The organism is Bradyrhizobium cosmicum, assembly GCF_032290525.1.
Taxonomy (GTDB): domain Bacteria; phylum Pseudomonadota; class Alphaproteobacteria; order Rhizobiales; family Xanthobacteraceae; genus Bradyrhizobium; species Bradyrhizobium cosmicum_A.
Genome location: NZ_JASXTA010000008.1, coordinates 137,205 through 193,294 on the forward strand (window position 1 = coordinate 137,205; position 56,090 = coordinate 193,294).

Here is a 56,090-nt window from a genome sequence, read left to right on the forward strand (position 1 = left end):
ATCTCCCAGATGACATGCCATGCGGTGGCCGGGCGCGATCTCGCGCAGCAGCGGCTCCTTTTCGGTGCAGACGCTCATGGCGTGGCGGCAACGCGGGGCGAAGCGGCAGCCGACCGGCGGATTGATCAGGATCGGCACCGAGCCGCCGATCGCCTCCAGCCGCACCTTGTGTTCGCTGTCGAGATCGATGCGCGGGATCGAGCGGATCAGCCCCTGCGTGTAGGGGTGGCCGGGATTACCGAAAAGCTCGTTGACGGGCGCCTCTTCGACCACCTTGCCGGCATACATCACGACGACGCGTTGCGCGGTCTCGGCGACGACGCCCATGGCATGGGTGATCAGCATCACCGCCATGCCGAAACGCTCCTTCATGTCCTGGAGGAGGTCGAGGATCTGCGCCTGGATGGTGACATCGAGCGCAGTGGTCGGCTCGTCGGCAATGATCAGCTTCGGCTTGCAGGCAAGCGCCATCGCGATCATCACGCGCTGGCGCATGCCGCCGGAAAACTGGTGCGGATAGTTGTGCACGCGGCCTTCGGCGTTCGGGATCTGCACCAGCTTCAGCATGTCGATGGTGCGCTCGAGCGCCTGCTTCCTGGTCACCGCTTCGTGTCGGCGCAGACTCTCGGCGATCTGCTCGCCGATGGTGAGCACCGGATTGAGCGAGGTCATCGGCTCCTGGAAGATGAAGCCGATCTCCTTGGCCCTGATCTCGTCGAGCTGATTGCTCGTCAGCGGCACCAGATCCCGGCCCTCGAAGATGATCTCGCCGGCCGCGATGCGGCCCGGCGGCATCGCGATCAGCTTCAGGATCGACATCGCGGTGACGGTCTTGCCGCAGCCGGATTCGCCGACGACGCAGAGCGTCTCGCCCCGGTTGATGGAGATGTCGACGCCGTCAACGGCCTGCAAAATGCCGTCGTCAGTGGAAAAGTGGGTCTTCAGCCCCTTGATCTCAAGCAGCGGCGCCATCAGATCACCCGTCGCGCATCGAGCGCGTCACGCAGGCCGTCGCCGATGAAGTTGATCGCGACCACCGCGATGAAGATCGCACCGCCCGGAAACAGCGCCCAGTGCGGGCCGATGTCGAGGAAGTCCTTGGCATCGTACAGCAGTCGCCCCCAGGTCGGCGTATCCGGTGGAAAGCCGAGGCCGAGGAACGAGAGCGTCGATTCCGCGATGATCGCAGCGGCGACGTCGATGGTGCCGGCGATGATCACCGGACCCAGCGCATTGGGCAGGATGTGCTTCACCACCTGCCGCACCGGGCTGGCGCCGAGCGCACGCGCGGCTTCGACGAACTCTTTTTCGCGGATCGACAGGAACTGGGCGCGAACCAGGCGTGCAACCGGCATCCAGCGCAAGCCGCCGATCACCAGCACGATCAGAATGAAGATGCCGCCTTCGGGGCCGAACACGGCCTTCAGCCCGTCGCGGAAGAGATAGATGAGCAGCAGCAGCAGCGGCAACTGCGGCAGCGACAGGAACAGGTCGGTGAGCCACATCAACCCGTGCCCGAGCGCGCCGCGTGACATGCCGGCGAGCGCTCCGATCAGCGTGCCGACGAACACCGACACCAGCATCGCGGCGAGACCGACCGCGAGCGAGATGCGCCCGCCATAGATCATGCGGGCGAGGATGTCCTGGCCGAGATCGTCGGTGCCGAACGGATGGGCGAGCGAGGGCCCCTGCATGCCCGCCACGATATCGATGTCGTCGATCTTGACCCGCCAGATGAAGGGTCCGGCGACCACTGCCAGGATCAGAATGAGGAGCAGGAACGCACTGACCACAGCAAGCCTGTGGCGGCTATAGCGCCGCCACGTCTCGCGCCAGGGCGAGTAGACGCGCCGCTCAGCGGAGGGAGATGCGAGGGTCAAGCCAGCCATACAGGACATCCGCGATGAGATTGAAGAGCACCACCAGGCAGGCGAACACAAAGGTCACGGCCATCACGACCGGGGTGTCGTTGGAGAGAATGGAGGAGATCAGCAGCGAGCCGATGCCGGGGATGCGGAAGATCTGCTCGGTGACGATGGCGCCACCGAACACGGCCGGCATCTGCAACGCAATGAGCGTGACGACCGGGATCATGGCGTTGCGCATGACGTGCTTGACGATGACCGTGGCCTGGCCGAGGCCCTTGGCGCGCGCCGTGGTGACATAATCGAGCCGGATCACGTCCAGCATCGCCGAACGCACGAAGCGCGTCATCGACGCCGCCTGGAACAGGCCGAGCACCGCCACCGGCATGATGGCCTGCCGGATCATCTCCAGTACCCAGCGGATGCCGGTGCCCTTGATGTCGGTAGTATAGACGAAGGGCAGCCAGTCCAGCGTGACCGAGAAGATCAGGATGAACAGGATGCCGGTGAAGAAGGTCGGCAGCGAGAAGCCGACGAAGGCGAGCGTGTTGGCAACCTGGTCGAACAGCGAATAAGGCTTGGTCGCCGCATAGACGCCGACGGGAATCGCGATAAGCAGCGCCAGGATCTGCGCCGAGCCGATCACGTAGAGCGTGGCCGGCAGGCGCTGGAGGATGAGCTGGTCGACATCCATCCGGCTGACGAAGGAGAAGCCCCAATCGCCGTGCAGCATGGCGTTGAGCCAGTGCAGGTAACGAAGATGGATCGGATCGTCGAGGCCGAACTTGGCCCGAAGCGCGGCCTGCACTTCGGGCGGCACGTTGGGGTTGGTCGCCAGTTCGGAGAACGGATCGCCCGGAGCGAGCGCGAGCACGACGAACAGCACGACCGAAATTCCGAGCAAGCTCGGAATCGCGATCATCAGGCGACGCAGGACGTACTGACTCATAGGGAAATGTCCCGTTTACGCCCGCGCGATCATCCCTCCCGGTACCAGTCGAACAGATTATCGGTCTCGTTGGCCCAGCCGCTGACGATACAGACGAGGTTGTTGGCCGCGGCTTCCACCTTGAGGCGATGCTGCACCGGGATGAACACGACCTCCTGAATCAAGAGGTCATTGGCCTTCATGTAGAGCGCTGCGCGCTTGATCGGGTCCATTTCGGCTTCCGCCGCGGCGATGATCGCGTCGTAGTCCTTGTTGACCCAGCGCGGGAAATTGGTGCCCTGCCACTTGTTTTCCTTGGTTGCCACCTTCTCCGACGTATAGCGGCGCATGTGCTGCGATGGATCCGGCTGGCTCATGGGAATCTGGAACATCTCCAGGTCCGCGTAGAACTTCGGATAGGTGTCGGGATTGCCGACGTCCGAGGAGAAGAACACCGAGGCGGTGACCGACTTGAGCTCGACATCGACGCCGGCCTTCTGGCAGGCCTGCTTGACGATGGCCTGGGTCTTCTGGCGCGGGCCGTTGATCGAGGTCTGGTACAGAAGCTTCAGCTTCTTGCCGTCCTTTTCCCGGATGCCGTCCGCGCCGGGCTTCCAGCCGGCGTCATCGAGGAGTTTCGCCGCCTTCTCGATGCTGAATTCCCAGGTGTTGTTCTTGGACACGAACTTCTCGGGACCGTTGAGGAAGTTCGCAGTGGTGCGGCCGGCGCGGCCGTAGATCGCCTTCTTGACCGACTCGCGATCGACCAACATCGACATCGCCTTGCGCACGGCCGGATCGGAGAACAGCGGATGCTTGGTCTTCATCGAGGACCGCTCGCCATCGACCTCGGTGTTCGGATCGGTGAAATTGAGCGCGATGAACTCGGTGTCGCCGCCCACGGCGTAGACGGCCCTGCCTTTGCCGCCCTTCTCCAGGCGCAGCAGCACGTCGTCTTCGACCTGGATGTTGTAGCCGAAATCGTATTCGCCGGTCTGGATCACCGCGCGCGCCGCCGAGACGGCATCACCGCCGCCCTTCATCTCCAGCGTATCGAAATGGGGGCGGTTCGGCATGTGGTAGTCGGGATTGATCACACCGCGCACGAGATCGCCGGGCTTGAATTCCACGAACTTGTAAGGGCCGGTCCCGACGGGTGACAGATTGTTCGGCGCCTCGCGGGATTTGGCGCCTTTGTAGTCCGCAAAAAGATGCTTGGGGATGATGGAATTGGGAGCGCCGACGAAAGCATCGGCCCAGAAGGGGGTCGGCTTGTTGAAAAGGACGCGCACCGTGAGATCATCGATCTTTTCGACCTTGATGTCGCGGTGGGTGCCGATGGTCACGGATGCGGTGGCGGGATCGCTGGCATACTCCCAGTTGAACACGACGTCGTCCGCGGTGAACGGCTTGCCGTCGTGCCACTTGACGCCGGGCTTGAGCTTCCAGGTCACCGATTTGCCGTCGGCGGCGAGCCCGCCGTTCTGGATCGACGGAATCTCCGCCGCCAGAACCAGCTTCATGTTGCCGTCGGGATCCCAGGAGGCGAGCGGCTCGTAGAACAGGCGCGAGCCGTCCTGGTCCTTGGTGCCAGTGGCAAAATGCGGATTGAGCAGGGTCGGCCCCTGCCACCACAACAGCTTCAGCGCACCGCCGCCGCCGCGCTTGGTCGGCTTGTAGGTCGAAGGACCCTCAGCCATGGCGACGCCGCCGAGCGCGAGGATCTGGTTGGCCAGGGGCGCCGTCAGGCCGACCGCGGCCATGCGCTTGATGAAGGCGCGGCGATCCATCCGCCCGTCCTTCACTTTGCCGATCATCGAACGCAGTTCTTTATCCAGCATGGTTATCCCCCGTCTGGTTCCCGTATGGATGCAGGCAGCCCCACCGCGGACGCCGAGTTTTGCTGGCCGTAGATGGCACACCGAATAGGCCGCCCGTCAACTGGGACCGTATGTATGCAAACGGTCTTCTGGCTGTCTGTTGGGCAAAACCATGTTCCGCAGCCCAAGCGTTCGGCAATCCGGCGCTAAAACGCGCCGGATTGCGCGCTGCACTGCGGAAAATTTGTTCGTGGCATCAGACGAAGTATCGAGGACAAATTCTACGCCACGGACATGTTCAGTGGCGGCGCGACGTGGTCGGGCAGCGGGCAGACATAAGGTGTCTTGGCCGTCCGCTTCTGAAGGTCCGCCTTGGCGGCCCTGATCAGTTCGGGATCCGTCAAAGCCTTGATGCCGATACCAGCCATCGCCTTGGCCGCCTGAACCATCGCCTTGTGGGCGTGTCCGCTCTTGCCCTGCGCCACCACCTGCCAGGTGTGGAAGGGTGTGCCGATTGCAACCGTCGGTGCGTGAACCTGCACGGTCGGCACCACCCAGCTCACATCGCCGACGTCGGTCGAGCCTACAAGCGGATTGCGCTTGGCATCGAGCGGCACCAGGAAGTCCGCCAGCGGCCGATCGGTCGGCTCCATGCCGATCGCGTAGTAGACCGACTCGATGTCCTTGTCGCTCAGCGTCGCGCGGATCTGGCTGGCAAAACCCTTGTCCGCATCGTCGAAATGCGGCGGTCCGAGCTCTTCCATCACCCGATGCAACGCCTGCTCCAGCGGGGTATTCGGCAGGATGTTGGAGACCGCGGAGATGATCTTCATCTCGACCTTGGTCTCGGTCATCAACGCCGCACCTTCTGCGATCTTGCTGACGCGCCCGACCAGCTCGTTCATGCCGGGCAGATCGCGGGCGCGGATCGAGTAGCGCACGCGCGCATGCGCCTGAACCACGTTGGGAGCGATGCCGCCGGTGTCGAGCAGCGCGTAATGCACGCGCGCATCGCTCGGCATGTGCTCGCGCATGTAGTTCACGCCGACATTCATCAATTCCACCGCATCGAGCGCGGAGCGGCCGAGATGCGGCGAGGCCGCGGCATGCGAAGTGCGGCCGGTGAAGATGAAGTCCGCCCGCGTGTTGGCGAGCGACGGCGTCACCGCCACTTCCCAGAAACTATGCGGATGCCAGGTGATGGCGATGTCGGCGTCCTCGAATGCGCCGGAGCGCACCATGAAGGCTTTTGCCGCGCCGCCTTCTTCCGCGGGGCAGCCGTAATAGCGCACACGGCCCGGCACCTTGTTCTCGGCGAGCCAGTCCTTCATCGCGGTCGCGGCGAGCAGTGCCGCGGAACCGAGCAGATTGTGACCGCAGCCATGGCCGTGACCGCCGGTCTCGATCGGACGGTGCTCGGCGACGCCGGCCTCCTGGCTGAGGCCCGGCAGCGCGTCGTATTCACCCATGAAGGCGATGACCGGTCCGCCCTCGCCCGACTCGCCCATCACCGCGGTCGGAATACCCGCGACATTCTCGGTGATGCGGAAACCCTGATGGCGCAGCTCGGCGAGATGCTCGGCGGCCGACCGCGCCTCGGTGTAGCACACCTCCGGCATCCCCCAGACCTTATCGCTGAGGTCGATGAAACGCGCCTTGATCGTGTCGACGCCACGCCAGATGTCGCTGCGGTTGTCCATTGCTTCGGTCCGTGATCTCTTGGTCAAACGAAGCGGCAAGGGTTAGCAGCTTCGTTGTACCCCGCCTAGCACGTCGCGGGACAGCAGCCATGCGGCTGAGGCCGGATTGAGCAGCCGCCTGCCTCCTGGGCACGTACCGCTTCCATATCTTTCGAAGAATTCACGCGACCTTCTCCGGAATAGTTGGGGGACGAGGCTTTCAAGACGGCCTGCTCCGGCCTAAATTATCCGAGCTTCGCACGTTGGTCTGCGGCCACGGCGGAGCGATGCACTCAGCCAGGAGAACTCCATGCCCGCTCTGACCGAATGGAGAGTGCCGCCGGCGAACCAGCCGCGGGCGGGCGACTACGCCTTCGATCTCGACGGTGCGCTCGCATCCGTGGTCGGCCTGCACGCCATCATCCCGCCCGACGCCTTCAGCGCCGAGACGCTGGGTACCGAGCGCGCCGGCAACGGCGTCGTGATCGACGACGGACTGGTGCTCACGATCGGCTATCTCATCACTGAAGCAGAATCGGTATGGCTTCACCGCGCCGACGGACGTGTGGTGGAGGGTCACGCGCTCGGCTTCGATTCCGAGACCGGGTTCGGACTGGTGCAGGCGCTCGGCCCACTGGACATCGCGCCGCTGCCGCTCGGCTCGTCGGCGGCAACCAGACTCGGCGACAGCGTCGTGGTCGGCGGCGCCGGCGGCCGCACGCGCTCGGTCGCAAGCCAGATCGTGGCCAAGCAGGAATTCGCCGGCTATTGGGAATATCTGCTGGACGAGGCCATCTTTACCTATCCCGCACATCCGAACTGGGGCGGCACGGCGCTGCTCAACGAGCGCGGCGAGCTGATCGGCATCGGCTCGCTCCAGCTGGAGCGCGAACGCGACGGCAAGGCCGAGCACGTCAATATGATCGTGCCGATCGACCTGCTGAAGCCGATCCTCGACGATCTGCGCAAGTTCGGCCGCGTCAACAAGCCGGCACGCCCCTGGCTCGGGCTTTATTCGACCGAGATCGACAACCGTGTGGTGGTGATCGGAATTTCGGCCAACGGCCCGGCCGCCCGCGCCGAGCTCAAGACCGGCGACGTCATCCTCGCGGTCGACGGCGACAAGGTCACGAGCCAGACCGGCTTCTACAAGAAGATGTGGGGACTCGGCGCTGCCGGCGTCGACGTGCCGCTGACGGTGCACCACGAAGGCGTCACCTTTGACGTCACGGTGACATCGACCGACCGCTTCAAGCTCCTGAAGGCGCCAAAACTGCACTGACCGCACGCCGAGGGAGCCGCCAAGGGAAGCTGCAATGAGCGAGGCCGTGATCGACGACATCGTGGCCGTGCTGCCGCCGCTGCTCAATGCGCTCGAGGCGCTCGGCTTCTTCCAGCGTCATTTGCATCCGCCCGCCTTCGCCTCCGTGATGAACGAGATCGGGGCGCCGGATGACGTGCTGCAATCCGCACGCACGGCGATCGGCGAATGGCCCGAACAATTCGCCGGCCTGCGCAGCCGGCTCGATGCAGCCTGCAGCGAGACGCTCGCCGCCTTCGCCGGCATTCGTGAGGTCGAGCGCGGCAACGGCGACCTCGTCGCCGTGTTCCGCGCGCTGCGCCACCTGCCGCGCGCGCAGGAGGCGCTCTACCCGCTGGCGGTGCAGTTTCCGCCTGTGAGCAGCTTCTTCCTCAACACCGCCAATCGCGATAACAACGATCTGATGGTACGACTTGAAGCCGGCGTTAGCGAAGACACCGGCGTCTTCCACGACCATAACGAGCCCGGCAGCCGCGGCGGCTTCTCGGTCTATGTGCCGGAGTATTATTCGCCCGAGCGGGCCATGCCGCTGGTGATGGCACTGCACGGCGGCAGCGGCAACGGCCGCGGCTTCCTGTGGAGCTGGCTGCGCGATGCCCGCAGCCTCGGCGCGATCCTGGTCGCACCGACCGCGATCGGGCAGACCTGGGCACTGATGGGCGATGACGCCGACTCGCCCAACCTCATGCGTATCCTCGAGACCGTGCGCAGCCGCTGGACCATCGACGCCTCGCGCATGCTGCTGAGCGGCATGAGCGACGGCGGCACCTTCAGCTACGTCAGCGGCCTCGACGGCGCCTCCCCCTTCACGCATCTTGCGCCGGTCTCGGCAACTTTCCATCCGCTGATGGCGGAGATGGCGGACGCCATGCGCCTGCAGGGCTTGCCGATCTTCATCACCCACGGCAAGCTCGACTGGATGTTCCCGGTACAGACGGCGCGGCAGACCCATGCCGCGCTCTCGGCTGCGGGTGCCAATGTCACCTATCGCGAGATCGACGATCTCAGCCACACTTATCCGCGCGAGATCAACGTCGAGTTGATGGAATGGCTGAATGGGGAATGAACGGTCCGTCCTTACCTGCGCCGTACTGCTGCGGAACCATCACTCCGGGCCGACGTTATCGCCCGTCACCGGAGGTTCGCCATGCAGACTTTTTTTGGAATGATTTTGGGCGCGCTGCTGCTTGCGGGCGGCGTCTACGTCTATGACTCCATGCAGACCTCATCCGTCGCCAATGGCCAGGTTGCTAACAGCAATCGCACCATCGTGAACTGGGACGTCGCCAAGGCCGATTGGGATGCGCTGCGCGATCGTGCGCACAAGGACTGGGTCCGCATCTCGTCGAAGTAGCTTCGAGCGGCCAGACATGAACGAGGCGCCGTCGCGGGTCCGCGGCGGCGCCTTTCGGTTGGCTACAATTCAATACAGTTAGCGTCAGTTCATCTTGGCCTTGCGGGCATCGGCGATGACCTGCTCGAACTCGGTCATGCTGAGCACGCCCGGCACGCGGTACTTGCCGACGATGAAGGACGGGGTGCCGCGGAAACCGAAAGCTTCGGCCTGCTCGTTGTTGCGTTTGAGGACGGCGTCGATGTCCTTGGCGTGGTCGGTGAGATCGCGCTTCAACCGGTCCATGTCGACGCCGGCGGCCGCCAGCAGCTCGTTAATGCGCGGCTCGGTCAGGCGCGAGCTGACGCCCATCATGGCGTCATGGGCCTGGTGATACTTGCCCTGGAATTTGGCGGCGAGCGCCGTTCGCGCCGCCGTGACCGAGACCGGCCCGAGGACCGGCCAGTCCTTCATCACCAGCCTGACCTTGCCGTCGTCCTGGACGACCTGGCGCAGCTCGGGCTCGAGCTTGCGGCAATAGGGGCAATTGTAGTCGGACCATTCGATAATGCTGATGTTGCCGTCGGGATTGCCGGCGACGGGAACGTCGGGATCGCGCAGCACCTTGGCTTCGGTCAGCACCTCGTCATCGTCGGCGGCCGCGCGCGCCGAAGTGATTCCACCCGCAGCAAGGGCGCCCGCCCCGATCCACGCCAGTGCCGCGCGCCGCGTCGCCACAAGGCCCTTATTCCTGAATCCAGCCATATCTCGTCCCGTTTCGGTCCCATCGCCGCAAATACGGTTCGGGACGGGGCATTGTTACGGGTCATATAGAGTGTTGCGGGCGCGATGTCATCGCCACGCTATGCGCGGGTTGCGGCCGGCGCTTGCGGAGCCGCAGTGCGAGGCAGCATCGCCATCAATGTCCCGGTCATGGTGGCGATCAGCGTGGACTTGCCGTCATGCTCGGCAAAGGCCCTGGCCTCGCAGAAGGTCAGCGTGCGACCGGGCTTGACCACCTCGGCCCTGAAGACGAAGCGCTCGCCGCGGGCGGGCGCAAGCAGCGTGGTCTTGAACTCGACGGTGAGGATATCGGCCTCGTGCGGCATCAGGGTGAAGGCGGCAACGCCGCAGGCGTTGTCGAGCCCGGCTGTAATGATGCCGGCATGGACAAAACCGTTCTGCTGCGTGAAGGCATCCGAATGCAGCATTGCCAATTCGACCTCGCCTGGCGCAAGGCGGACGATCACGATGCCAAGCGTGCGCATCGCCGGCTGGCCGTCGAACATGGCGACGGCCGCGGCGCGATAGCCTGGGTTTTTCGGCTCGAACACGGCCATGGCAATTCCCGCCCTTTTTTGATTGTTGATACGGTAGCGTATCAGGACCGCGCCGCGTTAGCAATACGGCACCGTATCAAGAACCAGTGAGGCTTTCTTCATGAGCGACGGCAAGCGCGACGTCTGGGTTGAGGCAGGGCTTACCGAGCTCGCGCGCTCCGGGGTCGGGGGCGTGCGGGTCGAGGTGCTCGCCAAGAACCTGGGTGTCACCAAAGGCGGCTTCTACCGCCGCTTCGCCGACCGCGCCGCGCTGCTCGAGGCCATGCTGGTGCGCTGGCGCGAGGGACGGGCCGCGTCAATCGCGCAGCAGACGAGCCTCGACGGGCAGGAGCCGCGCGAGCGGCTCAGGGCGGTCATCCAGCTCTATTCCGAGCGGCTCAATCCCGAAGGCATGGCGATCGAGCTCGCAATCCGGCAATGGGCTCGCTTGGACGAGAATGCCGCGGCGGCCGTCGCGAGCGTGGACGCGGCGCGGCTGAAGCACGTCGCCGAACTCTATCGCGCGACCGGCCTCGACGCCGAGGAAGCCGAGGCGCAGGCCTTCCTGTTCTACTGCTTCATCTTCGGCCAGAGCCTGCTGTTCGTCGAGCGCGGCCCGCGCAAGCGATCGCAGCTCGTGGCGAAATCGGCCGAGAAGCTACTGGACTAGACGGCAGGACCACGCGAAATGGCCGGAGCTTGGCTCCGGCCACCGCATCAGGTCGAAGCTCAGGCAGGGCCCTTCAGCTTCTTGTTGCATTCGCTGTAATAGCCGCCGCCCTTCTCGATCCACTTCATGCCGCCATTGCCGTTGGTGGTCTTGTTGGCGTTGTACTGGTCGACGCAGGTGTGAAGACGCGCCTTGCCGGCGGTCTCCTTGGCATATTTCGGATCGACGGCGTTCGGGTAGATCGCGGGTCCGGCCGGCAGGGTCGGCGCGGCAGCCGGCGCGGCCTCCTTCTTCGCCTGCTTCGGCTCGGCGGGAGCGGCGGGCATAGCCGGAGCCGCCGCGCTCGGTGCGGCGGCCGGCGTCGCATCGGCACCGCACTGAGCCTTGCGGAAGTCATTCCACTTCATGGTGCCGAGTGAGCCGTCCTTCTTGGCTGCCTGATATTTTGCGCTGCACTCCTGCGAGGTCAGCGCCTGAGCCGGCGCGCTCGCCATCAGTGCGGCAAAGCCCGTCAACGCCACGGCACACAGCAATTTTGATTGAATGGTCATCCTTGAATCCTCCTCCTTGGTCTTTCCCGACGGACGTGAAACGAGGATTGCTATCCTAGCGTGTCGGCGGCTTGCGACAAGGAAGCGATGGCATTCGCGGCAAAAATTTAGTGATCCGGCCGTCTGAATTATTCATGCCGCGTTCAGCAACGCGAGCCGACCTTCGCGCCCTTCGCAATTCGCGCAAGACAGAGTGCAACACCATGACCTTCACGTCTCGCCTCGCCGTCGTCGCCCTCGCCTCCCTGCTCGCTACCGGCACCGCTTTGGCGCAGACCGCCGCGCCGGCTGCCAAGCCTGATGCCGCTGCCACCGCCGACAGGAAAGCGCCGAAGGAGCGCTCGGCCGAGTCGCTCGATTGCTCCAAGCAGGCAGACGCCAAGGGCCTGCACGGCAAGGAGCGCAAGAAATTCCGCTCCGAGTGCATCAAATCCGCGAAGGCCGGCATCGCCGCCCCCGCCGCCGACAAGAAGTAAATCCGTCACCCCACGGTTCGCGAGCATCGGTGAGGGGCGCGCGCATTGCGGCATGACGAGCCTGCAATTGTGCGCCTCTCCCTGATTTGCGATAAGGTGGCGGTGAAACAAATCACCGCCTCCCTGCCGTTCGAATGGCCGAGCCGTGCCGAGATCTTGAGCACGGTCGAGACGCTTGTCATCGGCACCGCCGGCGGCCTGGTGTTTCTGCTTGCGGGTCTTCCCGGCGGGCTGATCTCAGGCTCGATGATCGCGGTCGGAGCAGCTGCGATCGCCGGACGCAAGCTCGCGCTGCCGCCGATCCTGACCCAGACCGTGCTGGTGCTGCTCGGCATTTCACTCGGCTCGGTCGTCTCGCGCCATCTGCTGCAACAGGTCAGCGCCTATCCCGTCACCATCGGCCTGCTTGCGCTCGCGACTTTCTGCTCGACGTTCGGCTCGAGCTATTACCTCCAGCGCATCCATGGCTGGGACCGCACCTCGGCCTTCCTCGCCGGCAGCCCCGGCGCGCTGTCGCAGATCACGATCCTGGCGGTTGAACGCGGCGCCGACCTGCCCGGCATCGCGGTGGTCCAGACCATGCGCGTCATCATCCTCACCGCAGCGCTGCCGATGGTCCTGGCCATCGCGGGCGTCGCACCTTCCGCGGCGCCATCGCTGACGACGGCGATCGCCTCGCCGCTCGACCTTGCGATGCTGGTCGCGGCCTCGCTCGCTGCGGCGCTGCTGCTGCGGCTGATCAAATTTCCGGCGAGTTGGATGTTCGGCGCGATGATCGGCTCCAGCGTGCTGCATGGCGCGGACTGGGTCGAAGGCGGCCTGCCGGACTGGGTGCGCGGCGTGGCGCTGGTCGGCATCGGCGCATTGATCGGTAGCCGTTTTGCCCGGATGCGGATCAAGACGCTCGCCGGCCATATCAACGCGGCACTCGGCTCGTTCGCCGTGGCCATCGCCGTCTCCGCGATCTTCGTCGGCATCGTCGCGCTCACCACGCAGGTGAAATTCTCCGATGTCGTCGTCGCCTTCGCGCCGGGCGCGATGGACGCCATGCTGGCGCTGGCGCTGACGCTGCACATCGACCCGATCTTCGTCGGCGCCCATCATCTGTCGCGCTTCGTGTTCGTGACGATCGCAACGCCCGGCATCGTGCACCTGTTCGGGCGCACCCAGGACGATGTGGACGATTAGACCCTAGCGCTTCGCCGTCCGCACAAATGCCCACGCGGCGATTGCGGCCATCAGCAGCGAGATCAGCACGTTGTAGCCGGCGAGCGAGAGGCCGAGGAAACGCCACTGCACCTCGTCGCAGCGCACCACCTTCACGGTGTCGAGCTTGGACAGCAGGTCGGCGGCGCTGCCGAGATTGACGACCGGGCCGGAGCAGTCGGTCGGGCCCTTCCAAAAGCCCCATTCGACTCCGGAGTGATAGGTGCCGAGCCCGGCATTGGCGAGCGTCGCCAGCGCGAGGATCGCGAGCCCTGCGAGTAGCAGCGGCCGCGGCGCGCCGCTCCGCGCCGCGAGCGCAATGAGCAGGCCGAGCGGAATCGCGAGATAATAGGCGTAGCGCTGCTCCAGGCAGAGTGGACAGGGCACGATCTCCAGCACGAGCTGGAAGAACCAGGCTCCCGCGATCGTGGCAGCCGCAATCAGGGTCACCGCGAGCGAGGCGGTCAGAGCCGGGCCGGTGGCCGCCGGTTTGAATCCAGGTATTGCGGCACTCTGGGTCACGGCAGCCTCGTCTCGATGGGTCGCTTTCTCAAGGCTCTAACCCCCGCCCATGCGGCTGTCGAGAACGGCCGGGATCACTTTGGCGCGGGTTGACCCCGCTTTGTCCATGGCTATAGTCCGCCGGCTTCGCGACGCCCGCTTTTGGGGGGCCGACCGAGGGCCCCTGTGGCGGAACTGGTAGACGCGCTCGACTCAAAATCGAGTTCCGCAAGGAGTGCTGGTTCGATTCCGGCCAGGGGCACCAGCCTTCGCTGCTTCGCAGCTACGGCTGGGCGAGCCACGCGCGGCACCATCGAAGCGAAGCACCAAAGAGTCCCGCCGAAGCCTTGGCGAAGGCGGACTGGCGCGACAAAGCTCACTCCCCCTCCCTAGCAATCGTCACATCCCGCCTGTATAAACCGGCAGCTTCTTCCATAACTCGAAGGGGCTCACATGAACGACCTGCATACGTGGCTTTCGCAACAGCACCACGGCCTGCGCACCTTCCGGACATTCCAGCAAAAGCTCGAGACACTCGGCCGGGACGATCCCGCCCAGCGCGGCCTGTGCCGGCTGCTGAGCGGTCTTGTCGGCAGCTATGTCGAGGCGTTTCACGAGGCCCCGCTGCCGGTTGAAATCGCCGACGGGGCCTATCGGCGCCTGCTGACGCTGGTTGAGAGCATCGACCTGAATGCCGACGCCAACCGCCGGCTCGCCGACATCAACCGCGTGGCGGAAAGCGAGCTCTGGCGGTAAAAGGCGGCGCGGCCGTCGCCATCGCGCCGTCTTGGTCATGAGAGACGCGTGTAAATCGTGTTCATGGTGTAGTCCTTGCGTGGACCCGACACCACATGACGGACGACGAACGTCCCGTCCGGCAGGAACATGTAGACCGAACGATAGTCGTCGCATTTGCAAAGATGGCTTGCGCATCCGCTCAGCGCTCCTCCGGAGGATGCGGACAGTGAGATCTCGTGAAACAGCAGCGGTGGGTCCTCCCTAAAGAAGACGCTGAATCCCCCGTCGCTGCTGCTGAAGAAATATTCGCGTTCGGCCTGCACAATGGTGCCGTTCGCAAGCTTCAGATGTCCCTGCTCGCGATAGGCCAACCGCCCGCTGTCCAGTGGCGTGAAGATCGCGATACCCTGCATCGTAGCCTGACCTTCGATGACCCGGTCGAAGGACCACGGGCCGATCAGCTTTGTCATGACTTCCGAGGCGTCCCAGCCATCGATCGTGGCTTCATTCATATCTTCAGATCTGCGCATAACCCAACGTCGCGCCTCACAGAACCCGCAGCCGGGCGTTCGACTTCAGCGAGCCGATACCTATATCCTACCGCAACGGACGGTGATCCAGCGAGCAGCTTTGATGGCCAGAAGACGCACGACGGAAGCGGATGCCGACGACCTCCCCCGCTATTTCGTCTGGGTCCGGGGCCTCGAAGGCCCCGAGCCGCAGAAATGGATGGCGATGGATTTCGGCGTCGGTGACTGGAGGCGGCCGCTGGTGCTGGCCTTTCTGGAGCTGCCGGAAGGCGAGCGGCATCTGCCGCTGTCGGTATTGGCGCGGCGATATCCGCCGCCGCGAGTCGATCTCTTGTAGACTGCTCTGAGCGCGTCGCACGACAGTCTGTCGCTTGGGAAACAGAGGCCTCCGGATGCAGTTTCGCCGCTCCGATTGCCGGAGCGACCTCCCGACACGTCGAGGTGGCGCGATCCCGCTTGCTACCTCAGCGGGATTGTGGGCAAAATGCACCTGTATTTTCAATGACCCAAACATTGCTTGAATCCCGGAAGTGCTGCCCGGCCCAGGCCTGAAGTGCTTCCGCGGTCGAATTGCCGGAGGGGCCATGCCACGCCACGATGAGGCACTGAACAAAGATTCCACCACAACGGACAAGCCCCGCAACGATGCCGACACCGCCGGTGCGGCGGCCACAGGGCAGTCGGGCCGCAAGCTGGTGCTGTTTGCCGACGGCACCGGCAATGCGTTCACCGCCCAGGAATCCAGCGTCTGGCGTCTTTACGAAGCGCTCGACCACACCCAACCGGACCAGATTGCCTACTACATCAAGGGGGTCGGCACGGCCGGCTGGGCGCCGCTCGCCGCGCTCGACGGCGCCACCGGCATCGGCGTGCCCGGCAACGTCCGCAAGCTCTACCGCTTCCTGTGCTGGAATTGGCGGGAAGGCGACGAGATCTACATCTTCGGCTTCAGCCGCGGCGCCTTCACCGCGCGCACGCTGGCCGCGCTGATCGCGAGCCAGGGGCTGGTGCCGGCCGAGATCAAGGGCGAACCGGTCTCGCATGCCGAGATGGAGCGCAATGCCATGGCAGCGTGGCGGGCATACCGCAAGGCGTCGGTCGGTTATTGGAGCCTTCCGACGATCTGGATCGCGCGCTGGACACGCGACCTGCTGCTCCTCATTTATCATTTCGTCTGCTGCCACCGCTCCTATTGCACGGTCCGCAAGGCCATGGCTGGCCGGAGGAACGTCCAAATCGAATTTCTCGGACTTTTCGACACAGTCGAAGCGTTCGGCGTACCGATCGAGGAGCTGCGCGCGGCGATCGACTGGTCGGTCTGGCCAATCTCGTTCCGGAACCACGAACTCTCGCGCGCGGTGAAGCGCGCCTACCACGCGCTCGCGCTGGATGACGAGCGCACCAGCTTCCACCCCTTACGCATCGACCAGAGAAAGCTGAAAGAGACGCACCAGATCGTCAACGAAGTGTGGTTCGCCGGCGTTCATTCCGATATCGGCGGCGGTTATCCGGAGGCCAGCCTTTCCTTCGTCCCGCTGGTCTGGATGGTCGAACAGCTCGGTGGGCAGCTTCGCTTTCAGGACGGATCGATCGAGCATTTCCGCGCCTACCAATCGGCGATCGGCCCGCGGCATGATTCACGCAGCGGCGCGGCGGTGCTGTACCGATACGATCCTCGCCCGATCCTCGGTGGTGATGAGAATAGCGGCCCGCCGGTGATACACTTCGCCGTAGTCGAGAGAATGCTGTTCGGGTGCGACGACTATGCACCGATCATGCTTCCTGCGAATGCTCGCGTGCTGATGCCGGATGGAAGTATCCAGGAGCTCACCGATGATGGCACGCATAAGGCCATGCAGGGCGCCTATCTGAAAAAAGCGAAGGGCCCGGTCAGCAAGGTCGAAGCCCGCGCCTTCACCGCGATGGCAGCGCCCAATTCCCGGATGATCAATCTTGCGCACGGCGCCGTGTGGTGGCGCCGCGTGGCCTATTTTTCGCTTCTCATCACAGCGGGCGTAATTGTCGCTTGGCCCTGGATCGCACACAAGATCGTCGAGCTGTCAATCGACAATGGACTACGCGATACCCTCATGCTTCGGATCATCACCGATATTGACTGGGGACTCGGCGCGGTGATCGGGTCCATCGCCAACCTGCTCAAAAACATTTTGCCGTCCTACGCCGGACCATGGCTCGACATCGCGCTCTACTATCCCTCATTGACCTTGCTGGTCGTGCTGCTTACGTGGGGCATCTGGCAAATAAACTCTCGGCTGCGCGACGGCATCCAGGAGCGAGCGCGGCTCGCCTGGTACCGACCGGATCGCAAGGCAAGCCTGAAGAACCTCAGCAGGCTGAACATGTTGTTCAGATTCGGCGGCTTCATGCAGAGGAACGCCGGGCGGATACATTTCCCGTTCGCCAAATTCGTCTTTCCGATCGTCTCCATCATCGCGATCTATGCTTTGGGTCTCCTGATCGGGTCGAGCAGCTTCTTTACCTGGCGCCTCGCAACGGGCCAGGTTTGCGAGAGTCCGGAAACAAAAGCGCAGAAGGAGAAAAGAGCGGGTGTAACGGTGCCGGCGAGTATCGCGCTGGCGAGGCCGGTGGGTGACGACGCTGCCCAGGCAACCGAGCCTTTCAAGGTCGACGAATTCTGCTGGGCAAGCAGGCTTTCGGTCGAGAAAGGCCGAAAATACCGCGTCTGGATCGATATGGAAGAACCTTGGTTCGATCGCACAATCATGACCGGTGTCAACGGCTTCCAGACCTACGAAACGCATCACTACTTCGCCTTGCCAATTCGGCGGGTGTTCGGCGCGGACTGGTTCCAGCCGTTGGTGCGCGTCGGCGAGAAGGGCTTGAACGATCAACCACTGCAAGTCGTGAACGCGACCTCCGCCGATGAGTTGCCCCGCCGGATGAACCCGACTCTTCCCGCGGAAAAGGACAATGACAAGTCGAAGAACAGATATCCCGTGCGTCTCGAAGATGCGATGGAGCTGTCCGATCACGACGACACAGAGAAGCTGAAGAAGCTCAAGGGCGAAGTGGCCGGAATGGGTACGTTCGATGCGCTTCCCAAGGACGACGCGGCACGCAAGGTTTGGGACACGCAGAAGCTGGGAAGCCGAATGGTCGCCGAATTCGTGGCGCCGGACTCCGGTGAACTGTTCTTCTACGTCAACGACGCCGTGCAGATCTTTCCGGAATTCCTGCGGTGGCTGGTTCCGGCAAAGTACGCCCCATATTTCGGATCGGACGAGCAGTACTACAGGAACAACAGCGGCACCGCGCGGATCACGGTGCAGCGAATACCGGCACCACCGATGCCTGCGGGCCAACCGGCATCGCAGCCTGTGAGCAAATAGCGTCGAGACGCAAACTGCTTCAGACGGCCTCATCGGCGTGACGACTCCTGGCCCTATACAGGCCGGCATGAGGTTTTCCCGCCCCCATGATTATGGCTGTCGCGGCGTCCGCGCCGCGGCTAAACTTGGCTTCGCGCCGCGGGGGACACGCGGTGCGGGACGATGAACATGAGCGAACAGGGCGAGATGGGTGAGGCCATCACCATCCTCCTCGTCGAGGACGACGCGCCGACCTGCTGGCGGCTCCAGGATGCATTGGTCAAGGCCGGCTACGAGGTGCGCAGCGCCGGCACGCTCGGTGAGGCGCGTCAGGCCCTGAACGGCGGCGCACCGCGCGTGCTGCTGACCGACCTGCGGCTGCCCGACGGCCATGGCGTCGAGTTGATCCGCGAGACCCGGCTGCGCTTCCCCGATACCGAAATCATGGTGATCTCGGCGCTCGGCGACGAGGAAAGCGTGATCTCGGCAATCACGGTTGGCGCCACAGGTTATCTCCTGAAGGACGCCTTCCCGACCGACATCGCCACCACCGTGCGCGACCTGGTCGCCGGCCATTCGCCGATCTCGGCCTCGATCGCGCGGTTTATCGTGCGCAGAACGCAAGGTGCCGCGCAGAGCTCGGCCGAGCCGCCGCCAGGCCCTGTGCTCAACATCACAAGATTGACCCCGCGCGAGATCGATATCCTCTGGGGCATCGCAAAGGGCTTCAGCTACGCCGAGATCGCGAGCCATCTCGGCCTGTCCAGGCAGACCGTGCCCGGGCACATCAAGAACATCTATCGCAAGCTCGAGGTGCACACCCGCGGCGAAGCCGTGTTCGAGGCGGTGCAGCAGGGCCTGATCAAGCTGTGAACAAGATTGCGGCGAAGGCACCCAAGCGCATGCGGCGCCGGCTGATCGCGTCGCGCCTCGCGCCGTATCTGCTGCTCCAGGTCCTGATCGTGCTCGCCACCATCCTCGGGCTGCGGCTGCTCCAGCCGAGCGACCCCGAAGACTTTGCGCTGAGCGGATTTTCTTTGCGGGAGGACGGCGCGAGCCGTCCCGTGACGCTGCCGCATTTCACGTCGTCGCGTTATTCGCTTGCAGATCCTCCGCTCTATACCGGCGCCTTCATGTTCCGGAGCAATGATGCGGCGTCGGGTTGGTCCGTGTACCTGCCGCGCTTCAGCAACGCGGTGGAGGTCGCCGTCAACGGCGTTGTCGTGCTCGACTCCCGCCGCGATTTCAATGCCAACCGGCCGGACCGCAATACGCCACAGATCGCGCTCATTCCTGCCTCGCTGCTGCACGACGGCAGCAACGAGATCGCCGTGCGGCTGTTCGTCTGGGGTCCGCTGAAGGGTTTTCTCGACACCGTCTATGTCGGACCGGATGCCGCCCTGCGTCCGTCCTACGAAACCCGCACGCTGCTGTTCGTCACGCTGCCGGTCGCGTTCTCTGCCTGGCAGTCGATCCTCGCCGTCATCCTCGCGATCATGTGGCTGATGCGGCGGCACGAGCCGGTCTATGGCGTGCTTGCCGGGGCCATGGTGCTCGGCGTCGTGCAGGCATTCTCGCCGCCGCCGGTGCCGCCCGCCACCGCCTCGCGGCTTGCCGCGGTGCTGCTGGCGTCCGCGCCGATCGAGAGCGCGCTGATCGTCGCCTTCGGCGTGCTGTTCTTCGGCTGGCGCTGGCCGCGCTACGGCATGCTGCTGTTCGCGCCGGGAATGATCGTGTTCGTGGTCGGATTGATCGCAGGACCGCCGCTGCCGCGCATCCTGTTTCTGGTGCTGGGCATCCCCACGGTCGGGGTCTGCCTGTTCCTGATGGCCTGCGTCACCGCGGCCGCGGTGGTGCGGCGCCAGGATGCCGCGAGCTTCACGCTCGGCTGCGCGGTGAGCATCGTGCTGACCTGCTGGGTCCAAGACATGCTATCGGTGTTCGAGATCGTGACCAACGAACGCATCTTCGTCTCGCGACTGTCCTATTCGGCGATGCTGGTCGCGATCGGCGCCGGCCTGACCTGGCGTTTCGCCCGCGCGCTGAACCAGGTCGACGGCTTCGCCAGCCAGCTGGTGACGCGCGTGCGCGAGGCGGAGGAGCGGCTGAAGGCGAGCTTCACCCGCGAGGAGGAGCGCGCGCGGGCCGCGGCGCTTGCCAACGAGCGCTCGCGGCTGATGCGCGACCTGCATGACGGCCTCGGCGGCCAGCTCGTCAGCATCGTCGCACTCTCCGAGCGCGGCCACGAGGGCGCCAGCATCACGGATGCGGCGCGCGCCGCGTTGAAGGACCTGCGCCTCGTCATCGACTCCATGGACGACATCGGCGGCGACCTCATGCTCGCACTCGGCTCCTGGCGCGAGCGCGCGGCAGCGCAATTGCGGCCGCACGACATCGCGCTCGACTGGCGCGTAGCGACGCCCCAGGGCCTGCCGCTGCATCCCGAACTGCGGCCATGGCACGTCATCCAGATCGTGCGCATCCTCGACGAGGCCGTGACCAACGCGGTCAAGCACGCGCAGGCGCGCCATATCACCGTGACCATCGAGACGCTCGAAGACGGCAAAGGACCGTATGGCGTGATCAGTGTTGCGGACGACGGCAAGGGCCTTGCGCTCGCCGGCGAGGCCACGGCAACAGGCCAGACCGCCCGCGGCATGCGCAACATGAGAAGCCGCGCCACACGCTGCGGGGCGGTGCTGGATTTGGCCTCGGATTCCTCGGGCACGCGCGTGCGGCTGCAATTGCCGCAAGTCTTTCCCGACAGCGATGGCGCCGCGGGCTGAAAAGCCCCTCCCCGAACGTGTGGGGCGCACGGAGAGAGGGAACGGGCCGGATTGTTGTCATGCGGAGGACGGGGGGTTCGTCCGCAGTCATCCCTTTGCCCGAAGCGATGCAATCAATTCAATCAAACTGGTCAGTCAACGTACGCCGACGCGATTGACCGGGCCGCCGCGATTCATCGGCGTGCCGGCGCGGACGCCAACACCGGGCGCACCGACGCCGGGCGTCGCCACCGCCGCAGCCGCGACCGGCGCCCGGGGTGCAATCACCACTGCCGCTGTCGGCCGCACCACGCAGCCCTTGGGCACGCCCACCGTCTTGCAATACACCACCGCCTGCGCCGGACTGGTGCCCAGCGACAGCATCGCCGCACCCGCCAGCATCATGGCCGTCAGCCCGGCGCTCAGCGCTCCCACTTTTCTCGACATCTTGCTCTCCTGCTTCCCGTTGGGCGTCCCGATGCAATCACCGGGTCTCGCAGCCAACGTGCAGCCTGAATGGGAAAAGACGGCGCCCGGATACATGCCATGAAGATGGGGGTCCGGCAGCCGGACGGGCCGATGCCATGAACATGGCATGGACCGGCCGCACGCCCCCGCGAGATGGTCCGTCTCACCCGATTCCACGGGACCCATCGCAATCCCAAAGAGGTGTTTTATGAAGATTTCGGTTCTTGCCGCGCTGCTGCTCGCCGCCACCGCCCTGCCGGCCGCGGCCCAATCCGGTCCGACGCTGCAGGAACAGATGGCCTGCCGCGGCGATGCCAACAAGTTCTGCGCCGAACACGTCGGCAAGCCGCCGCAGATGAACGCCTGCCTGCGCGAGAACAAGTCGAAGCTCTTGGACCCCTGCCGCAAGGTCGTGGAATCGCGCGGGGGCTGATCCAACTGTCATTCCGGGTCTGCGTGCTGCGCACGCATCCCGGAGTGACGAGATCAGCTCCAAAGCACAAATCTTGCAAGCGCCCCGCTGCGCAGGTTGCTAGGCGGAGTGCTCTTCAATGTACGATACGATCATCGTGGGAGCCGGATCGGCCGGCTGTGTGCTGGCCAACCGGCTGTCGGCCGATCCGCATCGCAAGGTGCTGGTGCTGGAGGCCGGCCGCGCTGCGCCGCTCGCCTCGGATATTCCCTCGGACTGGCCAACGATGTTCAACACGGCCGTCGATTGGGGCTTCTACACCGAACCGCAAGCCGGCTGCCGCGGACGGCGGATCTTCTGGCCGCGCGGCAAGATGGTCGGCGGCTCCGGCGCGATGAATGCGATGATCTATATTCGCGGCCTTCCCTCCGACTACGACGGCTGGGAGAAGGCGGGATGCCTGGGATGGGCGTGGCGCGACGTGCTGCCGAAATTCATCGCCTTCGAAAACAATGCGCGTTTCAAGGACGATCCCTTCCACGGCACGAGCGGCCCGCTGCACGTCGCCGACGTTCCGTTCGTCGATCCCAATGAACTGAAATGGCTGGAGGCGGCGCAGGCCGCGGGTCTCTCGCACAATCCCGATTTCAACGGCGCCACCCAGGAGGGCGCAGGCTTTTTCCAGTTCGTCATCAAGGACGGCGAACGCTTCGGCACCGGCAAGGCCTATCTGCGCCCGGCGCTGACGCGGTCCAATCTCGCGCTGAAGACAGGTGTGCGCGTGACGCGCATCATCATCGAGCGCGGCCGCGCGATCGGCGTCGAATATCTCGAGGACGGGCAGCCGAAGAGCGTCTTCGCGACCACGGAGGTGGTGCTTGCCTCCGGCGCCATCGGCTCGGCGCAGCAATTGCTGCTGTCGGGCGTCGGTCCGGCCGACGAATTGAAGGCGGTCGGCGTCAACGTCGTGCATAACCTGCCCGGCGTCGGCAAGGATCTCCAGGACCACATCAACATTCCCATCACCTTCTACACAAAGGAGAAGATCGGGGTGGGCGCCTGGACCGACGAGAGCCTCGCCGCAAGCCTCGCAGAATGGCAGGCGCACCGCAGCGGCCCGCGCACCTCGCCCTGGGTAGCCGCCGGCGCTCATGTACGCAGCCGGCCCGGCGTCGAGCCCGACCTTCAACTCTATGGCGCAATCAGCCCCCACCGCGACTATGTCCGCTTTCTGTCGTCCAGACCGGGCATCACGCTGCATGCGACCTTGCAGCGGCCAAAGAGCCGCGGACAGATCAAGCTGCGCTCAGCCGATCCGATCGAGCCCCCCGCAATCGACCCCGGCTATTTTGCGTCGGATGCCAGCGGCAACGACATCGCGACCATGATCGAAGGCGTACGCATCAATGGCCGCATCGCCGCGCAATCACTGCTGAAAGAAATGATCGAGGGCGAGATCACGCCAAGCGCGGAGGCCGTGAGCGATGCCGAGATTGCCGGCTACATCAGCGGTCATTGCACGACGCTCTATCACGCCGCCTCGACCTGCCGCATGGGCACCGATGATCTGGCCGTCGTCGACCCGCAACGCTTGCAGGTGCGCGGTATCGAGGGCCTGCACGTCGCCGATGCCTCGGCGATCCCGATCATGATTTCGGGCAACATCCAGACGCCGACCATCCTGATCGCCGAACGCGCAGCGGCCGCGATCTTGAACTGAGGCTAGTCGTCGTCGGGCCCAAACAGCCTGATCTGCGGGAAGCCGCCGCGCGGCCGGCCCGCGTAATCGCGCGTCTCGGAATCTTCGCGGATGTTGCGCGCAACGTCGTCCCAATCGGTGCGGTCGCGCACGCCGCGTGGATCACGGTAGTCGTAGCGGTGACGCTCGGACCAGCGTTCGCGGCGTTCGGCTCGGCGCCGTTCGGTCGCCGCACGCTTCACGTCAGAATCCTTGGCCTTGGCATAGGCGTTGTCAGGCGAAGAGGACGGCTCCGTAGAAGCCTGCTGCTCCGCGGGTTTCGCGGCTTGCGAAGTCAGCGCCGGCTTTATCGGCTCCTTCCGCGGCTCGACCGCGGCCGTTCGGGGACGCGCCGCCGGCGCTTCATCGCTCGCTTGAGTGGACTGCGTGTCAGGCTTGGCGTCAGACCTCACTTCGGCTTGGGCCTTGTCCTGCGCCTGCGCGGGCGCCGCGATCATCGCGCCGAACGTTTGCGAGCCGGTGAGATACTGGATGCGCTCCGACGGCGCACTCGACGCGGTTGTTGCGGCCGCAGCCTCGGCGCGCTGCGCCATCTTGCTGGTGTCCGGGCCCTGCTTGGGGGCGATCGGATTCATGATGTTGCCGGCGACGATTCCGCCGCCGAGACCAATGGCAATGGCGGCGACGATCGTTCCGGCACCGACGAAATAAGCTGTCGCGGCGCGCATTGATCCACTCCCTCGTTTGGGGCGGGCAACGCGTGGGGATTGCCAGATGTTCCTGCTATCCGGGGTTCCGGACGGGAACTGCGCGTCAGATCTGCTGCGCGACCTTTTCAAGCCCGATGATGCGGGCGAGCTTGCGGACTTCTTCCTTTTGATCCTCACGCAGCTGGAACAGCAGCGGCATCGCCGCCGACTTCAACTGCTGGACCTCATCGCAATTCGGATCGATCGGCACGCCCGGCGCGTTCGGATTGGAGAGCCTGTTTGCCGAGATCTTGCGGACGACGTTGCGTAGCGCGGTCTCGACCGAGGGCCAGTAATATTCCTGCGACGACGACAGTTTCAGGCGATCCCTGATGCCCGCGATCTGCACGTCGGAGAGCAGTGAATAGTTTTTCTGCGGTTGCGGCTTGGCGGCGACCTTGGGCTTGGCGGGGGCTTCGTGCAGCGCCCCGGTCGGAGCCTCTGCGGCGGGCATCTCCAGCGAGGCAACCTTGGATTCCGCAGCCTTGGATTCCGCAGCCTTGGACTCCGAAGGCTTGGAGTCCGTAGCTTTGGGCATCGGGAAATCAGCCGGGGTCGCGGCAGCAAAAGCCTGGCGCAGCGGCTCGGTCAGCACCGGCGCCTGCGAAAGCCTGTCGGCGGGCACCTGGACCGGCTCGATTGCGGCCGAGGCCAGCGCCAGCGTTGGAACCAGACGATCAGCCTTGGCGGCGCGATTGGTCGAAAGCTGCTTGGGCGGCGGGGTCTGCGCGATCATCTCCGCGCTGACGCTTGGCACGCTGTCACGGCCGAGAATGGCCTTGGTGGCGGCGCCGAGAACGAGGAAACAGGTCAGCACGACGATGGTGATGGCTTTGGACAAACGTCTCTCCGCGCCCAACTTCAAGTCCACGTGATCACTGCCCGGAAACTGGGCGATAATTAAGGCTTAACCGTGCCGTTGCGGCGGCAATCGCGCGGGCTGCGGCGACATGCCCCGGAAATCTCAAGCAAATCAGGCCGCTAGCGCCAGGTCGTAGGCATCCTGGATATCGGCGACGATGTCGGAGGCCTCCCACACCGCGCGCGGCTCGACCGATTGCAACGTCACCGTCCAGTTGCCACCCCGGCGGGTGCGGGGAACGCTGACGATGTCGAAGCGGACGTTGCGGCACAGCGGGTGACGGGCCAGCGCGTGGGCCACGCGGACGCGGATTTCGTCCAGCGTCGCGGCTGTCTTGCTGTTGAGAAAATCGAAGTCCATCGCCTGTCCCTCTCGGCCCTGATTGGCGGCCGTGAAGGATTCTTGGCGGGGGTTGGTTAATCTGCCGTTAAGCGAGGGGCTCCGGAGGAGCGCTCGATTAACTGTGATCGGGATGACGCCCTTCTGACTCCGGGCTTTTACGGGGAAAAGACACTACTTCGCGATATTCGGCGACCGTCCGCGCGACGAGGTCGTCGACTGCCATCACGCCGGCCACGCCTGACGTCGAATGCCCGCCGCTCCAAATATCGCGCCAGCGTTTTGGACGCTTCTCGCGCGCGTTGACGTCGATGTCCTTGCCGATGTCGATAGCGCCACGCGCTGGCAGATCGTCGGGATCGAGACCGGCAGCAACGATCGACGGCTTCAGCATGCTGGTCTGCAAGCCCGTGAAAGCGGTGGTGAGCAAGATATCGTCGGCGCTGCTCTCGACCAGCATCTGCTTGTGGCGCTCGTCCGCCATGCTCTCGCGCGTGGCGATGAACTTCGTGCCCATATAGCCGAGATCGCAGCCGAGCACTTCGGCCGCCCGTAGCGCGCGGCCATCGCTGATGCCGCCGGCCAGCACGACGATGCCGTCGTAGAATGCGCGTACCGCGCGGACGAAGGCAAACGGGTTAAGCCAGCCGGTCTGCCCGCCGGCGCCCGCAGTCAGCAGCACGAGCCCGTCGGCGCCGGCTTCCGCCGCGCGCCCGGCGTGGCGGATCGAGGCGACGTCAGCCAGCACCAGCGCGCCCGCATCATGCAGCGGCTTCAACACCGGCGCGGGCGAGCCGACCGAAGTGATGACGATCTCGGGCTTATGCCGCAACAGCACGGCGAGATCCTGCTCCAGCCGCGCGTTGGAGCGATGCACGATCAGGTTCGGGCAGAGCGGCGCGGCCTTGCGGCCGGTTTGATCTTCGTGCTGCCGCAACCGCGTTTCGATCTGCGCAAGCCACGCCTCGAGCTGTTCGGTGCTGCGGCAATTCGCGGTGGGGAAGCTGCCGATCACACCGTTGCGGCAGGTCGCGACCATGAGCTCGACGCCCGACACCAGAAACATCGGGGCCGCGATCAAAGGCAGGCTGAGACGATCGCGGACCTGTTGCAGTCGATCGGATGTCACCCAAGCCTCCCTGTCACGCTCGCCTCTTTGCGCGGGCGTTGGCGTTCCGTCCCGCATCGTCTGTGCCAGCGTCGCGCGCAAACATTGACACGCGAGAAGCCAATGACAAAGCGACGAGGAAACATATGTCCGATCCTCCACGCATCGTCCCCGACGTGCGCGCAGACGCTACGCGCGCTGTCGCGCTATCCCGGCCGCACCGCTGAGGACACGGAAGGGCTCGGCGCATGCGGCCAAGCAGATCCAGTTCGTCAAGCCGTTGCCGATGACCGGCGTCGGCAAGGTCGACAAGAAGGTGCTGCGCGCGGGATTCTGGAGCGGGCGGAGCCGCATGGTGGGGTGAGAACCCCGGAATTCTACGGTGTCGTTGTGGCCCCGGCACCACAATCCGCGACGGAGTATGCGCCGGCGACGCCCGTGCAATTGCAGGCGAATCAGGGAATCAACTAGACCGCTGGTGGGGCTGGGAAGCGGAGTGTGAAATGAGAGTCGCTTCCCTGGAAAGTGCGGTGGCCGCGGTTACGTTGATCACGGCTATCATCGTTGTGCTGTGGGAGATCAAGATCTTCTACGGTCTGTGAACAGGCAGGATGCCTGCGCCGGAGAGACTTCCGGACAAGAGGCTCCCGACCGAGCATCCCTTCCGCGGCGGCGGAAGCCTGCCGTTCGATCGGCCAAGGAGCGATCACGGCGCTTGCCGTCATGCTCACCGCTTCTCGATCACCAGGCTCTGCACCGCGCGGCCAAAATAGCCCTTCGTGTCCGCCAGCCGCGACATTGCGAGGCCCGCGCCGTCCGGACCGATCCAGGATTCGCCGTCGAGCAGGATCCACTCACCGACCGGCTGGCGCGAAAAGTTCACGGTGAGGTCGGCGTTGATGTAGGTCCAGGCGCGAAAATCCAGCGTCGACGCCGTACCATTGGAGAAGTCGGCGGCAACAAGGGCGCGCATCGCCTGCGAGACCGGCTCGCCTTCGATCAGCTGATGATCGACGCGGAACCAGATGGCACCGGCGCCGGCCTGGCCGAAGCGGCCGCGCGCGGCACGCATCGAGACTGTTCTCACGAACGGGCTGATGGCGCCGTAGCCGTCTTCGACGAGCGAATCCTCGGGCGGCGGCAGCGTAACCGGGAGCTCCTCGACGCCGTCCGGCAGCGTGAGGGCCTGTCGCTTGATCTTGAGCACGGTGGCGCCGACGACCTGTACGCCGTCGGCCAAGAGCCTCACTTCGCAGAGCTGGATCTTGCGGCCCTCGCGCAGGATCTCGGTCGCGATCGTGAGCGGCGCTACCGGCACCGGGCGCATGAGATCGATGGTGACGCGCGCGATGTTCATCGGTACCGGCGTCGGAATCCGTTCGGCCGCCCATGTCACCAGCGATGCCGGCGCCGAACCGTGCTGCATGCGCCGGTCCCACGGGCCGGCGGCATCAGAGCTGGTGACAACGTTGTTGCCGTCGACACGGTAGATGGCGGTCATCGCGAGGCCATCACAACGGCGGATCGATCGCTTCGTCGTACTCCTTCTTGAAACGCGCGATCATCTCGGCGGCGGGCACGATGCCGTCGACGCTGCCGATGCCCTGGCCCGAACCCCAGATCTCCTTCCAGGCCTTCGGCTTGGCACGCTCGCCCGAGGCGTCGGTGCCGAAGTTCATCTTGGAGGGATCGGACGTCGGCAGGTTTTCGGGATCCATGCCGGCGGCGAGGATCGAAGGTTTCAGATAATTGCCGTGCACGCCGGTGAAGAGGTTGGAGTAGACGATGTCGTCCGCCGTCGAGCCCGCGATCATCTCCTTGTAGTTCTCGACCGCATTGGCTTCCTTGGTCGCAATGAAGGCCGAGCCGATATAGGCGAAATCAGCCCCGAGAATGCGCGCCGCGCGGATCGCCTTGCCATTCCCGATGGCGCCCGACAGCGCGATCGGGCCGTCGAACCACTTTCGCGTTTCGGCGACGAAAGCCAGTGGCGAGATCGTGCCGGCATGGCCGCCGGCGCCGGCCGCGACCAGGATCAGGCCGTCGGCGCCTTTCTCGATCGCCTTGTGCGCGAATTTCTGGTTGATCACGTCGTGGAAGACGATGCCGCCCCAGCCGTGCACCGCCTGATTGAGCTCCTCGCGCGCGCCGAGCGAGGAGATGATCATCGGCACCTTGTACTTGGCGCAGAGCTGCATGTCGTGATCGAGCCGGTTGTTCGATTTGTGCACGATCTGGTTGACGGCAAACGGCGCCGACGGCTTGTCGGGATGGGCACGGTCATAGGCCGCGAGCTCTTCGGTGATCCGCGCCAGCCATTCGTCGAGCAGTTCCGGCGGCCGCGCATTCAGCGACGGAAACGAGCCGACCACACCCGCCTTGCACTGCGCGATCACGAGATCGGGCACCGAGATGATGAAGAGCGGCGAACCGATTACGGGGATCGACAGGCGTCCCTTGAACAAGGCAGGCATGGACATTGCGGAGCGATCCTCTTTTGGCGGTCAAAACGAAAGTTGGGCATCATACCAACAAGGCAATCTTTCCACTGTCAAGTATTGCGTTGTGTCGCCGTGGCGGATGCCGTTACCGCAATTCCAACGCGCGGAATTCATCGCGCGGCGGCGAAGCCATCACGCAATCAGATCCGGATTGATCAGCCGCTCGAACGAGAACATCTCGTCCCATTTCTCCTGCGTCAGCAGCTTGCGCTCGACCACGACGATCTGGTGCAAAGACTTGCCGCTCTTGTAGCCTTCGCGCGCGATCTCGGCGCATTGCTTGTAGCCGAGCAGCGGCTTCAGCACCGTCACGATGCCGAGCGAGTTCAGCACCATGTTGCGGGTGTGCTCCTCGTTGGCGGTGATGCCCACGACGCAGTTCTCGCGCAGGCTGTTGACCGCGCGCTCCATGGTGCGGATCGAGAAGAACAGCGCAAACGAGATCACCGGCTCCATCACATTGAGCTGGAGTTGGCCGGCGGAAGCCGCCAGCGTCACCGTGGTGTCGAGCCCGATGACGAGGAAACTGGTCTGATTGACGACCTCGGGGATGACGGGATTGACCTTGCCGGGCATGATCGACGAGCCCGGCTGGAGCTGCGGCAGGTTGATCTCGTTGAAGCCGGCGCGCGGGCCCGAAGCCAGCAGGCGGATGTCGTTGCAGATTTTTGTCAGCTTGCTCGCGGTGCGCTTGAGCACGCCGGAGAGCTGCACATAGGCACCGGTGTCGGAGGTCGCCTCGACCAGATCCCCGGCGAGGATGAAATCGACGCCGGTCAGCGCGCTCAAATGCCGGACAGCGAGCTTGGGATAACCGTGTGCCGCGGTGACGGAGGTGCCGATCGCGGTCGCCCCGAGATTGATCTCGCGCAGCAGCGCCCGTGCCTCGGAGATGCGATCGACCTCCTCGCCCATGGTGGTGCCCCATCCGCGGAATTCGGCGCCGAGCGACATCGGCACGGCGTCCTGAAGATGCGTACGGCCCATCTTCAGCACGCGATCAAACTCCCGGCCCTTCGCGAAGAACGCCTCCTGGAGCTGCCGCAGCGCCGTCATGTAGCTTTCGAGCCGCAGGATCAGCGCCAGCCGAAACGCGGTCGGATAGGTGTCGTTGGTCGACTGACCGTAATTGACGTGATCGTTGGGGCTGACGTGCTGGTAGTCGCCCTTGTTGAAGCCCAGCGATTCCAGCGCGAGGTTGGCGATCACCTCGTTGGCGTTCATATTGGTCGAGGTGCCGGCGCCGCCCTGGATGAAGTCGGTGACGAACTGGTCCATCATGTCGCCGGCGATGACGCGATCGCAGCCGAGGATGATCGCCTCGGCGACCTTGGTGTCGACCGCGCCGAGATCGCGATTGGCCATGGCGGCGGCCTTCTTGACGTAACCGAGCGCCTTCACGAAGTAAGGCTCCTGGTTCATCGGAATGCCGGTGATGTGGAAGTTCTCCTTCCCGCGGATGGTCTGGACGCCGTAGTAGATGTCGTCGGCGATCTCACGCTGTCCGAGGAAGTCCTGCTCCGTGCGGCTCATGGGCGCTCCTTGTGCTCGCGCGACGTGCTTAATTCTGGCACAGCGCGCTGGTGACGACGGTATCGGTGCGGCAGTCATCCGGTTTGCGTTGCCGGCCCGGTATCAAAACCTTGGCCGAGCATTTTTCCGCGGAATCGGCGTTCAGGCTCTTGCCTTCCTTGTAGCCCTTGCTCTGGCAGAGCTGGTCGGCGGCAAGCTTGCAGTCCGGCGCACCGTTGGACGAGACCGGACAGGCCATGCGTCCCGAGACCATGGTCGAGGGCGTCGCCAGCCGCGACAGATCGTTCATGGTTTCGCTCGGGCTTTTGATCGGCGGCAGGATCGAGGGCAGCTTGTCGAACAGCTTGCCCATTTCGTCGATCAGCCCGGGATTGTGCTCGTGCGCGGGCGTCGAGGGCGGCGGCGCAGGCTGCGGGCTCTTCTCCTGCAAGCCGAGCGCCGGCGGCGCGGATTGCGGCCATCCGGTCTCGCCGGCAGCGAGCAGGACCGAAAGCACCGCAAATATCAGCGTCCCCGGTCGCAGGACCGGATTGCCGGATCGAACCATCATGACGGCAACCGTAGCCGAACAAGACGCAGCGGCAAAGCGCCTTGGGTTAGATCAATTTGATCGCCACCACGAAGCCGAGCACCAGGACAGCCGCACCGACCGCCACAACGAGACCGAGATGCTTCTCGATCTTGACCCGGATCCAGTCGCCATAGCGATTGAGCAGGATGGCGACGATGAAGAAACGACCACCGCGCGCGACGATCGAGCACAGGATGAACAGCACGATATTGTAGCCGGCAAAGCCCGAGGTGATGGTGACGAGCTTGTAGGGGATCGGCGTCAGCCCCTTGAGCAGAATGATCACCGCACCCCACTCCGCGTAGGAGGCGCGGAAAGCGTCGACCTTGTCGCCGAGACCATAGACCTGGATCAGCCAGTGGCCGACCGAGTCGAACAGCAGCGCGCCGATGGCATAGCCGAGCAGACCGCCCACCACCGAGGTGACGGTGCAGACGGCGGCATAGAGCCAGGCGCGCTGCGGGCGCGCCAGCGACATCGGGATCAGCATCACATCCGGCGGGACCGGAAAGAAGGAGCTTTCTGCGAAAGCCACGGCACCCATGATCCAGAGCGCGTAGGGCTTGTGGGCGGCGTCGATGCACCAGTCGTAAATACGTTTCAGCATGGCGCCGCGATGAAGCACCATGGGACGGATTTGTCCATCGCGAGTTTTTAAGCGATTTGTGACGTCTCTAGTGGCGCTTTCGGGCCGCGCGACCTTCCAGCGCGACAATTGGCCGCCTGGCGGCAACGCGCGGTGACGCAACTTTGGGCAGTTTCATCGGTGACTTCGGCAACTTCTCGGCAATACCGAGCATGTCCTCACGCCGGGCCATCTCCCGCCAGACATCCTCGGGACGTACGCCGGCCGAGGCCCACAGCACGGTGAGATTGTAGAGCAGGTCGGCACTTTCCCGGATCACGGCCTCGCTATCGCCATTGACCGCGTCGATCACCACTTCAATGGCCTCTTCGGCCAATTTCTTCGCCATTTGGGAAGGCCCGCGCTGAAACAGCCGGGCCGTACGCGAAGTCGCCGGATCAAGATCCCTGGCCGCGAGTACAGCCAGATATAGCCGCTCAAGCGAATCACTCATGGTACGCAAGGCTACTCTAAACCAATGGCAACCACGTTAACGCGAGACAATAAAACCAAAAACAGGCCGGCGCGGCCAGCGCGACGGCCTGTTTTGGTCAACCTTTGGTAGCCGCAGCTAGTAGCAGTTCTGATAATAGCCCTGGCCGCAGAGCTCCGACGGCGCGGTGCCGCCATAGCGCTGATACTGGTAGTTCGGGCCCGGACCGTAATAGGGGCCGTTGCCATAGTAGTAGGTCGGTCCGCTGTAATAGGCCGGACCACCATAGTAGGGCCCGTCATCATAGGCATAGGCGTTGCGGGTCGCGGCGATCGCAAGGCCGGTACCGATAGCACCGGCAATGGCCGCGCCGGCAAAGGCTGCGCCGCCACCCCCCCTATGCCAGTGGCGGCCGCCTGCGTATGAGGCGGTCGGAGCAGCCGCGGTCAGCGCCAGCACCGCGGCTGTAGCGAGAACGACCTTACGGCCGGCAAATCCCGAAAATCTGTCAAACATGTCCTGGACCCTCCTTGGGACCTCCAATGGTGCCTGACGACAGGCTCGTGTCTCTCAAACACCCGCATCCCATGTTGGGTTCCCCAACCCCAACGCAAGCTGAACGGGGTTGCGTAATCATGACGCAACCGCTGCTCATCCGCCGTTCATGTTGGCGCGGACAAACTTTCGCCAGCCGGCGCTCCGAGCGTCACCAACCATAAATTCACCAAACCATAACAATGCGAGACCGGCGCGACTGATGTTCGAATTCAAGACGATGATCCTTCGCGGTCTGCAGGCCGCTGCAATCGCGCTTGCCGCGCTGTCTGCACGCGGTGTCACAGCGGCGGAGACCGCCGCACCCTCTACTGCGATCCGTTTTACCTTCGATCGCCCGATCGATGCGAGCATGGCCCCGTTCTTCCTTGCCGCAAAGGACGGCGGGTTCAGCGCTGAGCGTCTCAACGTCGCCTTCAACAACGCAGCCGGATCGCCGGAGGCGCTCGCGCGCGTCGCCAAGGGCGACAGCGATCTCGCACTGGTCGACATCAACGAGTTGATCCGCTTTCGCGACAAGGACGACGCGGCCCCGGTCAAGGCGGTGTTCGTGCTGTTCAACCGCGCGCCCTACGCGATCGTCGCGCGCAGAAGCCGCGGCATCCAGCTGCTGCCCGATCTCGACGGCAAGACCGTCGGCGTCGCCGACGGCGACCTGTCGATGCGGCTGTGGCCGGCGCTGGCACGGCAGAACGGCATCAACGTCCCGCATGTAAAATTCCACAAGATCAGCGCGGCAGTCCGCGAGCCGATCCTCTCCGCCGGACAAGTCGATGCGGTTGCCGGCTTCAGCTATCTCTCGGCGGTGAACCTGCGTGACCGCGGCGTCCCCGGCGCCGATCTCGTCGTGCTGCGCTATGCCGATTACGGCTGCGAAGCCTATGGCTTTGCCGTGACGGTCAACCCCGCCTTCGCCGCGGCGAAGCCGGACGCCGTGAAGGGCTTCGTGCGCGCGCTGATCTCGGGCATCAACGCAACCGTCAAAGAGCCGGCGCGTGCAGCGAACGAGGCCGCGAGCCGCATCGAGGACGGCGACCGCGAGCTCGAGCTGTCACGTCTGCGCACCGTGCTCCTCGACAACATCCTGACGGACGAGGTCAAGCGCAACGGCCTCGGCGGCCTCGACCCGGCCCGCCTGGATCGTTCGATCGACCAGATCGCGCGGGACTTCAAATTCCGCAAGCGGCCGGTGGCAGCCGATATCTTCGACGATCGGTTCCTGCCGCCGGTCGCGGCGCGGCTGATCAACTGAGCAAAACTGACAGCTTCCACTGTATCTCGCGGGCAATCCCTGCTTAGAATATGGGCCCACCTTTCTGCTTTGAGCCCGAGCACCTCGCCCGCATGTCCATTTTCAGCCTCTACACCCGCGTTCTCGAGCTGCTCGGCAAGGAGGCGCGGCTGGGATGGCTGTTGGCGATCGCCAATCTCCTGCTGGCGGCCTCGCAGTTCGCCGAACCGGTGCTGTTCGGCCGGATCGTCGACGTGCTCTCGGGCAAGACGGTGGCCGGGTCGAACTCGGCCTGGCCGTTCCTGGTCGCCTGGGTCGCGTTCGGACTGTTCACCATCGCCTGCAGCGCGATCGTGGCCTTGCAGGCCGACCGGCTCTCCCACCGCCAGCGCCAAGCAGTACTGACCGACTATTTCGAGCACATCATGCAACTGCCGCTGACCTTCCACTCCGGCACCCATTCGGGCCGGCTGATGAAGGTGATGCTCAACGGCACCGATGCGCTGTGGCGGCTCTGGGTGGGCTTCTTCCGCGAGCACTTTGCCGCGATCCTCTCGGTCGTGGTGCTGCTGCCGCTGTCGCTCTATCTGAACTGGCGGCTCGCGATCCTGCTGTTCGTGCTCTGCGTCGTCTTCACGGCGCTGACGACCTTCGTGGTACGCAGGACCTTCGGCATGCAGATGGAGGTCGAGGAGCACTACAGCGAGCTCTCCGCCCGCGCCTCCGATGCGCTCGGCAACGTCGCGCTGGTGCAGAGCTTCGTCCGCATCGAATCCGAGGTGAAGGGCCTGCGCTCCGTCGCCGATCAGCTCCTCGCCGCACAGATGCCGGTGCTGTCCTGGTGGGCGCTCGTCACCGTGATCACGCGCGCATCCACCACCATCACGGTGCTCGCGATCTTCACGCTCGGCATCGCGCTGCACGACCAGGGGCTCACCTCCGTCGGCGAGATCGTGATGTTCGTGAGCTTCGCGACGATGCTGATCCAGAAGCTCGAGCAGGTCGTGAGCTTCATCAACAACGTGTTCATGGAAGCTCCGCGCCTGCGCGAGTTCTTTGGCGTGCTCGATGCGGTGCCCGCGGTGCACGACCGCCCCGATGCGATCGACGCGGGGCGGCTGTCCGGCCTCGTCGAGTTCAACGACGTCACCTTCTCCTATGACGGCAAGCGGCCGGCCGTCGAGGACCTCTCCTTCACCGCGCTGCCCGGCCAGACTATCGCGCTGGTCGGCCCGACCGGCGCCGGCAAGTCGACTGCGATCGCGCTCTTGCATCGCGCCTTCGATCCGCAATCCGGCTTCATCAGAATCGACGGCATGGACGTGCGCGGCGTGACGCTGACATCGCTGCGGCGGAACATCGGCGTGGTGTTCCAGGAAGCGCTGCTGTTCAACCGCTCGATCGCCGAAAATCTGCGCGTCGGCAAGCCGGACGCGACCGAAGCCGAGATGCGTAAGGCCGCGGAGCGCGCGCAGGCGCTCGACTTCATCGAGCGCAGCGGCGGCTTCGAGACCAACGCCGGCGAGCGCGGCCGCATGCTCTCCGGCGGCGAGCGCCAGCGGCTGTCGATCGCCCGCGCGCTGCTGAAAGATCCGCCGATCCTGATCCTTGACGAGGCCACCAGCGCGCTCGACGCGGTCACCGAGGCCAAGGTGAACGCCGCTCTCGACGAAGTGATGAAGGGCCGGACCACGTTCGTGATCGCCCACCGTCTCTCCACCATCCGCAACGCAACGCGGATCCTGGTGTTCGAGAATGGCCGCGTGATCGAAAGCGGAACTTTCGATGAACTCGTGACCAAGGGCGGCCATTTTGCCGAACTCGCCAGGGCCCAATTCATGGTTCAGGAGACGACACGGGCCAGCGTGACGGCAGCTGAGGCTGCCGCGACTGCGTCCCAACCCCCATAGCAAGTCCCCACAAGATCGTCGAAATTCGGCCTATTTCATTGCGGAATACCCAAGCGAAACCCCTGTTCTCGACGCACCAGCCGGTATAGGTTTGCGACGCCGCAAGCGGCGGCGCTGGATTTCAGAACCGAACATCAGATCACGAGAGCCGACCGGAACCGGCGGGTCTCCAAGGACCGGAATCGGATAGTGCACGCCCTTCGCCCGCTGCTTCGCAAATCCCTGTTCAACCTGTTCGCTGCGACGCTTGCATGTGCCGCGCTGCTTGCGCCGCGCGCTGCCAGCGCCGAAGCGCTGCTGCTGATCGAAGCCGACAGCGGCAAGGTGTTGCAGGCGGAAAACGCCACCATTCCCTGGTATCCCGCGTCCGTCACCAAGATCATGACCGCCTATGTGACGCTGAAGGCGGTGAAGGACGGCAGGCTCACGCTCGACACGCTGCTCACGGTGTCGCCGACCGCGGCCTCGCAATCACCCTCGAAGATGGGGTTCCGTCCAGGCACGCAACTCACCGTCGACAACGCGCTGAAGATGATGATGGTCAAGTCGGCGAACGACATGGCCGTGGTGCTCGCCGAGGGCGTTGGCGGTTCGGTCGACGGCTTCTCCGCGATGATGAACGACACCGCGCAGAAGCTCGGCATGATGCAGACGAGCTACGTCAATCCGAATGGACTGCCGGCCGACGGGCAGATCACCTCGGCGCGCGATCTCGGCATTCTCGCACGCTCGTTCCTGCGCGACCTGCCGGAATACGAATACTTCGTGCACATCCCGGCGATCCGCTTCGGCAAGCGCGTCACCGGCAATTTCAACAAGCTGATCGGCCGCTATCCCGGCGCCGACGGTTTCAAGACCGGCTTCATCTGCGCCTCCGGCTACAATCTCGTTGCATCGGCGACGCGCAACGGCCGCCGGCTGATCGCCGTAGTGCTTGGCGCCAACTCAGGCACCGCCCGCGCGGTGAAGGCCGCGCAGCTGCTCGAGCGCGGCTTCAGCCAGGACAATCTCACCTGGCTCCGCCCGTCGCTCGGCACAGTGGACAAGCTGGTGCCGGTCGACGCCTCGCCGCCGAACTTGCGCGAGGACATGTGCGGCGGCCATCGCAAGCGGCCGGCCAGCGACGATGACGACGCGCTGATCGCCGCCAATGGCGGCACCAGCGGGTCCGCCTCGGCTACCGGCGGCGAAGCCCAGGTCACCTTCTTCACCGCGGGCCTCCAGCCACCCCTGATGAAGGCCTCCGAGCTGATGGCCGCGGCACCGGCGGCGGCCGAGCCCGTGCTGGTCTACACCGGCCCGACCCGCACCGGCACCGCCCTGATCGCCGCAGTCGCGGCCGATGCCGACCAGCAGACGACAGCCAAACCGCGTGGCAAGAAGTCGCGTGTCGCCAAGAAGCCGGACGCGGCAGACAAGCCGGCCGATAAGCCGAAGGATGCCAAGACGGCGGCTGCAAAGCCCGCGGCGGCGAAGCCGGTTGCTGCCAAGCCTGACGCGGCCAAGCCTGACGCCAAGAGCGCTGCGAAACCGGCCGGGACCAGGCATGCCGCCGCCAAGCCCGATGCGGCGGCGAAACCTGCCGCAAGCGTCGACCAGCCTGCCAAGCCGGCCAAGCCCAAGGCCGCGACCAAGCCTGCCGCCAAGCCGGCCAACAACAGTTGACGCCCGCTTGGAATTAAACCGCAGCCCGCACTTCGCACTTGCGGCAGCGCGGTTTGCGGCGATTCCAGTAGCCACTCTCCGACCTTTGCCCTAAGCCTCGACCGCTTGCCAGCCGTTCCGGCAGGCTCGATACTGTCGGCAATGAGGCAAGCCCGAGACACAACGGGTTCTGGCAAATGAGGGGAGTTTTCCATGGAGCGCATCTGGCTCAAGCAATATCCGCCCGGCGTGCCTGCCGATATCGAGCCGACCCAATACGCATCGCTGGTCGACCTCTTGGAGGAGAGCTTCGCCAAGTTCGCCGATCGCAAGGCGTTCATCTGCATGGACAAGTCGATCAGCTATCGCGACCTCGACCAGATGTCGCTGGCGCTCGCCTCCTATCTGCAGGGACGCGGCCTGCAGCGCGGCGCCCGTGTCGCCATCATGATGCCGAACGTGCTGCAATATCCAGTCGCAACCGCGGCTGTGCTCCGCGCCGGCTTTACCGTGGTCAACGTCAACCCGCTTTACACCCCGCGCGAGCTCGAGCATCAGCTCAAGGATTCCGGCGCTGAAGCCATCATCGTGCTGGAGAATTTTGCGCACACGGTCGAGCAGGTCATTGCAAAGACGCAAGTGAAGCACGTCATCGTCGGAAGCATGGGCGACCTGCTCGGCTTCAAGGGCGTAATCGTCAACCTCGTGGTCCGCCGCGTGAAGAAGATGGTGCCGGCCTGGTCGCTGCCGGGCGCAGTGTCCTTCAACGACGCGGTGTCGGCCGGCCGCGGCATGACGTTCAACAAACCAAAGCTGTCACCGGGCGACGTCGCCTTCCTGCAATATACCGGCGGCACCACCGGCGTCTCCAAGGGCGCCATTTTGCTCCACCGCAACATCGTCGCCAACGTCCTGCAGAACGACGCCTGGCTGCAGCCGGCGTTGGCCGCGCCGCCGCATGTCGACCAGCTCCTGATCGTCTGCGCGCTGCCGCTCTATCACATCTTCGCGCTGACGGCGTGCTATCTGCTCGCGGTGCGCGCTGGCGGCTGCAATCTGCTGATCCCGAATCCCCGCGATATCGCCGGCTTCGTCAAGGAGCTGGCCAAGTACCAGGTCAACAACTTCCCGGCCGTGAACACGCTCTACAACGGCCTGATGCACCATCCGGATTTCAAGAAGCTCGACTTCTCCAAGCTGAAGATCTCGAATGGCGGTGGCATGGCTGTGCAGCGGCCCGTCGCCGAACAGTGGAAGGCGATCACGGGCTGCTCGATCGCGGAAGGCTACGGCCTGTCGGAGACCTCGCCGACGCTGACCTGCAACACCACGACCAATCCCGAGTTCAACGGCACCATCGGCATCCCCGTGCCCTCGACCTGGATCTCGATCCGCGACGACGACGGCAACGAGGTGCCGCTCGGCCAGGCGGGCGAGATCTGCGCCAAGGGCCCGCAGGTGATGTCGGGCTACTGGAACAGGCCGGAGGAGACCGCCAAGGTGATGACCGCCGACGGCTATTTCCGCACCGGCGACATCGGCATCATGGACGAGAAGGGCTACACCAAGATCGTCGACCGCAAGAAGGACATGATCCTGGTCTCCGGCTTCAACGTCTATCCGAACGAGATCGAGGAAGTGATCGCGAGCCATCCGGGCGTGCTGGAATGCGCCGTGATCGGCGTTCCCGACAGCGGGTCCGGCGAGGCGGTGAAGGCGTTCGTGGTGAAGAAGGACCCGAACCTCAGCACGGAGGATGTGATCAAGTTCTGCCGCGAGCAGCTCACCGGCTACAAGGTGCCCAAGCAGATCGAATTCCGCACCGATCTGCCGAAGACCAATGTCGGCAAGATCCTGCGCCGGGAGCTCCGCGACGAGAAGAAGGCGGAGGCGGCGTAATCCGCGCCTTGGTTCATGACTGATTTCGGCGACATCACGCCGGCCGGCATTCTCGCCTTCTGGCGCGAGGCCGGCCCCGAGCGTTGGTACAAGCACAGCGACGCGTTCGACGCGGAGGTGAGGCGCCGCTTTCTGCCGCTGTGGCAGAAGGCCGCCGCCGGCGAGCTGGCGTCATGGGAGGCAAGCGACGAGGGCGCGCTCGCGCTCGTCATCGTGCTCGACCAATTTCCGCGCAACATGTTCCGCGGCACGCGGCAAGCCTTTGCCAGCGACGCGCTGGCACGGGATGTCGCCCGCCGCGCCGTCGAACAAGGCACAGATCGCAGGATCGATCCGCTCCTGCTCGAATTTCTCTATATGCCCTTCATGCATTCCGAGCACCTGCCCGACCAGATGCACTGCGTCGCACTGTTTCAAAGCACTGATAATACGGAAAACCTGAAATACGCCCGCGAGCATGCCGACATCATCCGCCGGTTCGGCCGCTTCCCCCACCGCAACCACCTGCTCGGCCGCGACACGACCGCGGAAGAGCAGGCCTTCCTCGACGCCGGCGGCTTTGCCGGCTGATGACATAAGGTGAAGGGCCGCAGGCCCCGCCGCTTCCCGTGTCACTATCCTTGGCGGCAATATTGTGCAGTCCGGCCGCACGGTCTAAAAAGCGGGACCGATTTTCAGGGAGACTGACGATGGCGATCCAGACTGGCGAGAAGCTGCCCGAGGCGAAATTCCGCGTGATGACGGCGGAAGGCCCGCAGGTGAAGACCACCGACGACATCTTCAAGGGCAAGAAGGTGGCGCTGTTCGCGGTGCCCGGCGCCTACACCGGCACCTGCCACAAGATGCATCTGCCGAGCATCTTCCTCAACGCCTACGCGATCAAGGACAAGGGCGTCGACACCATCGCCATCGTCTCCGTCAACGACGCCTTCGTCATGAACGCCTGGAAGCGCGACACTGACCAGCGCGACGAGGCGATCTTCCTCGCCGACGGCAATGCCGACTTCACCAAGGCGATCGGCATGGAGCTGGATGCCTCCGGCAACGGCCTCGGCATCCGCTCCAAGCGCTACTCGATGCTGGTCGAGGACGGCGTGGTCAAGAAGCTGAACCTCGAGGCGATGCCCGGCAAGGTCGAGGTGTCCGGCGGCGATACGCTGCTCGGGCAGCTGTAAGGCGGCCACTGCCTTCAGCCACATCTGACACCGTCATGCCCCGCGAAAGCGGGGCATCCAGTACGCCGGGGCTTCTCGGTTCAATCACAAGCGTCTCGGAATACTGGATCGCCCGGTCAAGCCGGGCGATGACAGTTGAGAATGAGGCGGCGTCGGTGACGACAGTCCCCGCTACTCCGCGATCCTCTGCTGCAACCGCGCCTTCACGATCCCGTCCCGTGCGAGCTGATCTGCCCGCTCGTTCTCGGGATGGCCGGCGTGGCCCTTGACCCAGTGCCATCGGATTTCGTGCTGTTTCAGCGCGGCATCGAGGCGCTGCCATAGTTCGACATTCTTGACCGGCTTCTTGTCGGCGGTGCGCCAGCCATTGCGCTTCCAGCCGTGGATCCAGCCGGTGATGCCCTGCCGCACATACTGGCTGTCGGTGTAGAGATCGACCGTGCACGGTCTCTTGAGCGCTTCGAGCGCGGAGATCGCCGCCATCAATTCCATCTGGTTGTTGGTGGTGTGGCGCTCGCCGCCGTTCAGCTCTTTTTCCTTGTCGCCGAACTTCAGGATCGCGCCCCAGCCGCCTGGCCCGGGATTTCCCGAGCACGCGCCATCCGTATAGATCGTGACAATCGGAAGCTCGCTCACGCGACCAGTCCTGACGGCGTCAGCCCATAGTCGCGCACACTGGAGACGCTCTGGTGGAAGCGCAGCTTGCGGACATATTCCAGCGGATCCTTCGGCTTGACCAGCGCGCCCGGCGGCACGTTGAGCCAATCGACCAGCCGTGTCAGCAGGAAACGGATCGCAGCTCCGCGCGCGAGTAGCGGCAGCGCGGCCTCTTCCGCCTCGGTGAGCTTTCGCACCCGGCCATAGGCGTTGAGGAAGGCACGCGCCTTGGTCACGTTGAACGAATGATCCGGCTCGAAGCACCAGGCGTTCAGGCAGATCGCGACGTCATAGGCCAGCATGTCGTTGCAGGCGAAGGTGAAGTCGATGATGCCCGAGAGCTTGTCGCCGAGGAAGAAGACGTTGTCGTTGAAGAGATCGGCGTGGATCACGCCCTCCGGCAGGTTGCTCGGCCAGACGCCGCCCGAGAGATAGTCGAGTTCAGCGGCGAGGAATGCACGCAGGCCCGGCTGCACCTCGTCGGCGCGGCTTGCTGCCGCATCGAACAGCGGCCGCCAGCCGGAGACCGAGAGCGCATTGGCGCGATTGATCGCGAAATTGGCGCCGGCCAGATGCATCCTGGCCAGCCCGTCGCCGACGCCGGCGCAATGGGCCGCGGTCGGCTTGCGCGGCCAGACGCCCTCGAGAAAGGTGATGATCGCGGCAGGCCGGCCCGACAGCTCGCGCAGCGCCTCGCCGTCCCTGGCCTTCACCGGCAGCGGACAGTTGACGCCGTGCTCGGCCAGATGCGTCATCAGCGCGAGGAAGAACGGCAGATCGTTCTTCGCCACGCGCTTCTCATAGAGCGTGAGGATGAACGAGCCTTTGCTCGTGTGCAGCAGGAAGTTGGAATTCTCGACACCCTCGGCGATGCCCTTGTAGGAGAGCAATTCGCCGAGGTCGTATTGCTTCAGGAAATCCGCAAGCTCGTCGGCGGCAACGTCGGTGTAGACCGCCATAAAAGTCTACTCGGCGGCGGCTTCAGGGCGCACCTGACGCGGCAGCGGGAAGAACTCGTTCTCTTCCGCCGCCGAGACCGTCTCGACATGCAGCGTGTAGCGTTCGGCGAACGCGTCCATGATCTCCTCGACGATCACTTCCGGTGCGGACGCGCCCGCGGTGATGCCGAGGCTCTTGATGTTGCCGAACCTGGTCCAGTCCAGGTCGGTGGCGCGCTGCGCCAGCACGGCGATCCCACAGCCTTCGCGCTCAGCAACCTCGCGCAGGCGCTGCGAGTTCGACGAGTTCGGCGCGCCGACCACGATCAGGGCGTCGACCACCGGCGCCACCTTCTTCACCGCGAGCTGGCGGTTGGTGGTCGCGTAGCAGATGTCTTCCTTGTGCGGGCCGTTGATGTTCGGGAAGCGCTCCTTGAGCAGCGCCACGATCTCCGCGGTGTCGTCGATCGAGAGCGTGGTCTGGGTCACGAAAGCCAGGTTGTTCGGATCCTTCGGCGAGATCGTCTTGGCGTCCTCGGCGGTCTCGATCAGGGTTACGGCGCCGACGGGGAGCTGGCCGAGCGTACCGACCACTTCGGGGTGATGGGAGTGGCCGATCAGGAAGATCTCGCGGCCGCGCTTGAAGTGGATGGCAGCCTCGCGGTGCACCTTGGTCACCAGCGGGCAGGTCGCATCCAGCGAGAACAAATTGCGGGACGTGGCATCGGCCGGAACCGATTTCGGCACGCCATGGGCCGAGAACACGACCGGCGCGGTCGTGTTCTCCGGGATTTCGGCGAGCTCCTCGACGAAGATCGCGCCCTTCTTCTTCAACCCGTCGACGACGTATTTGTTGTGCACAATCTCGTGGCGAACATAGACGGGGGCGCCATATTTATCGAGCGCCCGTTCCACGGTGTCGATCGCCCGGACCACCCCGGCGCAGAAGCCGCGGGGAGAACAAAGCACGATCTTGAGGTCTGGTTTGGCTGACATTGAGCGATCTCGGGACCGAATCACCCGTTTCGCCTTCTGGCGGGGGCGGTCGATGGATGGAAAGGGCTTAAAACGGTCTGCTTGGACTTTATGGGCAGTTCAGAGGGAATTGGGCCCCCTTTCGGGCGCTGTCAAGGCACTATCTATAGCAGAACCATTGCGTGGCTACCCCCTCCCGGCTTATATAGCGCGAATTCCCTGTCATCGCTGATGACCACCGGTTTCGCCTCCTGAGGGGTGGGCGAAGCACAAAGGAGATTTGCCATGAGCAACGCACCTCTGATGCCCAAGGCGACCGCCGTCTGGCTGCTCGACAACACCGCGCTGACCTTCGATCAGGTCGCCGATTTCACCAAGATGCATCCCCTCGAGGTGCGCGCGATCGCCGACGGCGACGCCGCCCAGGGCATCAAGGGCATGGACCCCCTCTCCAACGGCCAGCTGACCCGCGAGGAGATCGAGAAGGGCGAGAGGAATCCGGACTACCGGCTCCGCCTCCAGGAGAGCAAGGTGGTGCTGCCGCCCCAGCCCAAGCGCAAGGGCCCGCGCTACACCCCGGTCTCGCGCCGCCATGAGCGCCCGAGCGCCATCCTCTGGCTGCTGCGCAGCCATCCGGAGCTCAAGGACGCCCAGATCATGCGTCTGGTCGGCACCACCAAGAGCACCATCGCCAGCGTTCGCGACCGCACCCACTGGAACACCTCCCAGCTGACCCCGATCGACCCTGTCACCCTCGGCCTCTGCTCGCAGATCGAGCTCGATTTCGAAGTGGCGCGTGCCGCCAAGGAAAAGCCGATCGACGCAGCCTATGGCGGCGCCACCCTGCTGCCGGCCTCGGAGACCACCAAAAAGGACGAATACGAGCCGGCCGAGCGCTCGAGCGACGATCTCAACGTCGATGCCGTGTTCGCCAAGCTCAAGACGCTCGGCGGCAAGAAGCAGGACGAAGAGGAGTCATAGAAACTCCTCACAGAGAACACGATCAAAACGCGGCGGGCCAATCCGCCGCGTTTTGTTTTGGCTTTTGAACGGACCATAGCGCGATCGTAGCCCGGATGGACTCCGATCACGGCCGATCGGGATGGTTCAACATGTACTCGCCGAGATCGCGCTGGCGGCGGTCAGAGCGGGTGATCGCGGCATTGCGCTGAACGTCGCGGTCCTTGCGGCAGGCCACGTATTCCGGGGAGCCCTGCGCAAAGCCGCGGCTCTGGCACACCGCGTCGTCATCGTCGCCACCCATCGCCACCGGCGTCTGGTAGCGCGCGGAGCAGGCGGAGAGGATGAAACCCGCCAACGCGATCGCAAGAAACGGCTTCGAATTCATGGCAGGCCCTTCATCCTTCGAGACGCGCGCCAGGCGCGCTCCTCAGGATGAGGGTTGAGCGGAAAAATGCGGCCACTTCAAGCCCCATCGCGCCCCTCACATCCGCCCCTTCAGCGCCTCGCCGATCTCGTCCAGCACCTTGGGATCCTCGATCGTCGCCGGCATGGTCCAGGACTCGCCGTCGGCGATTTTTTTGATGGTGCCGCGCAAAATCTTTCCTGAGCGCGTCTTGGGGAGGCGGCCAACGGTGATAGCGAGCTTGAAAGCCGCAACCGGACCGAGCTTGTCGCGCACCAGCGCGACGATCTCCTTCTCGATCTCGGCGGGCGCGCGCGTCACGCCGGCCTTAAGCACCAGGAAGCCGCAGGGCACCTCGCCCTTGATCGCATCCTTGACGCCGAGCACGGCGCATTCGGCGACATCGGGATGCGAGGCCAGAATCTCCTCCATGCCGCCGGTGGAGAGCCGATGGCCGGCGACATTGATGATGTCGTCGGTGCGGCCCATGACAAAGACGTAGCCGTCCTCGTCCTTGTAGCCGGCATCCGACGTCTTGTAGTAGCCGGGGAATTCCGTGAGGTAGGCCTCTTTGAAGCGCGCATCCTGATTCCACAGCGTCGGCAGGCAGCCCGGCGGCATCGGCAGCTTGATGACGATCGAGCCCATGGTGTTCGGACCGACGGGCCTTGCGGCCTCGTCGACCACGTCGACCTGGTAGCCCGGCATCGGCACCGTCGGCGAGCCGTGTTTCACTGGAAGCATGCCGAGGCCGACCGGATTGCCGGCGATGCACCAGCCGGTTTCCGTCTGCCACCAATGGTCGATCACCGGCACCTTCAACTGCTGTTCCGCCCATTCCACCGTCGGCGGATCCGCGCGCTCCCCGGCGAGGAACAGCGTGCGGAATTGCGACAGATCGTATTGTCGGATGAATTTGCCTTCCGGATCCTCTTTGCGGATCGCGCGGAACGCGGTCGGCGCGGTGAAGAAGGCGACCGCCTTGTGCTCGGAGATCACGCGCCAGAATGCGCCGGCATCGGGAGTGCCGATCGGCTTGCCCTCATACATGATCGAGGTCGCGCCGTGCAGCAGCGGGCCGTAGATGATGTAGCTGTGGCCGACGACCCAGCCGATATCGGAGCCGCACCACCAGACTTCGCCCGGCTTGACGCCATAGAGGTTGAACATCGACCATTTCAAAGCGACCAGATGGCCGCCATTGTCGCGCACCACGCCCTTGGGAATGCCTGTGGTGCCCGACGTGTAGAGGATGTAGAGCGGGTCGATCGCAGCGACGGGAACACAAGGCGCCTTCTTGCCGTCGTTCATCGCCTTGCGGCGCAGGCTTAGCCAATCGTAGTCGCGGCCGGGCGTAAGATCGCAGATCAGCTGCGGACGTTGCAGCACGATGCAGGCCTTCGGCTTCACGCTCGCGAGCTTGATCGCCTCGTCGAGCAGTGGCTTGTACTGCACGAGGCGGCCGAGCTCGATGCCGCAGCTCGCGGAGAGAATGAGCTTCGGCTGCGCATCGTCGATGCGGGTCGCAAGCTCCTTTGCGGCAAAGCCGCCGAACACCACGGAGTGCACCGCGCCGATCCGCGCGCAGGCGAGCATCGCGACCACAGCCTCCGGCACCATCGGCATATAAAGAATGACGCGGTCGCCCTTGGCGACGCCAAAATTCTGCATGATGGCGCCGAGCGCCTGCACCTCGGCCAATAGCTCGGCATAGGTGAATTTGGTGACGCTATTGGTCAGCGGCGAATCATGGATCAGCGCGACCTGGTCGGCGCGGCCGCGTTCGACATGGCGGTCGAGCGCGTTGTAGCAGGTGTTGACGACGCCGCCCGTGAACCAGCGGCCATATACGCCCTGCGAGGCATCGAAGATCGTCTTCGGCGGTTCGATCCAGTCGATCTCCGTGGCCGCCTCGGCCCAAAAGCCCTGGGGATCGGCCAGCGAGCGCGCGTGGATCTCGCGATAGAGACTCTTCCCCTGGATGCTCATTCCCGCGCTCCCGTTCCCTTTTGTTCGCCTGGCTCTGACCCTGCGGCAGGACGGAGGTCCCGCCAATGACAGGGATCAATACCAGCGACGTTTGAGGGCTATTTTCCCGGGAACGGGCCGCGGTTCAAGCTGAAAAGGATGGGTCTTTTGGGGGAAGGTACTGCGGCCGCGAAGGCGCGGCGCTCCCTCTCCCGCTTGCGAGGGAGAGCTGGGGGGCGTCGCCTCTCAGCTCTCCATCGCATTCAGCCGCTGCAAGCGGTCCTGCATGATCTTCTTCAGATCATAGCCAGGGCGGCGGAAGCTGGCGTCGCGCGTCGCGAGAAAATCGCGCTGGGTTTTGCGCAGGTCGCCGGCTGAACGCGCCTTGGACGCCTTCAGCACGCGCTCATAGGTCTCCGCGATCTGACGGTCGAGCACGCCGAGCTGCGGATCGGCGCAGATCACCTTCTCGACTTCGCGCTTGGCCGTGGCGCAGTCGAACGACGGGCCATTGCCGGAATTTGCCGCGAGCGGCCGCAACGGCTCGGCGCCGAATTTCGCGATCTCGGCGATCATGGTGCGGCGGCCGGCGGCGGCGTTCTCGTTGCCGGGGTCGAGCTTCAGCGCGGTCTCGTAATCGGCCAGCGCCTTCTTGCGCTCACCCATCTTGGTGTAGAGCACGGCGCGGTTGTTGTAGGCCTTCGCGAAGTTCGGATCGAGCTTCAGCGCCTCATTATAGTCGCTCAGCGCAGCACCAAGCTCGCCCTTGAACTGGTAGGAATCGCCCCGGTTGGTGAAGAAATTCGGCCGCGGCGCCAGTCGCAGCGCCTGGTCGTAATCGGCGATCGCCTTGTCGTACTCGCCCATCGCAGCCAGTGCCAGGCCGCGATTGTCGTAATATTCCGGCACCTTCGGATCGAGCCTGATCGCCTCGCCGTCATCGGCGACCGCCTTGTCGAGCTGACCGAGCTTCTTGTAGGCCGCGCCGCGATTGGTGAAGCTGCGCGGCCGGTTCGGATCGAGCCGTAGCGCCTCGCTGAGATCGCGGATTGCCTTCTCGTTGTCGCCGCCGAGATAATAGGCCACGCCGCGGTCGGACCAGGCCTGCGCATCATCCGGTTTCAGCTTGATCGCCCGGTCGTAATCGGCGAGCGCGCGGTCAAGCCGGCGCTGGGTGGTGTAGACCACGCCGCGCAGCTCGTAAGACTCGGCATCCTGCGGATCGAGCTCGATCGCCTTGCTGAGATCAGCCGCTGCGCGGTTGAGATCGCCGCCGGCCTCGCGCAGGAGGTCGCCGCGCAGACGCCAGGCTTTTGCATTCTTGCCATCGAGCGCGATGGCGCGGTCGATGTCCCGCAGTGCCTGCGTCAGGCCGCCCGAGGTCCGCGCATTGGCGTCAGCGCGAACCAGCAGGGCCGTGGCGCGGTCGGAGGATGGATTTGAGGTCTGGTCGATGATGGCGCTGCACGCCGAGATCAATTCGGCGGGGGCAGCCTTGCTGCCCAGCACGCAATCGACGCCGGCAGAGGCCGGGGCGATAAGGACAAGGCTCATCGCAGCGCTGAGCAGCAAGGCGCGAAGCGAGGTTTTGGCAAACGGCAACGTTTGCGCGGAAGGACGCGTGCCGCACATGGCATAGGCTCCGTGACATCAGGTTTTCACCATTGTCGCGGAGAGCGAGGGTTCGGTTCAAGCCAAGGCCATCGTGAGGGCGGACGGTGGCTGCACTCCCCTCGCCCCGCGTGCGGGGTGAGGCGAAGACCACCGCTAATACCCATCCACCCCGTCCAGCCGTCGCAGCCTGTCCTGCATCGCCTTCTTCAAATCATACCCCGGCCGCCCAAACTCAGCATTCCTGCGCGCGATGAAATCATCCTGTTCGCGCTGGAGATTCTTGGCCTCGGCAGGATTGCGCGCCTCCCGGACCACGCGTGCGCTCGACGCAAAGATCTCGCGGTCGAGATCGGCGAGCTCGCGATTTCCGCAGATCGCCCTTTCCACGGCACGGCGCGCATTCCTGCAATTGAAGCTGGGCTTGCCGGCGACGGCCATCTGCGCGCCGATCCGCTCGAGCTCGCGCGCCATCGCCTTGTGATTGGCCTTGGCCTTCTCGTGGTTCGGATCGATCCTCAGGGCTGCACCGAAATCCTGTACCGCCTTGGGCTTGTCGCCCTTCTTCAGCCAGAGTTCGCCGCGGGCGTTGAAGAGGTCGGCGAGGGTCGGATCGAGCAGAAGAGCGCGGCTGTCGTCCGCGATCGCGCGGTCGACCTGGTCGTGCCGCGCCAGCAGCGCGGCGCGCGCGATCAGCGCCTTGACCAGGTCCGCCTTCGCCGTCTTCTCGTTGTCGATGACCGAAGCGCAGGCAGAGCTAGCCTTGTCCAGGTCGTCGGCCGCGGCAGCAGCGAGGCACGGCGCGATGTCGACCTGGGTGACAGCTGCCGGCTCGCCACCGGTCGCAGCATGGGCCGCGCCGAACGAAAACGCACAGAGCAGCACCACTCCTGGCAGTTGAATGAGATTTTGAAAACGCATGCGTCCTGCAGCCGGAAAGTCTTGCCTTAAGGTCTTGCCTTGCGGCCGTACTATCCATCATACGGCCGGATTGGTGCTAGCTTGTGGCGTCGCTCAAATCGGTTTCGGGGACTAACGTGTCGACATTCGAATGGATCATCGCGCTTCTGCTCGGCGCCGTTGCCTTATCGGCGCTGGCGCGGCGGATCAAGGTCCCCTACCCGACCTTCCTCGCCATCGGCGGCGCGCTGATCGCCTTCGTGCCGTCGAGCCCGACCTGGGCGCTGGAGCCCGACCTGGCACTGGCGCTTTTTGTCGCACCGGTGCTGCTGGACGCCGCCTTCGATACCTCGCTGCGCGATCTTCGCAACAACTGGGTTCCAGTCTCGACCCTGGTGGTGGCCGCGGTCGGCCTGACCACCGTCGGCGTCGCCTATGTCGCGCACCGGCTGATGCCCGACATGCCCTGGGCCGCCGCAATCGCACTCGGAGCCATCGTGGCGCCGCCGGATGCCGCGGCCGCGGTCGCGATCCTGAGCCAGGTCAAGCTGCCCCACCGCATGGTGAAGGTGCTGGAAGGCGAGAGCCTGCTCAACGACGCAACCGCGCTCTTGATCTATCGTATCGCGGTCGGCGCGGTCGCCACCGAGCACCTGACATGGAGCCAGGTCGCACCGACCATGGCGCTGGCGCTGGTCGGCAGCGTCATCGCCGGCCTGGTCGCAGGCCGCATCATTCCGCTGTTCATGGAGCGGGTGACTGAGGCGCCGAGCGCCATCCTCGTGCAGTTCGCGACCACCTTCATGGTCTGGATCGCCGCCGAGCACCTCGGCCTCTCCGGCATCCTCACCATCGTCGTCTATGCGATCACCATCGCGCGTACCGCGCCGGCACGCATGCCGGCACGGCTGCGCGTGCCGTCCTATGCGGTCTGGGAGACGATGGTGTTCGTGCTCAACGTCCTCGCCTTCATGCTGATCGGCATGCAGATGCGCCCGATCTGGACGCGGCTCAGCGAGGACGTGCGCTGGGAATACTGCATGGCCGCGGCCTGGATCCTGCTCACGGTAGTCCTGGTGCGGCTGTTGTGGATCACATTCTATCGCACCACGCTCCGCGTCCTGATCGCGCATGGTATCTACCATCCGAAGGATCCGAAGGCCGTTGCCTCGCCGAAGGGCGGCTTGATCATCTCCTGGTGCGGCATGCGCGGCCTCGTCACGCTTGCCACCGCCTTTGCCTTGCCCGAGAACTTTCCCTATCGCGACTTCATCGTCTTCGTCGCCTTTGCGGTGGTGCTGGGCTCGCTGGTGATCCAGGGCCTGACACTGCGGCCGCTGATCCTCGCCTTCGGCCTTAGGGACGACGACCCCGTCGGCATCGAGGTCGCCCGCGCTCGTGCGGTGGCCTACCGCGCCGCGCTCGACGCGATCGAGGACGATCCGTCGGAAGAGGCAGAAATCCTCAGGCTCGAGTATCGCGCCATCCTGATGCAGGCCGACGATGATCCGCATGGCGGCATTGCCAATGGCGAACTACCCGCCGACCCACTGCGCCGCCGCGCCATCGAAGCCGCGCGCAAATCGATCTTCGAGCTGCGCGCCACCGAAGTGATCGGCGACGATGCGTTTCACAGGATCGAGGAAGAGCTCGATCGCGCAGAATTGAGCGCGGGGGGATAACCAACGTGCGCCAGATCACACAGTACGATTTGGCGTTGAACCGGATGGTCTTGTCGTAGACTCATTCCTCATGACGACCATGATCGACGACCGTCGTGTACGCGCGCGTGATGCGTCGCCTGCACGATATTTTTATCTCCACATGTCCCTGGCCTGCGCGGCGGTCGCCTTTCTCGGCTTCGCACCGACCTATTTTGTGCCGCTCGCCAACCGGACGCTGTCCGCGAGCCCGGTGATTCATTTTCACGGACTCTTGTTCTTCACCTGGACACTTTATTTCGTGCTCCAGACCTGGCTCGCGGCCTCGGGGCGCGTGGTCAACCACCGTTCGCTTGGCATCGCCGGAGTTTCGCTCGCGACCGCGATGACGATCTTCGGCTTTCTCGCCTCGGTGCATGTGATGCAGCACTTCGCCGCACTCGGGCAGAAGGATGCCGGCATCGGCTTCTCGATCGTCCCGATGAGCGGCATCGCCTTCTTTGCGGTGGTGTTCGTGCTCGCGATCATGAACACGCGAAAGCCGGAGATTCACAAGCGGCTGATGCTGCTCGCAGCGGTCTCGATCCTCGATGCCGCAATCGCGCGCTGGTTCCTCACCTTTCTCGCGCCTCCTGGGCCGCCCGGCCCGCCGCCGGTACCCGTGACGATCGCTCCAGCCGTGGTCGCCTCGCTGCTGCTCGTCATCGCCATGGTGCGCGACTGGCGCACCGAAGGCCGGGTGCATCCGGTCTACATCACCGGCACGCTGGCGCTGCTGGCGGTGAAGGTGCTGAACTGGCCGATCAGCGAGACCGCGGCGTGGCATTCTTTCGCCGGCGGGATTTTGGCGCTGGCGCAGTAGGTCTCGGCGTCGTCCCGGACAAGCGCAGCGCAGCGAAGCGCAGGGGACCCATAACCACAGGCCATCGTGGGTATGAAGACTCGGAGTGACGTCTCAGCAAAACGACTTCTTCCTGTGGTTATGGGTCCCGGGCGCGCGTTGCGCGCCCGGGGACGACAGCGGAGTGTGAGGCGGCTCTTACGCCCCCGCCTTGCACGTAATTCCGCCGTCCACCAAGAGCTCGATCCCCGTCACGTATTTCGACTCGTCCGACGCCAGGAACAGCGCGGCATTGGCAACGTCCCAGGCCTCGCCCATGTGGCCCATCGGCACCTGCGCATCGCGGGCGCGCCACATCGCCTCGACGTCGCCCTTGGCGTAGCTGTCGGCGAGACCTGCGGAATGCTCCACCATCGGCGTCTTCATCAGGCCGGGCAGGATCGCGTTCACGCGCACGCGGTTCTTCGCGAACTCGACCGCGGTGGAACGCGTCAACTGGTTCATCGCCGCCTTGCTGGCGTTGTAGCTGACATAGGAAATCCCGACATGGCGGATCGAGGCGATCGAGGAGATGTTGATGATCGAGCCGCCGCCCTGCTTCACCATCACCGGAATGACGTGCTTCATGGCGAGATAGGCGCTCTTGAGGTTGACGGTGAAGACGCGGTCCCAGCTTTCCTCGGCCACCTCGACCACGCTGCCCATCTCGGCGATGCCGACATTGTTGTCGAGCACGTCGATGCGGCCATAGGCCTGCAGGCACGCCGCCACCATGGCCTCGATCTCGCTCGCGCGAGAGACGTCGGCCGTAAACGCGGTCGCCTTGCCGCCTTCGCCGGTGATGATGTTCGCGGTCTCCTCGGCCGCAGCCCCGTTGCGATCGATGCAAAACACCTGAGCGCCCTCGCGCGCGAAGGTGACCGCGGTCGCCTTGCCGTTGCCCCAGCCGGGCCCGATCGAACCGGCCCCGACGACCATCGCAACTTTGCCCTTGAGCCGATCCATCGCGTGTTCTCCCTTATTTCTGCTGTTCGTCGCAGATGCTCATCTTGGTGACGTTAGCACCGATAGGATGGCCGACAATCTCCGAAAGAGTTTGGCACGTCCCGTCATGGCATAACCGCCATTCCCCCGCCGCGCCGGAATTGCCGAGCACCACCTCCGGCATCGGCGCACGGGCTGGCCTCCACTGAAACCAGCCGTCGACGAGCCGCGCCTCGGGCGGCGGCTCCATCCCCGGACCGGTGCCCTTGACGCGGGCCTGCACCAGTTCGAGGCCGGCGCGAGTGATGCGCCAGTCCTCCTGCCAGTCGACCTTCGCGATCGAGTGCGTCCATGCAAGCGTGAACGCAGACAGCGCAAGCGCCTTCGCAGCTCCCGCTGTCGCGAGGCAGAGGCTCACACCGCCTCGACCGTGGCCGGCGGACGCTGCCGCCACTGCCACAGCACCAGCGCTGCCGAGAGCACGAAACCCGCGGTATCGCTGAACGGGAAGTCACCGAGCAGGCACAACGCAGCGCCGAGCGCGACGACGCGTTCAAGCAGGGTCAATCGCGTGAACAGGAAGCCGATCGCGACCATGCCGAACAGCGCGATCGCCACCAGCGCCTTCAAGCTCGCGAGCGCCACCGCGCCATAGAAGCCGAGCTTTGCCGCCATGGGATCGCCGGCCTGCAGCATCAGCGCCGGCGAGTAGACGAAGATGAACGGAATGACGTAGCCGGCGAGCGCGATGCGCATCGCCTCCCAGCCGATCTTGTCCGGATTCTCCTTCGCGATCGGCGCGGCCGCGAGTGCGGCGAGCGCCACCGGCGGCGAGAGATCGGCCATGATGCCATAGTAGAACGCGAACATGTGGCTCGCGATCAAGGGCACGCCGAGCTTGGCCAGCGCAGGTGCCGCGAGCGCGGCGGTGATGATGTAGGTCGGGATGGTCGGAATGCCGGTGCCGAGCAGGATCGACAGCAGCATGGTCATGATCAGCGCCAGGAACAGGCTCTTCTCGCCGAGGCTGATCACCCAGCCGCCGAAGATGGTGCCGACACCGGTCTGGGACATCATGCCGATGATGACACCGACGATGGCGCAGGCCATGCCGACGGTGATGGCGGACTTCGCGCTTTCGGCCAGCGCGTCGCGGCAATCGCGCAAGGCCTTGAACCCGCCGCGGACGAAAGCGGTGATCACGATCAGGCCGACAACGACGCTCGCCACCGGCACGATCTGGAGGCCGTCGCGTGACAGCGCGGCGACGACGAACGCAAGCCCGATCCAGAAGATATAGCGGATCGCCATCGACGACGCGCCCGTCGTGATGGCAGTGCCAAGGATCAGTCCCACCGTGAGCGCAAGACCCATGCTGCCGGCATAGAGCGGCGTAAAGCCTTCGAACAGCATGTAGACAAGAGCCGCGAGCGGCAGCACGAGATACCAGCGCGTCACCAGCGCCTTCCAGGCGCTCGGAATCTCCGAGCGTTTCATGCCGACGAGACCATGCTTGCCGGCTTCCAGATGCACCATCCAGAACGCAGAGGCGAAATAGAGGATCGCGGGAATCGCGGCCGCCTTGACGATCTCCGAGTATTGGACGCCGAGCGTCTCGGCCATGATGAAGGCGACCGCGCCCATCACTGGCGGCATGATCTGTCCGCCCATCGAGGCCGTGGCTTCGACGCCGGCGGCAAAGGCGCGGCGGTAGCCGAACCTGATCATCAGCGGAATCGTGAACTGGCCTACGGTGACGACGTTGGCAACGCCGGAGCCGGAGATCGTGCCCATCATGCCGGAGGCGAACACCGCGACCTTGGCAGGTCCGCCGCGGGTGCGGCCAAACAGGCCGAGCGAGACGTCGGTGAAGAGCTGGATCATGCCGGCGCGCTCCAGGAACGAGCCGAACAGGATGAAGAGGAAGATGTAGGTCGCCGAGACATAGATCGGCACGCCGTAAAAACCTTCGGTGCCGAACGACAAATGCGTGACGATCTGATCGAAATCATAGCCGCGATGATTCAGCGGCGACGGCAGATATTGCCCGAAGAACCAGTACAGCAGACAGGCGCCGCACATCAGCGGCAGCGCCGCGCCCATCAGGCGCCGCGTACCCTCGAAGATCAGCACCGCGAGCAGCGTGCCGACCACGAGATCAAGCCTGGTCGGGTCGCCGTCGCGCGCGATCAAATCGGCATAGAAGATCCACTGGTAGAGGCCGCAGAAGAAGCCTGCGCCGCCGATGAGCCAGCCGAGTGCGCGGCCGAGATCGCTCTTGGCGGTGAAGTTGCCGATCAGCCCGAAGGTGAGCAGGACCAGGAAGCCGACATGAACGCCGCGCACGACCTGGCTCGGCAGGTAGTTGAAGGCGGCGACATAGAGCTGGAAGGTCGCGAACGCGATGCCGATCCAGTAGGCGAGCGTGCCCCACCGGCGGGGGCCAAAGCCCTCAGGAAAACCGTGCTCGAAATTGTCGAACTCGACCTTGATAGGCGCCGCCTCGGTGCCCTCTGCTTGCAACATCGCTAATCCCCGCGCCCGATCGGGCGTTCCTACAGCGTTCGCGCCGCATCCTGAATACGTCATGCCGGGGCTTGACCCTGGCATCCACGATCTTTCTCGCCTGGCCTTAGAACGTGGATGGCCGGGACAAGCCCGGCCATGACACTCCGACGATGGCCGGCCTACTTGATCAGCCCTTTTTCCTTGTAATAGCGGATCGCGCCCGGATGCAGCGGAACCGGACTGCCATTGGCCGCCGTCTCGAGCTTGATCTCCTTGCCCGCGGCGTGGGCATTCTGCAAATCCGGCAGCGACTCGAACACGAGCTTGGTCATCTGGTAGGCGAGATCGTCCGATACCGCCGAGCTGGTCACGAGATAATTGACCACGGCCGCGGTCGGCACGTCCTTGTCCTGTCCGGCATAGGTGTTGGCCGGAATGGTCGCGGAGATGAAGGGCGGACCGATCTTGTCGACGGTCTCCTTCGGCACCGACACCACCGTGATCGGGCTGGAGGTCGAGAGATCCTTGAGTGACGCCACGCCGAGGCCGGCCGATTGAAGGGTCGCACCCAATTGGCGGTTCTTCATGAGATCGACGGACTCGGCGAACGGCAGATATTCGACCTTGCCGAGGTCCTTGTAGCTCATACCGGCGGCGCCGAGGATCGCGCGGGAATTGAGCTCGGTACCCGACTTCGGCGCACCGACCGACAGGCTCTTGCCCTTGAGGTCGGCCAGCGTCTTGATGCCGCTCTCGGCGGTTGCGACGATCTGGATGTAGTTCGGATAGATCGCGCCGATGGTGCGCAGCTTGTCGAGCTTGGTCTTGAAGCCGGCCTCCTCGTCGCCGTCCCAGGCGGCTTTGAGCGCGTCGCCCAGTGTGAACGCGATTTCACCGCGGCCCTGCTGCAGCAGG

Annotated in this window: 55 protein-coding genes and 1 tRNA gene (2 of these 56 cut by a window edge); 23 read left to right on the forward strand and 33 right to left on the reverse strand. The window is 64.6% G+C overall.

Going from position 1 to position 56,090, the window contains the following annotated elements; genetic code table 11:
• The 5 genes from QSV46_RS16735 to QSV46_RS16755 form a co-directional block, all read right to left on the reverse strand.
• Positions 1 to 972: the 5' portion of an ABC transporter ATP-binding protein gene (locus tag QSV46_RS16735; RefSeq protein WP_314953006.1), read on the reverse strand. Its footprint begins 24 nt before the window's first position; only the first 972 of its 996 coding nucleotides appear in the window; it begins with the start codon at positions 970 to 972; its stop codon lies beyond the left edge, outside the window.
• Entirely contained in the window at positions 972 to 1,889 is a 918-nt protein-coding gene (locus tag QSV46_RS16740) for an ABC transporter permease (RefSeq protein ID WP_314953007.1), read from the reverse strand. Before QSV46_RS16740 ends, QSV46_RS16735 begins: the two co-directional genes overlap by 1 nt.
• Positions 1,855 to 2,814: an ABC transporter permease gene (locus tag QSV46_RS16745; protein ID WP_314953008.1), complete on the reverse strand. Its 960-nt coding sequence runs from the start codon at positions 2,812 to 2,814 to the stop codon at positions 1,855 to 1,857. The genes QSV46_RS16740 and QSV46_RS16745 overlap by 35 nt, the downstream gene beginning before the upstream one ends.
• Positions 2,815 to 2,843: 29 nt before the next feature.
• On the reverse strand, positions 2,844 to 4,634 hold the full coding sequence (locus tag QSV46_RS16750) for a peptide ABC transporter substrate-binding protein (protein ID WP_314953009.1): 1,791 nt from the start codon (positions 4,632 to 4,634) through the stop codon (positions 2,844 to 2,846).
• A 260-nt stretch (positions 4,635 to 4,894) separates the two neighbouring features.
• Positions 4,895 to 6,313: a M20 family metallopeptidase gene (locus tag QSV46_RS16755; protein ID WP_314953010.1), complete on the reverse strand. Its 1,419-nt coding sequence runs from the start codon at positions 6,311 to 6,313 to the stop codon at positions 4,895 to 4,897.
• A gap of 289 nt (positions 6,314 to 6,602) precedes the next feature.
• Between QSV46_RS16755 and QSV46_RS16760 the strand changes: the two genes are divergently transcribed.
• The 3 genes from QSV46_RS16760 to QSV46_RS16770 all read left to right on the forward strand — a co-directional run bounded on the left by QSV46_RS16760 (position 6,603) and on the right by QSV46_RS16770 (position 8,967).
• Positions 6,603 to 7,574, forward strand: coding sequence for a S1C family serine protease (locus tag QSV46_RS16760; RefSeq protein ID WP_314953011.1), 972 nt, complete (start codon positions 6,603 to 6,605; stop codon positions 7,572 to 7,574).
• Between the two features lie 34 nt (positions 7,575 to 7,608).
• On the forward strand, positions 7,609 to 8,679 hold the full coding sequence (locus QSV46_RS16765) for a phospholipase (protein WP_314953012.1): 1,071 nt from the start codon (positions 7,609 to 7,611) through the stop codon (positions 8,677 to 8,679).
• An 81-nt stretch (positions 8,680 to 8,760) separates the two neighbouring features.
• A complete protein-coding gene (locus QSV46_RS16770) occupies positions 8,761 to 8,967 on the forward strand; it encodes a hypothetical protein (protein ID WP_314953013.1) in 207 nt (68 codons plus the stop codon).
• Positions 8,968 to 9,051: 84 nt separating this feature from the next.
• Here QSV46_RS16770 and QSV46_RS16775 read toward each other — a convergent pair whose 3' ends face one another.
• Both QSV46_RS16775 and QSV46_RS16780 read right to left on the reverse strand, forming a co-directional pair.
• Positions 9,052 to 9,711, reverse strand: coding sequence for a DsbA family protein (locus QSV46_RS16775; RefSeq protein WP_314953014.1), 660 nt, complete (start codon positions 9,709 to 9,711; stop codon positions 9,052 to 9,054).
• 98 nt (positions 9,712 to 9,809) lie between these two features.
• Positions 9,810 to 10,286 carry a PaaI family thioesterase gene (locus QSV46_RS16780; protein WP_314953015.1) on the reverse strand — a complete coding sequence of 159 codons (477 nt, stop codon included), beginning with the start codon at positions 10,284 to 10,286 and terminating at the stop codon, positions 9,810 to 9,812.
• Between the two features lie 100 nt (positions 10,287 to 10,386).
• Here QSV46_RS16780 and QSV46_RS16785 point away from each other — a divergent pair, with 100 nt between their 5' ends.
• Positions 10,387 to 10,935 carry a TetR/AcrR family transcriptional regulator gene (locus tag QSV46_RS16785; protein ID WP_314953016.1) on the forward strand — a complete coding sequence of 183 codons (549 nt, stop codon included), beginning with the start codon at positions 10,387 to 10,389 and terminating at the stop codon, positions 10,933 to 10,935.
• Positions 10,936 to 10,994: 59 nt separating this feature from the next.
• On the opposite strand, the gene QSV46_RS16790 is transcribed toward QSV46_RS16785, so the two are convergent.
• On the reverse strand, positions 10,995 to 11,486 hold the full coding sequence (locus tag QSV46_RS16790; RefSeq protein ID WP_314953017.1) for a hypothetical protein: 492 nt from the start codon (positions 11,484 to 11,486) through the stop codon (positions 10,995 to 10,997).
• Between the two features lie 203 nt (positions 11,487 to 11,689).
• Between QSV46_RS16790 and QSV46_RS16795 the strand changes: the two genes are divergently transcribed.
• Complete coding sequence (locus QSV46_RS16795) at positions 11,690 to 11,962, forward strand: PsiF family protein (RefSeq protein WP_314953018.1); 273 nt, start codon at positions 11,690 to 11,692, stop codon at positions 11,960 to 11,962.
• 102 nt (positions 11,963 to 12,064) lie between these two features.
• Positions 12,065 to 13,150, forward strand: coding sequence for an AbrB family transcriptional regulator (locus QSV46_RS16800; protein WP_314953019.1), 1,086 nt, complete (start codon positions 12,065 to 12,067; stop codon positions 13,148 to 13,150).
• A gap of 3 nt (positions 13,151 to 13,153) precedes the next feature.
• Here QSV46_RS16800 and QSV46_RS16805 read toward each other — a convergent pair whose 3' ends face one another.
• Positions 13,154 to 13,690 carry a disulfide bond formation protein B gene (locus tag QSV46_RS16805; RefSeq protein ID WP_314953020.1) on the reverse strand — a complete coding sequence of 179 codons (537 nt, stop codon included), beginning with the start codon at positions 13,688 to 13,690 and terminating at the stop codon, positions 13,154 to 13,156.
• Between the two features lie 159 nt (positions 13,691 to 13,849).
• Between QSV46_RS16805 and QSV46_RS16810 the strand changes: the two genes are divergently transcribed.
• Positions 13,850 to 13,934: transfer RNA gene (locus QSV46_RS16810), tRNA-Leu, on the forward strand.
• 188 nt (positions 13,935 to 14,122) lie between these two features.
• Positions 14,123 to 14,425 (forward strand): hypothetical protein, encoded by a 303-nt coding sequence (locus QSV46_RS16815; protein ID WP_314953021.1) that lies wholly within the window; start codon positions 14,123 to 14,125, stop codon positions 14,423 to 14,425.
• 35 nt (positions 14,426 to 14,460) lie between these two features.
• Here the strand turns inward: QSV46_RS16815 and QSV46_RS16820 are convergent, their stop codons facing one another.
• A complete protein-coding gene (locus QSV46_RS16820; RefSeq protein WP_314953022.1) occupies positions 14,461 to 14,919 on the reverse strand; it encodes a DUF6314 family protein in 459 nt (152 codons plus the stop codon).
• A 121-nt stretch (positions 14,920 to 15,040) separates the two neighbouring features.
• Here QSV46_RS16820 and QSV46_RS16825 point away from each other — a divergent pair, with 121 nt between their 5' ends.
• The 4 genes from QSV46_RS16825 to QSV46_RS16840 all read left to right on the forward strand — a co-directional run bounded on the left by QSV46_RS16825 (position 15,041) and on the right by QSV46_RS16840 (position 21,073).
• Positions 15,041 to 15,274 carry a hypothetical protein gene (locus QSV46_RS16825; RefSeq protein ID WP_314953023.1) on the forward strand — a complete coding sequence of 78 codons (234 nt, stop codon included), beginning with the start codon at positions 15,041 to 15,043 and terminating at the stop codon, positions 15,272 to 15,274.
• A gap of 193 nt (positions 15,275 to 15,467) precedes the next feature.
• Positions 15,468 to 18,308: a DUF2235 domain-containing protein gene (locus QSV46_RS16830; protein ID WP_314953024.1), complete on the forward strand. Its 2,841-nt coding sequence runs from the start codon at positions 15,468 to 15,470 to the stop codon at positions 18,306 to 18,308.
• A 168-nt stretch (positions 18,309 to 18,476) separates the two neighbouring features.
• A complete protein-coding gene (locus tag QSV46_RS16835) occupies positions 18,477 to 19,160 on the forward strand; it encodes a response regulator transcription factor (protein WP_314953025.1) in 684 nt (227 codons plus the stop codon).
• Positions 19,157 to 21,073 (forward strand): sensor histidine kinase, encoded by a 1,917-nt coding sequence (locus QSV46_RS16840; RefSeq protein ID WP_314953026.1) that lies wholly within the window; start codon positions 19,157 to 19,159, stop codon positions 21,071 to 21,073. The genes QSV46_RS16835 and QSV46_RS16840 overlap by 4 nt, the downstream gene beginning before the upstream one ends.
• Before the next feature lie 135 nt (positions 21,074 to 21,208).
• Here QSV46_RS16840 and QSV46_RS16845 read toward each other — a convergent pair whose 3' ends face one another.
• Positions 21,209 to 21,499, reverse strand: coding sequence for a hypothetical protein (locus QSV46_RS16845; RefSeq protein WP_314953027.1), 291 nt, complete (start codon positions 21,497 to 21,499; stop codon positions 21,209 to 21,211).
• A gap of 229 nt (positions 21,500 to 21,728) precedes the next feature.
• Between QSV46_RS16845 and QSV46_RS16850 the strand changes: the two genes are divergently transcribed.
• Positions 21,729 to 21,953, forward strand: coding sequence for a cysteine rich repeat-containing protein (locus tag QSV46_RS16850; RefSeq protein WP_314953028.1), 225 nt, complete (start codon positions 21,729 to 21,731; stop codon positions 21,951 to 21,953).
• Positions 21,954 to 22,071: 118 nt separating this feature from the next.
• On the forward strand, positions 22,072 to 23,652 hold the full coding sequence (locus QSV46_RS16855; RefSeq protein WP_314953029.1) for a GMC family oxidoreductase: 1,581 nt from the start codon (positions 22,072 to 22,074) through the stop codon (positions 23,650 to 23,652).
• Between the two features lie 2 nt (positions 23,653 to 23,654).
• On the opposite strand, the gene QSV46_RS16860 is transcribed toward QSV46_RS16855, so the two are convergent.
• From QSV46_RS16860 to QSV46_RS16910, 11 genes are all read right to left on the reverse strand, one after another.
• Positions 23,655 to 24,359 (reverse strand): hypothetical protein, encoded by a 705-nt coding sequence (locus QSV46_RS16860; protein ID WP_314953030.1) that lies wholly within the window; start codon positions 24,357 to 24,359, stop codon positions 23,655 to 23,657.
• 85 nt (positions 24,360 to 24,444) lie between these two features.
• Positions 24,445 to 25,221 (reverse strand): hypothetical protein, encoded by a 777-nt coding sequence (locus QSV46_RS16865; protein WP_314953031.1) that lies wholly within the window; start codon positions 25,219 to 25,221, stop codon positions 24,445 to 24,447.
• Positions 25,222 to 25,353: 132 nt separating this feature from the next.
• A complete protein-coding gene (locus QSV46_RS16870) occupies positions 25,354 to 25,602 on the reverse strand; it encodes a hypothetical protein (RefSeq protein ID WP_314953032.1) in 249 nt (82 codons plus the stop codon).
• Positions 25,603 to 25,699: 97 nt separating this feature from the next.
• Positions 25,700 to 26,710: a nitronate monooxygenase gene (locus tag QSV46_RS16875; RefSeq protein WP_314953033.1), complete on the reverse strand. Its 1,011-nt coding sequence runs from the start codon at positions 26,708 to 26,710 to the stop codon at positions 25,700 to 25,702.
• Positions 26,711 to 27,416: 706 nt separating this feature from the next.
• Positions 27,417 to 28,190: a thioesterase family protein gene (locus QSV46_RS16880; protein WP_314953034.1), complete on the reverse strand. Its 774-nt coding sequence runs from the start codon at positions 28,188 to 28,190 to the stop codon at positions 27,417 to 27,419.
• 10 nt (positions 28,191 to 28,200) lie between these two features.
• A complete protein-coding gene (locus QSV46_RS16885; RefSeq protein ID WP_314953035.1) occupies positions 28,201 to 29,169 on the reverse strand; it encodes a nitronate monooxygenase family protein in 969 nt (322 codons plus the stop codon).
• Positions 29,170 to 29,322: 153 nt separating this feature from the next.
• A complete protein-coding gene (locus QSV46_RS16890; RefSeq protein ID WP_314953036.1) occupies positions 29,323 to 30,723 on the reverse strand; it encodes an aspartate ammonia-lyase in 1,401 nt (466 codons plus the stop codon).
• A gap of 28 nt (positions 30,724 to 30,751) precedes the next feature.
• Positions 30,752 to 31,273, reverse strand: a complete 522-nt coding sequence (locus tag QSV46_RS16895) for a hypothetical protein (protein ID WP_314953037.1) — start codon at positions 31,271 to 31,273, stop codon at positions 30,752 to 30,754.
• 46 nt (positions 31,274 to 31,319) lie between these two features.
• Positions 31,320 to 31,922 (reverse strand): YqaA family protein, encoded by a 603-nt coding sequence (locus tag QSV46_RS16900; protein ID WP_314953038.1) that lies wholly within the window; start codon positions 31,920 to 31,922, stop codon positions 31,320 to 31,322.
• A 46-nt stretch (positions 31,923 to 31,968) separates the two neighbouring features.
• Positions 31,969 to 32,373, reverse strand: coding sequence for a phosphoribosyl-ATP diphosphatase (hisE, locus tag QSV46_RS16905; RefSeq protein ID WP_314953039.1), 405 nt, complete (start codon positions 32,371 to 32,373; stop codon positions 31,969 to 31,971).
• Positions 32,374 to 32,490: 117 nt separating this feature from the next.
• Complete coding sequence (locus QSV46_RS16910; RefSeq protein WP_314953040.1) at positions 32,491 to 32,868, reverse strand: hypothetical protein; 378 nt, start codon at positions 32,866 to 32,868, stop codon at positions 32,491 to 32,493.
• Between the two features lie 241 nt (positions 32,869 to 33,109).
• Here QSV46_RS16910 and QSV46_RS16915 point away from each other — a divergent pair, with 241 nt between their 5' ends.
• The 6 genes from QSV46_RS16915 (at position 33,110) to QSV46_RS16940 (ending at position 40,766) form a co-directional block, all read left to right on the forward strand.
• Positions 33,110 to 34,159: an ABC transporter substrate-binding protein gene (locus QSV46_RS16915; protein ID WP_314953041.1), complete on the forward strand. Its 1,050-nt coding sequence runs from the start codon at positions 33,110 to 33,112 to the stop codon at positions 34,157 to 34,159.
• A gap of 92 nt (positions 34,160 to 34,251) precedes the next feature.
• Positions 34,252 to 36,048, forward strand: coding sequence for a glucan ABC transporter ATP-binding protein/ permease (locus QSV46_RS16920; RefSeq protein ID WP_314953042.1), 1,797 nt, complete (start codon positions 34,252 to 34,254; stop codon positions 36,046 to 36,048).
• A 189-nt stretch (positions 36,049 to 36,237) separates the two neighbouring features.
• On the forward strand, positions 36,238 to 37,713 hold the full coding sequence (locus QSV46_RS16925) for a D-alanyl-D-alanine carboxypeptidase family protein (RefSeq protein ID WP_314953043.1): 1,476 nt from the start codon (positions 36,238 to 36,240) through the stop codon (positions 37,711 to 37,713).
• A 192-nt stretch (positions 37,714 to 37,905) separates the two neighbouring features.
• A complete protein-coding gene (locus QSV46_RS16930) occupies positions 37,906 to 39,591 on the forward strand; it encodes a long-chain fatty acid--CoA ligase (RefSeq protein ID WP_314953044.1) in 1,686 nt (561 codons plus the stop codon).
• A gap of 15 nt (positions 39,592 to 39,606) precedes the next feature.
• Positions 39,607 to 40,161 carry a DUF924 family protein gene (locus QSV46_RS16935; RefSeq protein ID WP_314953045.1) on the forward strand — a complete coding sequence of 185 codons (555 nt, stop codon included), beginning with the start codon at positions 39,607 to 39,609 and terminating at the stop codon, positions 40,159 to 40,161.
• 119 nt (positions 40,162 to 40,280) lie between these two features.
• Entirely contained in the window at positions 40,281 to 40,766 is a 486-nt protein-coding gene (locus tag QSV46_RS16940) for a peroxiredoxin (protein ID WP_314953046.1), read from the forward strand.
• Between the two features lie 171 nt (positions 40,767 to 40,937).
• On the opposite strand, the gene rnhA is transcribed toward QSV46_RS16940, so the two are convergent.
• From rnhA to ispH, 3 genes are read right to left on the reverse strand one after another with little or no spacing between them, the layout of a single operon-like run.
• Positions 40,938 to 41,402: a ribonuclease HI gene (rnhA, locus tag QSV46_RS16945; protein ID WP_314953047.1), complete on the reverse strand. Its 465-nt coding sequence runs from the start codon at positions 41,400 to 41,402 to the stop codon at positions 40,938 to 40,940.
• A complete protein-coding gene (locus QSV46_RS16950) occupies positions 41,399 to 42,382 on the reverse strand; it encodes a homoserine kinase (RefSeq protein ID WP_314953048.1) in 984 nt (327 codons plus the stop codon). The genes rnhA and QSV46_RS16950 overlap by 4 nt, the downstream gene beginning before the upstream one ends.
• Before the next feature lie 6 nt (positions 42,383 to 42,388).
• Entirely contained in the window at positions 42,389 to 43,357 is a 969-nt protein-coding gene (gene ispH / locus QSV46_RS16955; protein WP_314953049.1) for a 4-hydroxy-3-methylbut-2-enyl diphosphate reductase, read from the reverse strand.
• 264 nt (positions 43,358 to 43,621) lie between these two features.
• On the opposite strand from ispH, the gene QSV46_RS16960 reads away from it, so the two are divergent.
• A complete protein-coding gene (locus tag QSV46_RS16960; protein ID WP_314953050.1) occupies positions 43,622 to 44,317 on the forward strand; it encodes a DUF1013 domain-containing protein in 696 nt (231 codons plus the stop codon).
• Between the two features lie 106 nt (positions 44,318 to 44,423).
• On the opposite strand, the gene QSV46_RS16965 is transcribed toward QSV46_RS16960, so the two are convergent.
• The 4 genes from QSV46_RS16965 to QSV46_RS16980 form a co-directional block, all read right to left on the reverse strand.
• A complete protein-coding gene (locus QSV46_RS16965) occupies positions 44,424 to 44,684 on the reverse strand; it encodes a hypothetical protein (RefSeq protein ID WP_314953051.1) in 261 nt (86 codons plus the stop codon).
• 96 nt (positions 44,685 to 44,780) lie between these two features.
• The gene (locus tag QSV46_RS16970) at positions 44,781 to 46,691 is read right to left on the reverse strand and encodes a propionyl-CoA synthetase (RefSeq protein ID WP_314953052.1); all 1,911 of its coding nucleotides are present in this window, start codon (positions 46,689 to 46,691) and stop codon (positions 44,781 to 44,783) included.
• A gap of 225 nt (positions 46,692 to 46,916) precedes the next feature.
• Positions 46,917 to 48,302, reverse strand: coding sequence for a tetratricopeptide repeat protein (locus tag QSV46_RS16975; protein WP_314953053.1), 1,386 nt, complete (start codon positions 48,300 to 48,302; stop codon positions 46,917 to 46,919).
• A 135-nt stretch (positions 48,303 to 48,437) separates the two neighbouring features.
• On the reverse strand, positions 48,438 to 49,202 hold the full coding sequence (locus QSV46_RS16980; RefSeq protein ID WP_314953054.1) for a tetratricopeptide repeat protein: 765 nt from the start codon (positions 49,200 to 49,202) through the stop codon (positions 48,438 to 48,440).
• A gap of 83 nt (positions 49,203 to 49,285) precedes the next feature.
• On the opposite strand from QSV46_RS16980, the gene QSV46_RS16985 reads away from it, so the two are divergent.
• Both QSV46_RS16985 and QSV46_RS16990 read left to right on the forward strand, forming a co-directional pair.
• The gene (locus tag QSV46_RS16985; RefSeq protein ID WP_314953055.1) at positions 49,286 to 50,863 is read left to right on the forward strand and encodes a sodium:proton antiporter; all 1,578 of its coding nucleotides are present in this window, start codon (positions 49,286 to 49,288) and stop codon (positions 50,861 to 50,863) included.
• A gap of 70 nt (positions 50,864 to 50,933) precedes the next feature.
• Positions 50,934 to 51,704: a hypothetical protein gene (locus QSV46_RS16990; RefSeq protein ID WP_314953056.1), complete on the forward strand. Its 771-nt coding sequence runs from the start codon at positions 50,934 to 50,936 to the stop codon at positions 51,702 to 51,704.
• A 177-nt stretch (positions 51,705 to 51,881) separates the two neighbouring features.
• On the opposite strand, the gene QSV46_RS16995 is transcribed toward QSV46_RS16990, so the two are convergent.
• The 4 genes from QSV46_RS16995 to QSV46_RS17010 all read right to left on the reverse strand — a co-directional run.
• Positions 51,882 to 52,688: a glucose 1-dehydrogenase gene (locus QSV46_RS16995; protein ID WP_314953057.1), complete on the reverse strand. Its 807-nt coding sequence runs from the start codon at positions 52,686 to 52,688 to the stop codon at positions 51,882 to 51,884.
• A gap of 13 nt (positions 52,689 to 52,701) precedes the next feature.
• The gene (locus QSV46_RS17000; protein WP_314953058.1) at positions 52,702 to 53,085 is read right to left on the reverse strand and encodes a DUF1850 domain-containing protein; all 384 of its coding nucleotides are present in this window, start codon (positions 53,083 to 53,085) and stop codon (positions 52,702 to 52,704) included.
• Entirely contained in the window at positions 53,082 to 55,193 is a 2,112-nt protein-coding gene (locus QSV46_RS17005; RefSeq protein WP_314953059.1) for a TRAP transporter permease, read from the reverse strand. The genes QSV46_RS17000 and QSV46_RS17005 overlap by 4 nt, the downstream gene beginning before the upstream one ends.
• A 161-nt stretch (positions 55,194 to 55,354) precedes the next feature.
• Positions 55,355 to 56,090 carry the 3' portion of a TAXI family TRAP transporter solute-binding subunit gene (locus tag QSV46_RS17010; protein WP_314953060.1) on the reverse strand. It continues 212 nt past the right edge of the window, so 736 of the gene's 948 nt are visible here — the last part of the coding sequence; its start codon lies beyond the right edge, outside the window — the gene reads right to left on this strand; its stop codon occupies positions 55,355 to 55,357.

Coding starts and splice junctions, on each gene's coding strand:
- QSV46_RS16740 (WP_314953007.1), bottom strand. CDS start 1,889: ATGGCTGGCTTGACCCTCGCATCTCCCTCCGCTGAGCGGCGCGTCTAC.
- QSV46_RS16745 (WP_314953008.1), bottom strand. CDS start 2,814: ATGAGTCAGTACGTCCTGCGTCGCCTGATGATCGCGATTCCGAGCTTG.
- QSV46_RS16750 (WP_314953009.1), bottom strand. CDS start 4,634: ATGCTGGATAAAGAACTGCGTTCGATGATCGGCAAAGTGAAGGACGGG.
- QSV46_RS16755 (WP_314953010.1), bottom strand. CDS start 6,313: ATGGACAACCGCAGCGACATCTGGCGTGGCGTCGACACGATCAAGGCG.
- QSV46_RS16760 (WP_314953011.1), top strand. CDS start 6,603: ATGCCCGCTCTGACCGAATGGAGAGTGCCGCCGGCGAACCAGCCGCGG.
- QSV46_RS16765 (WP_314953012.1), top strand. CDS start 7,609: ATGAGCGAGGCCGTGATCGACGACATCGTGGCCGTGCTGCCGCCGCTG.
- QSV46_RS16770 (WP_314953013.1), top strand. CDS start 8,761: ATGCAGACTTTTTTTGGAATGATTTTGGGCGCGCTGCTGCTTGCGGGC.
- QSV46_RS16775 (WP_314953014.1), bottom strand. CDS start 9,711: ATGGCTGGATTCAGGAATAAGGGCCTTGTGGCGACGCGGCGCGCGGCA.
- QSV46_RS16780 (WP_314953015.1), bottom strand. CDS start 10,286: ATGGCCGTGTTCGAGCCGAAAAACCCAGGCTATCGCGCCGCGGCCGTC.
- QSV46_RS16785 (WP_314953016.1), top strand. CDS start 10,387: ATGAGCGACGGCAAGCGCGACGTCTGGGTTGAGGCAGGGCTTACCGAG.
- QSV46_RS16790 (WP_314953017.1), bottom strand. CDS start 11,486: ATGACCATTCAATCAAAATTGCTGTGTGCCGTGGCGTTGACGGGCTTT.
- QSV46_RS16795 (WP_314953018.1), top strand. CDS start 11,690: ATGACCTTCACGTCTCGCCTCGCCGTCGTCGCCCTCGCCTCCCTGCTC.
- QSV46_RS16815 (WP_314953021.1), top strand. CDS start 14,123: ATGAACGACCTGCATACGTGGCTTTCGCAACAGCACCACGGCCTGCGC.
- QSV46_RS16820 (WP_314953022.1), bottom strand. CDS start 14,919: ATGAATGAAGCCACGATCGATGGCTGGGACGCCTCGGAAGTCATGACA.
- QSV46_RS16825 (WP_314953023.1), top strand. CDS start 15,041: ATGGCCAGAAGACGCACGACGGAAGCGGATGCCGACGACCTCCCCCGC.
- QSV46_RS16835 (WP_314953025.1), top strand. CDS start 18,477: ATGAGCGAACAGGGCGAGATGGGTGAGGCCATCACCATCCTCCTCGTC.
- QSV46_RS16845 (WP_314953027.1), bottom strand. CDS start 21,499: ATGTCGAGAAAAGTGGGAGCGCTGAGCGCCGGGCTGACGGCCATGATG.
- QSV46_RS16850 (WP_314953028.1), top strand. CDS start 21,729: ATGAAGATTTCGGTTCTTGCCGCGCTGCTGCTCGCCGCCACCGCCCTG.
- QSV46_RS16855 (WP_314953029.1), top strand. CDS start 22,072: ATGTACGATACGATCATCGTGGGAGCCGGATCGGCCGGCTGTGTGCTG.
- QSV46_RS16860 (WP_314953030.1), bottom strand. CDS start 24,359: ATGCGCGCCGCGACAGCTTATTTCGTCGGTGCCGGAACGATCGTCGCC.
- QSV46_RS16870 (WP_314953032.1), bottom strand. CDS start 25,602: ATGGACTTCGATTTTCTCAACAGCAAGACAGCCGCGACGCTGGACGAA.
- QSV46_RS16880 (WP_314953034.1), bottom strand. CDS start 28,190: ATGACCGCCATCTACCGTGTCGACGGCAACAACGTTGTCACCAGCTCT.
- QSV46_RS16885 (WP_314953035.1), bottom strand. CDS start 29,169: ATGTCCATGCCTGCCTTGTTCAAGGGACGCCTGTCGATCCCCGTAATC.
- QSV46_RS16890 (WP_314953036.1), bottom strand. CDS start 30,723: ATGAGCCGCACGGAGCAGGACTTCCTCGGACAGCGTGAGATCGCCGAC.
- QSV46_RS16895 (WP_314953037.1), bottom strand. CDS start 31,273: ATGATGGTTCGATCCGGCAATCCGGTCCTGCGACCGGGGACGCTGATA.
- QSV46_RS16900 (WP_314953038.1), bottom strand. CDS start 31,922: ATGGTGCTTCATCGCGGCGCCATGCTGAAACGTATTTACGACTGGTGC.
- hisE (WP_314953039.1), bottom strand. CDS start 32,373: ATGAGTGATTCGCTTGAGCGGCTATATCTGGCTGTACTCGCGGCCAGG.
- QSV46_RS16910 (WP_314953040.1), bottom strand. CDS start 32,868: ATGTTTGACAGATTTTCGGGATTTGCCGGCCGTAAGGTCGTTCTCGCT.
- QSV46_RS16915 (WP_314953041.1), top strand. CDS start 33,110: ATGTTCGAATTCAAGACGATGATCCTTCGCGGTCTGCAGGCCGCTGCA.
- QSV46_RS16920 (WP_314953042.1), top strand. CDS start 34,252: ATGTCCATTTTCAGCCTCTACACCCGCGTTCTCGAGCTGCTCGGCAAG.
- QSV46_RS16930 (WP_314953044.1), top strand. CDS start 37,906: ATGGAGCGCATCTGGCTCAAGCAATATCCGCCCGGCGTGCCTGCCGAT.
- QSV46_RS16935 (WP_314953045.1), top strand. CDS start 39,607: ATGACTGATTTCGGCGACATCACGCCGGCCGGCATTCTCGCCTTCTGG.
- QSV46_RS16940 (WP_314953046.1), top strand. CDS start 40,281: ATGGCGATCCAGACTGGCGAGAAGCTGCCCGAGGCGAAATTCCGCGTG.
- QSV46_RS16950 (WP_314953048.1), bottom strand. CDS start 42,382: ATGGCGGTCTACACCGACGTTGCCGCCGACGAGCTTGCGGATTTCCTG.
- ispH (WP_314953049.1), bottom strand. CDS start 43,357: ATGTCAGCCAAACCAGACCTCAAGATCGTGCTTTGTTCTCCCCGCGGC.
- QSV46_RS16960 (WP_314953050.1), top strand. CDS start 43,622: ATGAGCAACGCACCTCTGATGCCCAAGGCGACCGCCGTCTGGCTGCTC.
- QSV46_RS16965 (WP_314953051.1), bottom strand. CDS start 44,684: ATGAATTCGAAGCCGTTTCTTGCGATCGCGTTGGCGGGTTTCATCCTC.
- QSV46_RS16970 (WP_314953052.1), bottom strand. CDS start 46,691: ATGAGCATCCAGGGGAAGAGTCTCTATCGCGAGATCCACGCGCGCTCG.
- QSV46_RS16975 (WP_314953053.1), bottom strand. CDS start 48,302: ATGTGCGGCACGCGTCCTTCCGCGCAAACGTTGCCGTTTGCCAAAACC.
- QSV46_RS16980 (WP_314953054.1), bottom strand. CDS start 49,202: ATGCGTTTTCAAAATCTCATTCAACTGCCAGGAGTGGTGCTGCTCTGT.
- QSV46_RS16990 (WP_314953056.1), top strand. CDS start 50,934: ATGACGACCATGATCGACGACCGTCGTGTACGCGCGCGTGATGCGTCG.
- QSV46_RS16995 (WP_314953057.1), bottom strand. CDS start 52,688: ATGGATCGGCTCAAGGGCAAAGTTGCGATGGTCGTCGGGGCCGGTTCG.
- QSV46_RS17005 (WP_314953059.1), bottom strand. CDS start 55,193: ATGTTGCAAGCAGAGGGCACCGAGGCGGCGCCTATCAAGGTCGAGTTC.